The sequence below is a fragment of the Christiangramia sediminis genome (assembly GCF_020552705.1).
Taxonomy (GTDB): Bacteria; Bacteroidota; Bacteroidia; order Flavobacteriales; family Flavobacteriaceae; genus Christiangramia; species Christiangramia sediminis.
Genome location: NZ_JAJBZG010000002.1, coordinates 634,386 through 691,191 on the forward strand (window position 1 = coordinate 634,386; position 56,806 = coordinate 691,191).

Consider the following 56,806-nt stretch of genomic DNA (forward strand, 5'->3'; position numbering starts at 1 on the left):
AGATATTGAATTCTATGAATTGAGATATGGAGGAAAACCTGCTAAATTCTTAAGGGCTTTTAGAGCAATCTATCTTGGGGTGATATTCAATGTTCTGGCGATGGCAGCTGTAACACTGGCAGCAATTAAGATAGGCCAGGTAATGCTGGGATTATCAGCTCTTGAAACCATAGGGCTGGCTGGTATTGTTACGGTAATATTCAGCACAATGGGAGGATTCAAAGGAGTTGTTTATACTGATTTTATTCTATTTTTTACCGCCATTATTGGAGGTGTTGGTGCAGCGTATTACTGCGTTAATCTTCCGGAAGTGGGCGGGCTACAAAATCTTTTAGTTCATGAGAATGTTGTAGGAAAATTAAGTATTCTCCCTGATTTTAGTAATACTGAAGCAATAATAACTCTTCTCATCATTCCCCTGGCTGTTCAATGGTGGAGTGCCTGGTATCCCGGAGCAGAACCTGGAGGTGGCGGTTATGTTGCCCAGCGAATGTTAGCCGCAAAGAATGAGAATCATGCTATAGGTGCTACTTTCTTTTTTAATGTTTTACATTATGCCTTACGGCCCTGGCCATGGATTTTGGTGGCTTTAACCTCCCTGGTGGTTTATCCTGATATTGCAAGTATTCAGGAAGCATTTCCTAATGTGAGTCAGGACAAATTGGGTCATGATCTGGCCTATTCTGCCATGCTTACAAAATTACCGTCGGGACTACTAGGCCTTGTAATTGCATCCTTGGTCGCGGCTTATATGTCTACAATTTCAACGCATTTAAATTGGGGCTCATCCTATATTGTGAATGATTTCTATTCCAGATATATTAAAAAATCTGCTTCTGAAAAAGAGCTCGTAAATGTCGGGAGAATAAGTACTGTTCTTCTTATGATCGTGAGTGCAACCCTGGCCTTAATCCTACAAAATGCGCTTCAGTTATTCAATATCATTCTAATGTTTGGAGCAGGAACCGGACTTATTTTTCTGCTTAGATGGTTCTGGTGGCGCATTAATGCCTGGAGTGAAATCACTGCTATGCTGGTATCGGGTATAATCTCCATCCTGTTCAATTTTACAGGTCTTGGGGTTTGGGCGTTTGGAGGAATTGATACGGAAACAAATCTGGAAGTTCTAGGCATCCTTCCTGGTTGGGCAACCTACCCGGTAATTGTACTTATAACCACTATTTCATGGCTTACAGTTACATATTTCACAAGACCAGAAAAACTCTCCACACTAACTACTTTCTATCATAAGACACAGCCGGGAGGGCCGGGATGGAAAAAGGTTCTTGAGCAGTCTAATGAAAAATTTGAGAAGAAGGAATGGAATGTTCCCTCTGGAATTCTTGCTACAATTCTGGGATGTTTTACTATTTACGGAGCATTATTTGGTACGGGGTATTGGATCTATGGAAAATATTTGAAAGCAACTATAATAACGATAATAGTAATAATTTTATCATTTATCCTCCGGAAACTATGGTTTAGAATTAAATCGGATATATTTTAAATAAAAAATGCTCCTGAATCGGAGCATTTTTTTATTTAATCTAATAGAATATTACTAGAAGTAACATCCACCTTTTCTTCTTCCTGGGTTAGCTGCACTATCAAATATCTTAAAGCTGATACTTAGAAGTATTTGGTTTAGTCGGGAATCATCAAAATTCGCTGTATTGATTCCATATCCTTCTGCTCCCCCATTCACAATATTGATTATATAAGGCTCTTTTGAAGCTAAAGTACGATCATATCTTAAATCTAATTCAAATCTCCCAAAAGCAGCTTTGATTCCAGCCTGGGCCGCTAAAGGGCTATTTTGAACAATTACAGGTTGATCAGGCTCATTTCCTTCTAAGCTGGCATCCAAAATCTTTTGGTAGGCAGGACCAGCATAAACATCAACAGGTCCCCATACATTATATCCTAATAGCAAGGGTACACTTATTTTATCTACTGCATAGGTAGAAGGTTGGGTTGGAAATTGAAACTCAGTTTCCATGGCACTATAAATTACTTCCGGACGTATCAGGAATTTATTGAATCTAACTTCAAAAAATCCTCCGCCATGGTATTTGAATTGAGAGTCTGCTTCAACAGTCCCCCCGAAATCGGTACCACCTCCTGTTCTACCAGTAATCTGGCCTCCCATAATGTAGCTGGGACCACCTTTAATTCCAAAGCTAAACTCCTGAGCATTAGTAGCTGAAAAGCATAGCAAACCGATAATAAATAGATAAAGTGCTTTATTCATAATCATAGTATAATTCGCGGACAATCGGGGTTAAATATATCAATTTAATAGACTAATCAAATAATTGAACCTATGTTTTTAACGTAAATAAATTCATTTCAGTATTCTTAAATAAAAAAAGCACCATGAATCATGGTGCTTTTATAAAATTTAGTTCTGAGATTTATTAGTGAACGATAATAGAATCTGGATTCCCATCAGGATCATTATTCACTGTGCCTTCGGTGGTGAAGTTTCCTAATAGAATTACTCCAGCGGCATGAGGTGCCGCCATTGAAGTACCGCTAATAGTATTATAACCACCATCTTTCCATGTAGATTTTATTGCCACACCAGGTGCTGCAAAATCCACAGGTGGATTGCCAAAATTGGAAAATGACGCCCAATTATCGCTAGAATCCATAGCAGATATTGTATAAATATTTGATCCATTAACTCTCGCAGGAGAATGATTATTAGCATCATCGCTTTCATTACCTGCAGCAAGAACGAATTTAATACCATTAGCAGAAGCAGCCTTAACAGCATCGTCTACCGCCTGAGAAACAGGACCTCCTAAAGACATGTTAGCCACATCTCCAGAACTTCCATTTGCACCAACGAAATCTATTCCTGCTATTACGCCAGAATAAGACCCACTACCTCTGCTGTCCAGAACCTTTACCGGAATTACACTAGCTCCAGCGGCTACACCAACAACGCCAACTTCATTATCCAGAGCTGCAATTGTACCAGCTACGTGAGAACCATGGCCATTTCCATCATCCAGTGATTTTCCATCTTTTCCAGAAGTAAAAGCATTAAATCCACGCGATGCATCTACATTAAGATCTTCATGATCTAAATCTATTCCAGTATCTACTACCCAGGCTACATTAGAACCTGTATAAGATACACCCCCGTTAACACGAGTAATACCATAAGGTACTTCTTCACCTGTGCTAGTATCATCACCGCCACCGGCCCATGATGGGGGAGCATACGTTATAAATTTATCCTCCTCGACGTATGCTATCTCTTCTCTGTTTCTTAGAGCTTCTGCTCCTTCAGGGCTTAATTTTAATGCTGCACCACTTAAGGTTTTACTATACACATTTAAAATTTCACCTTTTAAACCTGTATCAGCCATAAGTTTTAAAGTTTGTGACTTCAGGTTCTCTTGAGATTTCTCATAACTTAATTTCGCATTTTCTGCGCTACGGGAAAAGTCTTTTTTATAAACCACGATGTACTGTCCAGGGATTACCTTTGCACTTGAGGGTGCAATCATTTCAGCTTCCTGGGTTTGAACCTCTGAATCTTGATTACAAGACATTAAAAAAGTAGCAGTTAAAGCTGCCACTCCTAAAATTTTTAGTTTTTTTACTTTCATAAAAATGTAAGTTTAGGGTTAAAATTTGGTTAATTTGAGGTTTAAATGTACATTTTAGCAGACGAAATGCAAATTTTTTTAAGATTATATAGAAAAAAGCCAAAAAAAATAGCTATTATAACAATAGCTATTCATTTCCTTACCGGTAAATTAAATAATTTACTCAGCCGTATCCCCTTCCCATTCTGAAAAACCTCCCAGAAGGTTATAAGTTTCTCTAAAACCCATCTGATCAAGAAGTGTACATGCCTGTGAGCTTCTTTTTCCAGAACGACAATAAATATAATAGTGCTTGGATTTGTCTAATTTCTCCACTTCATTTATAAATCCCTGTCCTTTGTAAATATCAATATTTTTGGAATTCGGAATATATCCTTCTTCTACTTCTTCTTCTGTACGGACATCAAGAATTACAGAATCCTTATCGTTTTTTAATTGCTTCTGCCATTCTTCCTGACTTAATTCTTTCATAGTAGTTAAGTTTATAATTGGTTTTGTAAAGATAATCTATTTTTTTGCCTGAGAAATTCGAAAAAGCCTCTCAGGAAAATTTAACAGAACATTAAAATTTTCAAATATAAATAATACTATATTTGTACATACAAATGTTGTTGATACAAATGAAAATTGAAGACTTACTAAAAACAAAAGATACCATGCAGCCATCTAAAAAGCTGGCGCTTAATTTAATTGTTACCGCTAACTATATAAGTGATAAAGTTCAGGAAGCAATTAAACCTTTTGGAATTAGTTCTCAGCAATTTAATGTTCTTAGAATCTTACGAGGACAGAAAGGCAAACCGGCTAACCTTTCCACCATCCAGGAAAGGATGGTTACTAAAATGAGTAATACCACAAGATTGGTAGATAAATTAGTAGAAAAAGGTTTAAGTGAAAGGATTATTTGTCCTTCTAATCGCAGGAAAATAGAAATTAGAATTACAGAGAAAGGTCTTCTATTGCTAAAGGAATTAGATCCTATTATTGAAAATGTTGAAAACAGCTTTGCAGAAAAATTAAATGAAAAAGAAATAGAAATACTAAACACGAAATTAAATGAGCTTAGAAATTAATACTAAAAGCACTTATAACGAAGATCTTAACTGGCGTTATGCTACTAAGAAATTCGATTCAGAAAAAGAAATAAGTCAGCAGGATCTCAATACACTATTAGAAAGTATTCAATTAACTGCTTCTTCTTACGGTCTTCAGCCTTATGAAGTAATTGTAGTAAAAGATCAGGAGAAGAGAGAAAAGTTAAAAGCTGCTGCCTGGAATCAAACGCAAATAACAGATGCCTCTTACCTATTGGTTTTCGCAAATTTAAAATCTGTGAGTGAGAAATACGTAGATACTTATCTAAATAATATTGCTGAAACTCGTAACCTAAAAAGAGAAGATTTGAAAGGGATGGAAGATATGATCAAGAACACGACCCTTCAACTTTCTGAACAGGATCAAAATGACTGGGCGGCTAAGCAAGCTTATATTGCCTTAGGAAATTTATTATCTGCCGCAGCTAATTTAAAAATTGATACCTGCCCAATGGAAGGCTTTGATGCCGGAAAATTTGATGAAATCTTAGGCCTGAAAAATAAGAACTTAACTACCGCGGTGATTGCACCTATAGGCTATAGAAGTGAAGAAGATCAATATCAGCATCTAGCAAAAGTGAGAAAATCAAAATCAGACTTAATAGAAATAATTTAAAATTGAAAATCATGAAAAATAGAATTCTAAAAGGCGGAATTGCCGCAGTAATTGTTTTAACAACTTTAGCATTTACAGATAATAAGAAAGAAGTAGATGTAGAGGCTAGTTCAGTTGAATGGACTGGTGAAAAAGTAACCGGGTCCCATAATGGAACTATAAATCTTGAGAGCGGACATCTAATGATGGAAGATGACAAGATCGTAGGTGGTGAATTTGTTATGGATATGAGTACAATCACGGTGACAGATCTTACCGGTGAGAATAAAGGAAAATTAGAAGGTCACTTGAAATCTGAAGATTTCTTTGGTGTTGAGAAACATCCAACAGCTAAACTTGTTATTACCAGCGCAGCAGCAAAAGGAAACGGTAAGTATGGTATCGTGGGAGATCTTACGATCAAGAATGAAACTCACCCCATTACTTTTGATCTGGAAATGAATAGAGATTCTGCTTCTACACAATTAACGATAGACAGATCTAAATATAATGTAAGATACGGTTCTGGAAGTTTCTTCGACAATCTGGGAGATAAGACTATATATGATAATTTTGAACTTGATGTAAACCTTAAGTTCTAAAATTGAAAATCCTGGAACCCTACGTCCGGGATTTTTATTTGGAAAAATGTTTGTTTTGAAAAATTTCATCTCTATCTTTGAGGTCATGTTTAAAATAAATAAAAATAACTGGTGGTGGAATAACTTACGTCAAACTTCGTGAGCTAAACTGCTATTTCCATTATAGAAATTACAAAGGCTTGTCTCACGACAAGCCTTTTTTTATTACAAAAAATCAACATTCAATGTTTGAATTAAATACAAAATATAAGAAGATCCTCGCCGATACTATTACCCCGGTCAGCATCTACCTGAAATTAAGGGATAAGTACCCCAACAGTTTATTGCTGGAAAGTAGTGACTATCATGCAAGTGACAATAGTTTCTCCTATATCTGTTTTAACCCGATCGCTTCCTTTAAATTAGAAAATGAGGTTATTACCACTACATTTCCAGATGGAGGTATGGATTCAACAAATATTGATTCATCAGTTTCTGTACCTAAGGAAATTCAGAGATTCTCTCAGATGTTCAAGGCAGATTCATCTGATTTCAAGTTCATCAATAATGGTCTTTTTGGATATATTGCCTATGATTCGGTTCGATATTTTGAAAATGTCGAGGTAACCAGAAAAGAGAAAGATCTTAAGATCCCTGATATTTATTACGCAGTATATCAAAATATTATTGCCATAAATCATTTCAAGAACGAAGCCTATATTTTTGATCATTCTTATAATTCTGAAGGTAAGATTGAAGAAATTGAGCAACTATTAAAAGTAAAGAACTTCGCTTCTTATAATTTCACCCGAAATGACGATCCAGAATCGAATTTGACCGATGGTGAATATAAGGCCATGGTAGATTCAGCGAAAGATCATTGCCACAGAGGAGATGTTTTTCAGCTAGTACTTTCCCGAAGATTCTCTCAAAAATTTAAGGGAGACGAATTCAATGTGTATCGCGCTCTAAGGAATGTGAATCCATCTCCATACCTCTTCTATTTTGACTACGGAAACTTTAAAATATTTGGAAGTTCTCCCGAAGCACAATTGGTGGTAAATAAAGGTAGAGCTGAAATTCATCCAATTGCCGGTACATTTAAAAGAACCGGGGATGATGAAAAAGATGCTGAAATCGCCAAGGAATTAGCGGTGGATGAAAAAGAGAATTCTGAGCATGTGATGCTGGTAGATCTTGCTCGGAACGACCTTAGCCGAAACGGAAGTGATGTGAAAGTTGAGAATTATAGACAAATTCAGTTCTTCTCTCATGTGATTCATCTGGTAAGCAAAGTCACCGGAAAAAAAGATCCAAATGTTTCTACTCCTCAAATTGTAGCCGACACTTTCCCGGCAGGAACCTTAAGTGGAGCACCTAAACCCATGGCTTTAAAACTGATCGAGAAATTCGAGAATGTAAATAGAAGTGCTTACGGTGGAGCCATTGGATTTATGGATTTTGAAGGAAATTTTAATCATGCCATCATCATCAGGTCTTTCGTAAGTAAAAATCATGAACTACATTATCAGGCCGGAGCTGGAATTGTCTCCGAATCCAAGCCAGAAAATGAACTACAGGAAGTGTATAATAAATTGGGAGCTTTGACTAAAGCCCTTGAAATTGCTGAAGAAATATAAAATGAAAGAGATAAAGAAAATACTGGTAATTGATAATTACGATTCTTTCGTATACAATTTGGTTCATTATCTGGAAGAACTTGACTGCAAAGTAGTGGTTAGACGTAATGACCAATTACATATTGATGATCCCGAGGAATACGACAAGATCCTATTATCACCAGGACCGGGTATTCCTGACGAAGCAGGACTTCTAAAACCAATTATTGAAAAATACGCGGCTACAAAAAGTATCTTTGGAGTTTGTTTGGGAATGCAGGCGATTGGGGAGGTTTTCGGAGGAAAATTATTGAATCTTGACGAGGTATATCACGGTGTAGCCACAAAGATCAATCTATTTGTGGAAGATGAATATATCTTTAATGGTCTCGACAATGAATTAATGGTAGGAAGATATCACTCCTGGGTAGTTGAGAAGGCCTTACCTCCTGCTCTTCAAGCCACCAGTTATGATGAAAAGGGGGAGATCATGTCCCTGAGACATAAAGAATTTGATGTTCGCGGGGTTCAGTTTCATCCTGAATCTGTACTAACTCCTGAAGGAAAGAGAATGATCAGGAATTGGGTGGATGGTCCTGATTTACATAATTCGAAAAAAGAGGAAGTTTCAAAATCGGAAAAACCAATTCATTAAAATTGCTAAAATCGTCAAGCTGAACTTGTTTCAGCATCTCTAAAGATCCTGAAATCAAAGATTCAACGAAGTTAAACAAGTTCAGGATGACGAATCAGAAGATATTATAAAAATGAAAGAATTATTAAACCGGCTTATAAGTCACGAGACCATAAGCACTGAAGAGGCTAAACAGGTTATTTTCAATATTTCGGAAGGAAAATATAATGAAACTCAGATCGCCGCTTTTCTCACCGTTTATATGATGAGAAGTATTACTATTGAAGAATTAGAAGGTTTCAGGGATGCTTTACTGGAATTATGTATAAAAGTTGATCTTTCTGCCTACGAAGCTGTGGATCTCTGCGGAACCGGTGGCGATGGGAAAGACACTTTCAATATTTCCACGACCTCATCATTTGTAACTGCTGGCTCCGGAGTAAAGGTTGCCAAACATGGTAATTACGGAGTCTCATCTGTAAGCGGTAGCTCCAATGTTATGGAATACCTCGGCATCAAATTCAGCAGTGATGCCGGCTTTTTGGAAAAATGTATAGATAAAGCCAATATTTGTATTCTGCATGCTCCTTTATTTCACCCGGCGATGAAAAATGTGGCTCCGGTAAGAAAAAGTCTTGCGGTAAAGACTTTCTTTAATATGCTCGGACCTATGGTGAATCCGGCGTTTCCAAAGAATCAACTGGTTGGAGTCTTCAGTCTGGAACTGGCTCGTATGTATGCCTATTTATACCAGAACACCGATAAGAATTATACTATTTTGCATGCCCTGGATGGTTATGATGAAATCTCGCTTACCGGAGAAACCAAGAGTATAAGTAATAATTCAGAAAGAGTATTAAAAGCTTCAGATTTTGGAGTTTCAGAATTAAAACAATCAGAAATTGCAGGTGGTGGTTCTATTGAAAGTTCTGCAGAGATCTTAACCAATATTCTAAAAGGAAAAGGGTCTCAAGCTCAGAATAATGTGGTTTGTGCGAATGCGGGAATGGCCATTGCGACATCAAGAAATTTAAGTCCTCAGGATGGTTTTCAGATGGCAAAGGAATCTTTAGAGTCTGGAAAAGCCTTTGAGAGTTTCAAAAAATTACAGGAATTAAGTCAAAATGGAATTAAATGAATATCCTCGATAAGATTATAGCAGATAAATTCAAAGAAGTTGAGTTAAAAAAATCACTGATTCCGGTTTCACAACTGGAGAATTCGGTTCTATTCAACAGGAAATGTATTTCTCTTGCTGAAAATTTAAAAAAGGGTTCCGGTATTATTGCAGAACATAAAAGGAGATCACCTTCAAAAGATGTGATAAATCAGAGTCTGAATGTCCAGGATGTAGTGAAGGGATATGAAAAGGCTGAAGTTTCAGGAATCTCAGTACTCACCGACGGGAAATATTTCGGTGGTTCTTTAGAAGACCTTCTGCACGCGAGGGCTTCAGTTACAACTCCAATCCTTAGGAAGGAATTTATGATAGATGAATATCAGGTAACCGAAGCAAAAGCCTACGGTGCAGATGCCATTCTTTTGATCGCCGCGGTTTTAACTGAGAAACAATTGATTTATCTTGCAGATTCAGCAAAAAATCTGGGGATGGATGTACTGCTGGAAATTCATAACGAAGAGGAATTGCAGAAATCTTTAAAGGTGAACGCAGATATGATCGGGGTGAATAACCGCAATCTGAAGACTTTCGAGGTAAGTATTGATAATTCAAAAAATCTGGCCAGACTTATTCCGAATGAATTTGTAAAAGTTTCAGAAAGTGGAATTAGCAATACCGGGGCGATTGCAGATCTGAAAAATTACGGATATCAGGGATTTTTGATTGGGGAAAATTTTATGAAGACGAATAACCCGGGTGTTGCAGCAAAAGCATTTATTAAAGAATTAAAATCTATCGTATAAATGGATCTAGAAAAGATGAAAGAAAAATCTATGGTTACTTCGGCTTCAGGACAAAGTTCAGGATTGAGTTTAAAAGTCTGCGGAATGCAAAATTCGGGAAATATGATGCAGGTGGCAGAATTACAACCAGATTATCTGGGCCTCATCTTTTATGATAAATCTCCCCGATATTTTGACGGAGAACTTCCTGAAATTGCTCCGGAAATTAAAAAAGCTGGTGTATTTGTAAATGCCAAAATTCAGCACATTACAGAGAAAGTTCAAAAATATAATTTGAATGCAGTTCAGCTACACGGCGAAGAATCAGCAGCTTATGCAAAAGATCTAAAAACTGAACTTCAGAGAGCTGGCTTTACTCCTGAAATAATTAAAGTATTTTCTGTTGGAGATGCTTATGATTTCCAGGAAATAAAACCTTTTGAAGGTATAGTGGATTACTTTCTTTTCGACACTAAAGGAAAACTTCGTGGAGGAAATGGAACCGAATTCGACTGGAAACTATTAGAAGATTATCCTTCTAATACACCATTCTTTTTAAGTGGCGGTATTGGCCCTGAACATGGAAGAGCTATCGCAGAATTAAAAAGTCATTTTTACAGAAAAGGTAAACCGGGATTGCTTTATGCTGTGGATGTGAACAGCAAATTTGAATTAAAACCCGGCTTAAAAAAATTAAAGGAATTGAAAGATTTCAAATCTCAGATAAACTTATAAGATGAGCTATCAGGTTGATGAAAAAGGATATTACGGTGAATTTGGCGGCGCCTATATTCCCGAAATGCTTTATCCAAACGTGGAGGAATTGCGTTCGCGCTACTTGGATATTATGAAAGAAGAATCTTTTCAAAAGGAATTCAAGGAACTACTGAGAGAATATGTAGGTCGCCCTACTCCACTCTATTACGCGAAGAGATTTAGTGAAAAGTACGGCACTAAGGTTTATTTGAAACGTGAAGACCTTTGTCATACCGGAGCCCACAAAGTGAACAATACCGTCGGGCAGATCCTGATGGCGCAAAAACTGGGTAAAAATCGCATCATTGCGGAAACCGGAGCAGGCCAGCACGGTGTAGCTACGGCCACTGTTTGCGCACTTATGGGTATGGAATGCATCGTTTACATGGGAGAGATCGATATAGACAGACAGGCACCTAATGTGGCCCGGATGAAAATGCTTGGGGCAAAAGTAGTCCCTGCAAAATCGGGAAGCCGTACGCTAAAAGATGCCACCAATGAAGCTATTCGGGACTGGATCAATAATCCCGTAGACACTCATTATATAATTGGATCTGTAGTTGGACCTCACCCTTATCCGGATATGGTAGCCAGATTCCAGGCGGTTATTTCGGAAGAGATCAAAGTTCAGCTTAGAGAAAAAGAAGGTAAGGAAGATCCTGATTTTGTTGTGGCCTGTGTGGGTGGAGGAAGTAATGCCGCCGGTGCTTACTACCATTATCTTGATAATCCTGCTGTTGGAATAATTGCGGTGGAAGCTGCCGGAAAAGGAATCGATTCAGGTGAAAGTGCGGCTACTTCTGCTCTTGGAAAAGCCGGAATTATCCACGGAAGTAAAACCTTGTTAATGCAAACCGGGGATGGACAAATTACCGAGCCTTATTCCATTTCTGCAGGATTGGATTATCCCGGAGTTGGCCCTATGCACGCGAACCTTTTTACCAGCGGAAGAGGTGAATTTATAAGTATCACTGATGAAGCCGCGATGAAAGCCGGGCTTGAACTGGCCAAACTGGAAGGGATTATCCCTGCTATAGAAACTTCTCACGCCCTGGCAATTTTTGAAACCAGGAAATTTAAAGAAGATGACGTGGTGGTGATTAATCTTTCAGGTCGCGGAGATAAAGACCTGAATACTTATATCGAATATTTTAATTTATAATTTGCAGTCATTGCAATAACGATAAATATCGGGAGAAGAAATCTCATGCTTTATTATATGAGATTGCTTCGGGCATCGCCCTCGCAATGACAGAAAATGAAAAAAATGAACAGAATTAATCAAAAACTGCAGGAAGATCATAAACTGCTATCTATATATTTTACTGCCGGATATCCCGATTTTGAGGATACTGAAAAGATCATTGTAGATCTGGAAAGGAGCGGAGTCGATTTTATTGAAATCGGCCTCCCCTTTAGTGATCCTTTGGCTGACGGACCGACTATCCAGGAGAGTTCTACCAAAGCCTTAAAAAAGGGAATGACTACCTCCAAATTATTCAAGCAACTGGAAGGCATCAGAGAAAAGGTTGACATCCCTTTGATCATAATGGGTTATTTTAATCCTATCCTTCAATTTGGAGTAGAGGAATTCTGTAAAAAATGCCAGGAAACAGGTATCGATGGACTTATCATTCCTGATCTTCCGGTAGATGTTTACCATGAGAAATATCAGAAATTATTTGAAGCATATGGATTAAGAAACATCTTTTTAATTACTCCGCAGACTTCAGATGAACGAATAAGATTTATCGATTCGGTTTCTAAAGGGTTTATCTATATGGTAAGCAGTGCCAGTGTGACTGGTTCTACCAGCGGATTTGGAGAAGAGACTAAAGCCTATTTTAAAAGGATTAATGATCTTCGGCTTAAAAATCCACAAATCGTCGGCTTCGGAATTAAGGATAAAGAAACTTTTGACCAGGCCACTCAATATGCAAAAGGAGCGATTATAGGAAGTGCATTTATAAAACATCTGAATGAAAATGGAACCTCAAATATTAGTTCATTCATCCAAAATGTTAAAGCTTTAACCTAATTGTAACAGCTTATTAGCAGCTTTTAAGACCAGTTCTGCTTATCTTAGATTAAATCTTAAAACTTAAAGTTATGGGTGGACCAATTGAAGATAAACACAAAGGAAGAACTAAAGAGCAAAAGAATCCTACGAATCCTACCGGTAATAGGAATGAAAAAACCAACAAGGTAGATATCGACGAAAAAACCATTAAAGATCAACAGAACAAAAAATAGTTCATGGGTAGAGGCGATAAAAAAACAAAAAGAGGAAAAATTGCTATAGGTACTAGTGGTAAGCTTAGACCTAAACGTAAAAAATTTAAAATAAAGCCAACCACGCTAGCCAATCAAGATAAGAAAGAATTGCAATAAAATGAATTAGAAAAATTCTTTATACTGAAGAACCCTGAAATCAAGAGTATTGAATTCAGGGTTTTTCTTTTTTATGTCTTTATATAACTGTGAACTTCCTACGGCAATATTAGCTGCTCCTGAAGGAGCTATCAAAGAAACAGTTTTAATAAGTCTGCCATCAAGCAAAAACTGATGAATTCTTGGAGATTTATTTGAGATAATTTTTAGCCTAATATCATGTTCTGATTCCTTCAGGTATTTTCTAAAGAAATATTCAGGTCCATTTTTCGAATTTCCCCCGGTAAAAAGCAAGGTATCTACTTTAGGATTTTCCCTTAGAATAGCGATCATGTCACGTAATTTTACTTTTTGCATTCCCAGATCTGAGGCATCTATCTTTTCCCTTCTGCTACTCTCCACCACATCACAAATCCCAATTCCTCTTTCTATAAGGAATTCTTTTCGCTGCTGAATGGCTTGCTGAGTATTTTCAAATTTTAGATCAAGATCGAAAATTCTATTCAGGATTATCCATAACTGTCCATCACGACTGCCATAACAAAAATCCACATCATCTTCTTTAAACTCTCTTTTGGTAAATCGCGGAGGTGGCAGCGTACCTACAATAAGCTTGGTAGCTGTGTCAGGAATAAATGGCGGGTATGGATGTTTGTGGTGAAAAAGTTCCAAATCAAATAGCTTTTAGCTCAAAGCATTACGCTTAAAGCTTTATTTATCTTATAAAAGTTGGTTCATTTTCTTTTTCGGTATGTTCCTCGCTAAATCGATAACCATCATAATCAAAACCTTTTACATCATCCAAAGTTTTACAATCCTTGTCGATAATATAACGCACCATAGAACCACGCGCCTTTTTAGCAAAGAAACTGATGATCTTCAGTTTTCCGTTTTTGAAATCCTTGAAAACCGCAGAAATCACGGGAACTTTTAATTTCTTTGTATCTACGGCCTTGAAATATTCATTACTGGCTAGGTTTAGAAAAAGCTCGTCATCTTTCAGCTCCTCATTAAGATATCCGGTAACTTTCTTCTGCCAAACTTCATAAAGATCCTTGTTCCTTTCTATCCCGATAGAGGTTCCCATTTCCAGTCGGTAAGGCTGAATTAGATCCAGAGGCCTCAGGATCCCATACATCCCGGAAAGGATTCTCAATGTATCCTGAATTTTATCAATTTTGTCTGTAGGAATAGTATATGCATCCAGACCCGTATAAACATCTCCGTTGAAAGCATACATGGCGGGACGGGAATTCTTCTTATCATGTTCTTCCTCAAATTCCTGATATCGGGTGTAGTTGAGATCAGCAAGTTTATCACTGATGCTCATTAAGTCTGAGATCTGCTTTTTACTTTGTCTGGAAAGTTTTCGGTTCAACTTGGAAGCTGTTTCCAGAAATTCTGGTTGAGTTCCCCTGGTTGTGGGTAATTTTGATTCATAATCCAGCGTTTTCGCCGGAGAAACAACAATTTTCATTTCTTTTCGGTTAATTTTCTACCAAAGATAACCTATCAGTTGAAAATCTGAAAAATCCCTGAAATTTGTTTCCTATGAATCTATAGAAGTGCCTTATGCTAAAGATCTTCCAGTTGATTTTTAGCATAGCCACGCCACTTTTCAATACAATCTACCATATCCTGTGGAATATCAGAATTAAAGCTCATCCATTCCTTCGTAACAGGATGTGTAAAGCCTAAGGTTTTTGCATGTAAAGCCTGTCTTGGAAGTATTTTAAAACAATTATCTACAAACTGCTTATATTTTGTAAAAGTGGTTCCTTTCAGGATCCTGTCTCCTCCGTATCGTTCGTCATTAAAAAGCGTATGCCCAATATACTTCATATGAACACGGATCTGGTGCGTTCTTCCTGTTTCCAGTTTACAGGCCACCAGCGTTACATAACCCAGACGTTCGATCACTTTATAATGCGTCACTGCAGGCTTACCATTTTCGGCATCATCTCCTTCAAAAACTATATTTTGAAGTCTGTTCCTAGGATTTCTCCCAATATTTCCTTCAATAGTCCCCTCTTCTTCTGCTACATTACCCCAAACAATCGCCACATATTCCCGTTCGCTGGTTTTATCGAAGAATTGTTTGGAAAGGTGTGCCATAGCTTCTTCCGTTTTTGCAATCACAAGAAGTCCGCTGGTATCTTTATCTATTCGATGTACTAAACCGGGACGGTCACTGCTGTTATTTGGAAGGTTATCAAAATGATGTACCAGGGCATTAATAAGCGTTCCGCTATAGTTACCGTGACCGGGATGTACCACCATTCCGGCAGGTTTATTCACCACCAGTAAGGTATCGTCCTCATAAACTATATCCAGGGGCATATCTTCAGGCACCAGCAAATATTCATAAGGTGGATGTTCAAACATCACCTGCACGGTGTCGCCGCCTTTCACCTTATAATTCTGTTTAACGGTTTCGCCGTTGACATAAATATTTCCACTTTTGGCTGCTTTCTGAATTTTATTTCGAGTAGCATTTTCAATGAAATTCATCAGATATTTATCTACTCTTAGTGGGTTCTGCCCTACTTCGGCTACAAATTTATGATGCTCATAGAGACTTTCGTCCTGCCCTTCATCTTCAATCTCTTCCCGTTGATCTTTATTAGAATTCATCTATTTCGCTTTCGGTTTCGCTCTCAACATCAAGAGTATCTTCTTCGGTTTCTCTGTATCTTCCACTGCCATCACCAAGCACAAGGTCTATTACAGAAGTTTTCATCAATTTATCTCCAGGCTCAATTAATCTACCTTTATTTCTTAGTTCAAGTACAGCATCTTCAGCGATATCTGGCTTATAACTAACCTCTCCAATTTCAAATCCGAGAGATCTTAAGGTAGGTTCCACCTGTCTTCTGGTCTTTCTAATAAGATTGTTGGGAACTTCAATTTTTCTATATCCTGAAGGATTCAATGTCAGGTAGATCTTGCGGTCTTCCTTTACAAATTTTCCCGGTGCAGGAACCTGATCTATTACAGAGTACCTGGGAAAATCGGGATTAAAATTAGCCGAATCTAATACCTCATATTTAAGATCCATTTCGGCCAGCTGGTCTTCCACATTATCCAAATTCATCTTTGCAAGATCGGGAACTTCAATTCTTTGATCCTGGTTCGTAGAATAATCAAGCCATTGCATCGTTAAGAACGATATAATAATTAACACAATAACTGCAAGCACTAGTTGAATTAAAAAGGTCTTGCTGAATATAAATCGAAATAATCCCATAGTTTTTAGATAATGGGCAAAGATATAAAACCCATTGGTTTTGGTGACTGCCCTTTTAAGTGATATTTTTGTTTAACGACATCTAACCGGATATATTGAATATGAAGAAAAAAATTGCCATTGCCATGGGCGGGTATTCAAGTGAATATCGCATCTCCATTAACAGCGGAAATATTGTCTACAAACACCTGGACCGCGATCTTTACGAACCTTACCGGGTTCATATTTTAAAAGGAGAATGGTTTGTGGTGGCAAAAGATGACACCCCTTATCCTATCAATAAGAGCAATTTTACGGTTAAGATGAACGACAAAGTCATAAAATTTGATTGTGTTTTCAATACCATCCATGGAACTCCCGGCGAAAATGGGCTTCTACAGGCCTATCTGGAGTTGATCGGCATCCCTCAAACCAGCTGTGATTATTACCAGTCGGCACTTACCTTTAATAAAAGAGACCTTATAAGTGTGCTACGACCTTATGGAGTAAAAGCTGCCACGAATTATTTTCTGAATAAAGACGAGGAGATCAATACTACTGAAATAGTGAATAAAGTTGGTCTACCCTGTTTTGTAAAAGCGAACCGTGCCGGAAGTAGTTTTGGGGTTACTAAGGTAAAAACCGAAGAGGAGATCATCGATGCCGCTAAAACTGCATTTACGGAAGATGATGAGGCTATAATTGAGTCTTTTCTGGACGGAACTGAAGTTTCTGTTGGGGTGATCACTTACAAAGGAGAGATAATCGCTTTACCCGTGACTGAAATTATACCTGAAGGAGAATTCTTTGATTATGCCGCTAAATATCTTGGTAAATCGCAGGAGATAACTCCCGCGAGAATTTCTGAAGAAGACACAAAGAAAGTGCAGGATATTGCAGTTATGATCTATAAAAAACTAAAAATGAAAGGTTTTTCGAGATCAGAATTTATTTTCCATGATGGCGAACCTCACTTTATCGAGATGAACACGAACCCGGGGATTAGCCAGGCCAGTATTTTACCTCAACAGGCTGAAAAGGCAGGTATAAGTCTAAAAGACCTCTTTGGAAGCGCTATTGAAGCCGCTCTGAACCAGAAGTGATAATTTCTGATTATCTTTTGCATTTATAACCAATCAAAAACCGATTGATGAAAAAAGCAGTTTTTCCTGGATCTTTCGATCCGCTTACTCTGGGACATACAGATATTATTGACCGTGCTTTACCATTATTTGATGAGATAATTCTAGCCATAGGAACCAATTCCAGCAAGAAATACATGTTCAGCCTTGAAGACCGACTTCACTTTCTAAAAGAAACCTACAAGGATGAACCCAAAGTAAAAGTGGAAACTTATAAAGGACTTACCGTTGATTTCTGTAAATCTCAAAATGCCGGATTTATTCTTCGTGGACTAAGAAACGGCCAGGATCTTGAATTTGAAAAAGCTATTGGTCAGACCAACTATAAAATGGCCGGTATTGAAAGTGTTTTTCTTATCTCTAGTTCTGGAAAAGCCCATATTTCTTCTACCGTGGTTCGGGATGTGATGCATCACAACGGCAATTATGAGTTTATGGTGCCTGATGTGGTTAGGAAAAAGTAAATATTTAAACGTCATCCTGAACTTGATTCAGGATCTCTAGAGATTCCTCACTATGTTCGGAATGACACTAAAAATCAAAATCGAAAGAAAGCCCGCCAAAATAATTCCTGGGATTTCCGGGATAATAATATCGAGGCGCTGAACCACCAAAACCAACTGCATTGGTAACTATACTCGCCGCATATTGTTCATTTAAAATATTGTTGATCCCAAAATTGAACTCAAGATCAAGACTTTGAGAAATATCCCAGTTGTAATTCAGCTTTAGATTTAGAAGTTCGTAAGGATCTGTATATCCTGAATTGTCATCATTCAGGGCCATTTTTCCAAAGGCCTGAAAATTGACATTTGCAGTAAATTCTTTTAATCCGATCTCTACTCCAGGTGAAACCATATGTTCGGGCACTCCAGGAATTGTATTTCCGGAATAATTCTCTCCCTGATCTACGAACTTATCAAATTCAAAAAAGTTAAAATTCGAATTTAGAAATAATTTTAATTGAAGACTTTCTGAAACCCTGGTTTGATATGCTGAAGTAAATTCAATGCCATTATGATCTGCTTTCCCTGCATTAACTCCTACGTACTGATCCTGACCTACTCTCCTGGCCACTAGAAGATTTCGAATTTGTATAGAATAAAGGTTAAGTTCTGTATAAAGTTTATTATTTAACCAATTTCCCTTAAACCCAATCTCATAATTCCAACCGGTTTCGGTTTTTAGATCGGTATTTATTAGACCTTCCGGGGTTAAAGTTTCCGCAACTGTGGGAGTGGAAAATCCGTGACTGGCAGAAGCATAAAAATTCTTTCCTTGAAAAGCTTCATAACTTAAACCGAGCCTGGGTGATAAAACGGGATCGAAGCTATAATCCCCCGATTGATCATTAGTACCTGAATTAAATCTATCTTCCAGGTCATACGCCGTACTATTAAAATTAAGTCCTGCTTCTAATAATAATCTCGAAGTAAGCTCCATATTCATTTGGGCAAAAACATTTATATAATTCCTGTTCTGCTCATTTAAACTTAGACGATCTCCTTGGATACTTTTTCTTTCCTCAACCTTTTCATAAAGATTTTCAAAGGTTCCGGTTTCGTAAAATTCGAACATGGTTTCCGCGCCAAAACTCAGTTCAGAAGATTTTTCGAAAATTGAGGTTTTATAATTGAATTTTGTTCGGGTTCCAACCGAGCTTCGGTTTTCATCTAAAATATCAAAAGGTCTTGGTTCATAGCCATCCCTGGCATTATAGAAAACGGAAGTTTGATTTTTAAGATCTGAAGAGAAATTATGTTCGTAAGAAATACCGAAAATATTCTTGTCATAAGATTCATATCCCGCTGCCTGATTCCAGGTAAATGCCGCTTTTTCAGGATCATTTCTGAAGTCTTCCTCACTCAATGAACTTGGAATGTAAGCTTTCAAATTTGTATAAGAGAAGAAGAACGACCAGTAATTACCCGATTTATTGAGCAAACCGGCAGAACCCAGCACAGAAACCCTGTCATACTCTCCGTTTTGACGATATCCGTCACTTTGAACCTGATTGTAATTAATAGAAATATCTAGACTGTCTTTTACATATTTAAGATTGGCCCTGGTTTTTCTGGTATTAAAACTACCGTAATTAAATTCAGCAATAACAGACCTTTGATCCCTCAAATTTCTCTCTGTAAAAAGATTAATAGAGCCTCCCAATCCGGCACCAAAAACCGAAGAAACCGGTCCTTTGAATATTTCAATCCTATCCAGATATTCAGGATCAAAATCATCCAGCGTCAATTCGCCCTCTGCGGTGGTAAGTGGAATACCATTTATATAAGCCTTGATTCGATTCGTGCTGTATTGGGACCTGGCTCCAATTCCGCGAATATTGATCTTATTGGTATTAAGCGCACCCTGGCTTACAAAAACCCCCGGGACATAATTGAAATTCTGTACAAGATTGAAATTATCGTTTCGTTTCAGGTCATTTTCAGAAATAAGACTTACCGAAGCGGGGATTTTTCTAATTTCCTGCGGGATATTTGAACTTCTGATCAATACTTCAGAAAGCTGATCGATCTCCTGCTGCAGATAAATTTTAAGCTCCTTTTGATCTTCTTCAAATTTCAGGCTAGCTTGAAGATAGCCGGAAAGACGAAATTCCAGTTCCAAAGGGAATTGAACTGAATCAAAGCCAAATTCACCATTTTCATTAGTGTATTCAATTTCGCCTGTGAGCAGGTTCTTAACCGTGACCTTTTCAATCGCAACGCCTGTTTTGTTATTAAGTACAGTTCCCGTAAATTTCTGAGCAAACAACTTATTACAGGTCAAGATCAGAAAGAGTAAGATTAGTTTTTTCAAATTGAATTTATTCAGCTGAAACCCTCCAGATCACATTCCCGTCGTCATCGTTCACTAATAGCGAACCGTCAGGCAGAGTTGTCACCCCTACAGGTCTTCCATACACCTGGCTGGCATCGTCATCTGCGATAAAGCCGGTAAGAAAATCTTCGGGTTGTTGGGGATTTCCATTCTCGTCGAAAGGTATAAATAAAACCTTATAACCCGAGAAATTTGCCCGATTCCATGATCCGTGCTGACCTACAAATGCTCCATTATGATATTTTTCAGGAAAAGAATCTTTCGTATAAAAAGTAAGTCCGAGTGAGGCGGTATGCGGCCCAACAGAAACATCGGGAACTATAGTTTTCTCAACCATTTCCAGATGAGGATCTTCAGCCCATCTTGGGTCTTTAATATCTCCATAATATGAATAAGGCCAGCCGTACCATCCACCTTCTTCCACACTGGTCACATAGTCTGGAACAAGGTTGTTTCCTATTTTATCTCTTTCATTTACGGCAGCCCATAATTCCCCGGTAATAGGATTCCAGTCTATTCCTACTGGGTTTCTAAGTCCGGCAGCATAAATTTTCTCTCCGGTACCATCAGGATTAATTTCAATGATATTAGCTCTTCGCTCCTCTTTTTCCATTCCATGTTCCCCAACATTGCTGGAACTACCTACGGTTATATAAATTTTATCATTATTTGATCCCGCGATAATATTTCTGGTCCAGTGGTGGTTATAACCACCTGCGGGAAGTTCCAGCACTTTCTCCGGATCCTGATCTATTGTATTCTGACCTTCTTTATAGGGAAAGCGAATTAACGCATCTACATTGGCCACATAGAAATAATCCCCCAGCACCAACATACCGAAGGGCTGGTTTAAATTTTTCAGAAAAGAATAACGCTCATCTGGAACACCATCCCGGTCTTTATCCCTGAACATCGTAATTCGGTTGGCACTTTTCTTAGCATCATTAGATTCAACGACGAAGATGTCATTATTAGGTGCTACATAAGTCCAACGTGGATGTTCCAAATCTTCAGCGAATTTGGTAACCTTAAATCCTTCTGGAGCCTGAGGCATTTTTCCTTCGGGCCACGCCACGATCTTGCTTTCTTTTGTTACCGATTCTGATGAAAATGGTGCCGGTAATTTTATTTTTCCTATGGCAGTTTCAGCATAATCGGGTCCAGCCTGGGCAAGTTTCTCTTTTGTCTGTTCACTTAAATTTTCGTTCGCCTGCCCCATAACATTCAGGGAAATGAATATTGCTCCCGAAAATGCAAGTCCGGTTATTAATTTTTTCATAATCAATTTTTTATAAAAATAGCCTGAAAATTAGATACAGGAAAGGATGTATTAGAGATTAGATTTACTTTAACACTCCAGTTAATCTTATAGAAATAGCAGGTTTTTTAGCTACTCTGGCAGTTTTTAATTAAGTTTACGGCTATATTTTTAGAAAATTTTATGAAATGGGCCCTGAGCAAATTTTGATGTTAACCAATATTATTTTGGGCACATTGCATCTCTACGATAAAAAACAACTAAATATAAATAGATGAAAAAACTGTGGTTGGTATTGGGGATTATGATCAGCCTTTCATCTTGTGATTTTTCTAAGTACAGGCTTATCAAAGATTACGATCTGGAAACCCGATTTGAAAAATCCGGAGGCACAGAAACCGGGACATATAGCGAAGTTATAGAATTTTACCAGGAGCTGGCCAATGCTTACCCAAGTATAATCCTACAGGAATTTGGAGAGACCGATAGCGGTTTACCCCTGCACCTTGCAATATATAATCCTGAAGGGGAATTTGATCTTGAAAAATTAAAAAAATCGCATAGTGTAATGCTAATCAACAATGGCATCCATCCCGGCGAAAGTGATGGAATAGATGCCACGATGATGCTTTTCAGGGATATGGCAGGCGATTCTATAGCCTCCCCAAAAAATACCATTGTTGCAACTATCCCTATTTATAATGTTGGGGGAGCCTTAAACAGGAATTCTGGAACCAGGACCAATCAAAATGGACCAAAAGAATATGGATTTAGAGGAAATGCCAGGAATTATGATCTTAACAGGGATTTCATCAAAGCAGATACCAAGAATGCTCAGACTTTTTATGAGATCTTCCATTATTTGAACCCCGATGTTTTTATAGATAATCATGTTAGCAATGGCGCAGATTATCAATATACCCTTACCCATTTATTTACGCAACATGATAAAATGGGCGGAAATCTTGGAGAGTATTTGCAGAAAAAAATGATGCCTGCCCTTGAAGATTCTCTCAAAGCTAAAGATTGGGATATTACGCCTTATGTAAATGTTTTTAATGAAGTTCCTGAAAATGGATTTTCCCAGTTCATGGACTCCCCTAGATATTCAACTGGATACACCACACTTTGGAATACCCTGGGAATGATGGTGGAAACTCATATGTTAAAACCTTATGACAAAAGAGTTAGAGGAACTTATGAGTTAATGCGTTCTATGATCAAAATTACAGATGCTGAAACTTCAGTTATCAAAGATCTAAGAAACCAGGCCCGTAGAAAATACCTCACAGATCGCAGTTACAATCTCACTTTTGAGGTGGATAAAGAGAATCCCTCCACGAGAGAATTTAAAGGATTTGAAGGAGAAAATTTAACCAGTAAAGTAACGGGACAGGAAAGACTTAAATACAACGAGGATAAACCCTTTACCAAAGAAATTGAGTATTACGACAACTTTAAGGTTACTGAAGAAATTGAAATTCCCCGGGCATATATTATTCCACAGGGATGGTGGCAGGTAATAGATCGTTTAAAAATGAATAATATCGCTATGGAGACTCTGGAAAGAGATACCTTAATAGATGTGGAGGTCTATAAGATTGAAGATTACGAAACATCTGAGACTGCCTTTGAAGGTCATTATTTGCATAAGAACACTAAAGTTTCCAAGTCCACCCAGCAAGTTGAATTCAGAAAAGGGGATTACCTAATCACCACTTTTCAGGATGGAGCGAGATATTTATTGGAAACATTAGAACCAGCGGCGGTAGATTCATTTTTCAACTGGAATTTTTTCGACACGGTACTTCAGCAAAAAGAAGGTTTTTCACCTTATGTATTTGAAGACATTGCGAAGGACCTCCTGGAGAAGGATGCGGAATTAAATAAAGAATTCGAAGATAAAAAGCGCAGGGATTCTGAATTCAGAAATAACTGGTATGCACAGTTAGACTGGATACATAAGCGATCTAATAATTATGAAGAGTCACATCTACGCTACCCGGTCTTCCGACTTCCCCGCTAAGAATTTTTCAGGGAATAGCATTTTTATATTTGCGTAAGACTTTCTCAAGGCTTTCTGGCTTTTCTGAAAATTCTTCCACTTGGCCTTTTTGATACCTTCCTTTACTTCAGGAACCAGCTCACCGTCATATTCGGTATACATTTCGTACCAGTATGTTTCCTTTAACCGAAGTTTTCCTTTTCGTTTAAAAACATGATAAGTACAGGTAATAAAGCGTTTAATTTCCAGGTCCTGCACACCGGTTTCTTCTTCAACTTCACGAATAGCTGAATTCTCTATACTTTCATTTTTTTCGGTTCTCCCTTTTGGAAGATCCCAGCGATTATTACGGTAGATAAAAAGGATTTCTTTTTGAGCATTCATAACCATTCCACCTGCAGCGGTTACTACTTTCATTTTCTTCAGAAGCAACTTCAAAAGTTTTGATTCATCAGGATGATAAAGGTTCACATAATGCAATTTCCCTTTAACGATTTTCCTGATCACTTTTTTAAGCCGAACCGACTTTAAAGGAAAAGATGTGTATTTTTCTCCAATTTCTTTCTGCGTAGAAACAATTATGGGAATATCATTCACAAAAACTTTATACATTTGCAGGTATGATTTTGAATAAAGAAACAGCAAAAAAGACTGCTGAGCTTTTATTGCAAATTAAAGCAATAAAATTAGAACCACAAGAACCTTTTACGTGGGCCAGCGGCTGGAAGTCACCAATATATTGTGATAACAGGATCATTTTGTCCTATCCAATAATCAGAAATTATGTTCGGGAAAACTTCGCCAAGCAAATAGAAGAAAAGTACGGAAAGCCAGACGTCATCGCAGCAGTAGCAACAGGTGCGATAGGAATAGGCATGCTGGTTGCAGAATATTTAAGTCTGCCTTTTGCCTATGTTAGACCGGTACCAAAAGGTCACGGGAGACAAAACCAGATTGAAGGTAACCTGGAAGAAGGCCAGACAGTTGTTGTGATTGAAGATCTTATAAGCACAGGAAATAGCAGTTTGAATGCTGTAAAAGCTTTAAAAGAAGCGGGAGCAAATGTAAAAGGGATGTTCGCTATTTTCACCTACGGTTTTGACACTTCGGTGAAAAATTTTGAAAAGCTGGAAGTAGAACTCCATACGCTTAGCGACTATGAAAATCTTATAGAAACAGCTCAAAATACAAATTATATAAATACTGAAGAAGCAGGCATTCTACGTAAATGGAGAGAAGACCCTGCAAACTGGAAACCATAATATGAAATTAGAAAGTCAAAAAGTAACCGCAGATAGAAGTCAGCAGGAAATGTTCAATTTTCTTACTAACGTGGAGAATTATGAGCAGATAATGCCAGACAGTAAAGAGAAATTTCAAGTAATTTCAGAAGATAGCTTTCTCTTTCAGTTGAAAGGAATGCCTGAAATTAGACTGAAGATCATTGAAACTGATGAACCAAAACTGGTAGTTCTAGGATCAAATTCAGATAAATTTCCTTTTAGATTGAAAACGCACATTGAAGAAAGCGGAGCCGATAAAAGTGAAGTAAATATGGAGTTTGAAGGAGAATTCAATGCCATGATGAGCATGATGATCAAAAGTCCGCTGAAAAAATTTATTACAGCACTTACCGAAAATGTAGGAAAACTGTAAGAAACTAGAATATATTATTAAAAAGCCGAAACGATGTTTCGGCTTTTTTTATTTCAATAAAGTAATTGAATCTCTTTAAGATCGAATGTTTTAAAAACTCCATCCTCGATCTCAAGATTTAATTTTCCTTCGGTAGTTACCCCTCTAATAATCCCGTTGAAATTTCCTTCCTCTTTTGAGGAAAATGAAGACACCACATTCAATCTGAACATATTTTGAGCATACTCTTCCAGAATATCTGTGCTTTTCCTATTAGGTAGTTCATTCAAGTCCATTTCAATTTTATGAACAAGCCGATTTAAAAGTTCATCGAGATCAAAATTTTTACCGGTAATACTTTTAAGTGACCCGGCATTGGGCAAATCATCAAAATTCTCCTGATTCACATTCATGCCAATTCCAATTACACTTGCCACGATCCCCTCAGTCTTTACAATATTTTCAATAAGAATGCCACCAATTTTCTTTTTTGCTGACAGAATGTCGTTAGGCCATTTTATCTTGATATTTGGAATTTCCAAGCCTTGTAAAACTTTTAAAACAGCCAGGGAGATGGTAGCACTTAATAGAAAATACCGGGAAATTTTCAATTTTTTCTGGGGGTACAGAATACTGAATGTGAGGTTTTCTCCTGCTTTGGACAGCCAATTAGAACCGCGCTGCCCCCTTCCCGCTGTTTGGGTAATTGCCCGAACACATACAGGCTCAAAATTGATATTTCCTTCGTAAAATTCCCGAACAAAGGAATTGGTGGAGTCGATGGCATTAACTTTGATTGTACGCATATATAAGTATAAGAGATAAGGCGTTAAAATCTTCTTTAACAATCTCTTTAAAAGAGCAAAAAATGATAAATTTGCGTAAATAAATAAATTTAATGTCGAAAAAGGAAAAAAACAGCGATCAACTTATTGCACATATTATAAAAGGGATAGAGGAAGTTAAAGGTAATGATATTGATATCCTGGACCTTAGAGAAATTGAAAACACAGTTTGTGATTATTTTATTATCTGCAATGGTACTTCAAACACGCAGGTTAACGCCATAGTCAATTCCATACAAAAAACAGTTAGTAAAAACCTGAAAGACAAACCCTGGCATATTGAAGGTAGCGAAAATGCCGAATGGGTGCTTATGGACTACGTAAATGTGGTTGTTCATGTATTCCAGAAGCATATCCGGGAATTTTACGATATTGAGAGCCTATGGGGGGATGCTAAAATTACTTCCATAGAAAGCAGTTATTAAATCTAAATTATTAGAAGAAGCATAGAATGGCGAATCAAAAACCAAAGAAAAAATTAGATCCCAAAAAACCTAAATTTAGTGCCTACTGGATTTACGCGGCGATCATTATTATATTTTTAGGCCTTAATATTTTTGGCGATGGAGGCTTCTCTGAACCAGCCAAAACCAATCCAGCAGAATTTAAAGAGTACCTGAGAACTGGTGATGTCGAGAAAGTTGAAATCATCAACCGGAATCAGGCCAGGGTATATTTAACTGCCGAGGCTAAAGAAAAAGAGATTCATAAGAAAAATATAGATCCAGATCTTTTTTCTACTGGTGAATCTCCCGTTTATACTTTTCAGTTTGGAGATCTTCAGAATTTTGAGAACGACATCAATGAGATTAAAAATGAAAATAATCTCAATACGGTGGTTACCTATGATACATCCAGCGATGTAATTGGTGATCTTTTCTGGGCTTTACTTCCATTTATCCTGATTATTGGAGTATGGATCTTTATCATGAGAAAAATGAGTTCTGGAGCCGGTGGAGGCGCAGGAGGTCAGATTTTTAATATTGGTAAATCCAAAGCAAAACTATTTGATCAGAATACAGATGTAAAAACATCTTTTAAAGATGTTGCCGGACTAGAAGGTGCAAAAGAAGAAGTTCAGGAAATTGTAGATTTCTTAAAACAACCGGAAAAATACACTGCTTTAGGGGGTAAAATTCCAAAAGGAGCCTTACTGGTAGGACCTCCGGGAACAGGTAAAACATTATTAGCAAAAGCCGTGGCCGGAGAGGCGAAAGTTCCTTTCTTCTCTTTATCAGGTTCAGACTTTGTAGAAATGTTCGTAGGGGTAGGTGCCTCAAGAGTAAGAGACTTGTTTAAACAAGCAAAAGAAAAATCACCATCCATCATTTTTATTGATGAGATCGATGCTATTGGTAGAGCCAGAGGAAAAAGTAATTTTTCAGGTTCTAACGATGAAAGAGAAAATACACTGAATCAGTTACTGACTGAAATGGATGGTTTTGGAACAAACACTAACGTAATTGTGGTGGCTGCAACAAACCGTGCAGATGTACTTGATAAGGCCCTGATGCGTGCAGGACGTTTTGACAGACAGATCTATGTTGATCTTCCTGACCTTAACGAAAGAAAAGAAATATTTGAAGTTCACTTAGCGCCTCTTAAAAGAGTTGCCGATGAATTAGATACTGAATTCTTAGCAAAACAAACCCCTGGTTTCTCTGGAGCAGATATTGCCAATGTTTGTAACGAAGCAGCACTTATTGCTGCGAGAAAAGGAAATAAAGCCGTAGGGAAACAGGATTTCCTTGATGCGGTAGATCGTATAGTTGGTGGTCTTGAGAAAAAGAATAAGATCATTACTCCAAGTGAGAAAAAAGCTATTGCTTTTCACGAAGCCGGTCATGCCACGGTGAGCTGGATGTTAGAACATGCTGCCCCACTGGTGAAAGTTACTATCGTGCCTCGTGGACAATCCCTGGGTGCTGCTTGGTATTTACCAGAAGAACGACTTATTGTTAGACCGGAACAAATGCTGGATGAAATGTGTGCTGCCCTTGGAGGTCGTGCTGCTGAAAAAGTAATCTTCAATAAGATATCAACCGGGGCCCTAAGTGACCTGGAGAAGGTTACCAAACAGGCCAGAGCCATGGTAACTATTTACGGTCTTAATGAAGCAGTAGGTAATCTTACCTATTATGATTCATCAGGGCAAAGTGAATACAACTTCACTAAGCCATACAGTGAAAAAACTTCGGAATTGATCGACAAGGAAATCTCAAACCTTATCGAAGATCAGTACAAACGAGCTCTGGATCTTCTGGAGCACAATAAAGATAAACTTACTCAGCTAGCTGAAATACTTCTTGATAAAGAAGTTATTTTCAAGGATGACCTTGAGAAAATCTTTGGAAAACGTCCTTTTGAAAAAGAAAAGGTAGAAGGCAAACCCATCAAAGAAAAAAATACCCTGGATAAAACCACGGAAAATGGGTCTGCAGCAGAAGAATCTGAAGGAAAAGACACCGATGAAGAAGGAAAATTAACCGAAAACGATTCGGTTAATAAGTAGTGTAGAAGTTGAAGTAAAAAATCTGAAATTAAACAATGGTTAATTTCAGATTTTTTAACTTTGATAAATGACAGTAAGAATCACACCCAAACTCTATGAATCTATTCAAGAGGTTTCTTAATCCCAAGTCCAAAGCAGACCAGGAGCAGGATATCCCTGAGAATGCGGACAGAGGAAAATATATGCCGGAGGTAAAATTACCTACCGATGAGCGATTTATGCTCAACTTCAAAAATAATGGAGGGAAATTCTTATACTGTGTAGATGAAGCAGAAATCCAGGAAGCTTTTGACAATATTCTCATGGAGAATGACTGGTATGAAAAGCAGTGTTGCTGTTTCGACGAGAAATTAAAAAGCAAATTTCAGGATTTCAACCTTGAATTTAATAAATCTGCCAATGCTGAATTTTATCTTTCAACATGTGAATTTCTGGTAGCAAATGATGGCTCAATCCTCATCTCTTCTAATCAGATAAAAGAAAGAAAGCTTCACGATCTACCTGCAAACTTTATTATACTATCCTCAACTAGTCAGCTAATTGACACCATTGGCGAAGGCTTAAGAGGCATTAAATTTAAGAACAGACAGCAAATTCCTTCCAACATCACCACGATCAAAAATTTTGAAACTCAAAAAGAAGGTGATTTTATGAGTTATGGAAGTAGTACGAAAAACCTATATTTGCTGCTGCTGGAAGATCTGTAATTTATGAGGGAAACCATTATTCGTGCTGTTTCGGGATTGTTGTATACATCCATTTTGGTTGCTTCCATCCTATCCTCAGAGGTAATCTTCATTATTCTTTTTTATCTATTAAGCCTTGTATGTTTAATAGAGATGCAAAAACTCCTGCGTCTAAAAAGTTACGCTCTATACTTTTTACAAGCCATACTGTTTTATCTATTCAGCTTTTTGAAATTTAATCAGGATGCTACAGTTTTACTGCTTTTAATAACAATTTTCGTGAACCTTTTCCTGGTGAAAGACCTGATGGTCGTAAAGAAGATCCCGGTATTTGAAAAGAAGAAATATATTATCATTATATTTTACCTTATATCTTCTACTATATTCTTAACCCTTATCCCCACCATTGAAGGTATTTTTATACCCAAACTGGTAATCGGGATATTTTTCCTGATCTGGACCAACGATACTTTCGCCTATCTAATAGGTAAGAATTTTGGAAAACGAAAACTTTATGAAAAAATCTCACCTAATAAAACCATTGAAGGTTTCCTGGGAGGTTTGGTCTTTAGCGTACTAATGAGTTATGCCATCTGGTATTACACCAGCTTCTTAACTATGTGGACCTGGCTGGGAATGGCCATTATTTTGAGCATTTTCGGTACTTTGGGAGATCTTATTCAATCAAAATTTAAAAGACAGGCAGGTGTAAAGGACAGTGGAAAATTAATGCCCGGACACGGTGGATTGTTTGATCGGCTGGATAGTATTATCTTTGCAAGCCCATTCATTTATGCTTATTTATATATATTGAACTATGTTTCATAAAGAAGGATATAAAATAATGACCCTAACTGCGATCATCCTGATTGCAATAAATATCATTACATACAGTTTAATTAATGTATACTGGGTAAAATTTGCAATTCTTGTAGTTTCGATTATTTTGTTTTTTCTGATACTTCAGTTTTTCAGAAATCCAAAAAGAACTACCAGTTTAAACAATAAACATATAATTGCACCTGTAGACGGAAAAGTGGTAGCGATAGAAGAGGTTTATGAAAAAGAATATTTCAAGGATAACAGGCTGCAAATTTCGATTTTCATGTCTCCTATAAATGTACATGTAACACGTCATCCTGTAGGTGGAAAAGTAACCTATAGTAAATATCATCCGGGAAAATTTCTGGTCGCCTGGCATCCAAAATCCAGTGAGGAAAATGAAAGGACTACTGTGGTGGTAAAAAATGAAATTGCTGGAGAGATCCTATATCGGCAGATTGCCGGAGCAATGGCAAAACGAATCGTTAATTATGCTGAAGTAGATTCAGAAGTAGTGCAGGGAAGCGACAGCGGATTCATCAAATTTGGCAGCCGGGTTGATGTATTTGTGCCTGTTGAAACGAAAGTGAATGTAGAGATCAATCAAAAAGTAAAAGGTGGCGTTAGCATAATCGCTGATGTACCTTCATAAACATTATGATGGCACAAGAAAACTCTAAGTTTCTAAAAGCCTACGAAATGGCAAGTAGCACGAATCAGCAATTCCCACCTGATGTGCTTTTACACTTTTACGCTCTTTATAAAAGAGCCACTGAAAAGAATGGATTCTATATCCCTCCAACTAATACTGGAGATTTAAGGAGCGCATTTAAGATCAATGCATTAGTCCAGGTAAAAGACCTCAGTAAAACCGAAGCTGAAAAGCAATATATCGACCTTGTGGAGACCCATATCGGGAAAGTCACCGTATAAGCTATACACAATAAAACATAAAAAAAGAGGACAAATTGTCCTCTTTTTTATTTTTGTAGTATCTATAGATCCTTAATTCAAACTACTTAAACTGGCTTTTAAAGCTTCTATCTTAGCTTCTGCATCAGCTTTTTTTGCTTTTTCTATAGCTACGACCTTTTCCGGAGCATTATTCACGAAACGCTCGTTAGAAAGTTTTTTATCTACAGACTTCAGGAATCCCTCGGTATAACTAAGTTCTTCCTGGATTTTTTGTTTCTCAGCTTCCACATCGATGGCCCCAACTATCGGAATAAAATATTCATTGGATCTAACTCTAAAAGAAAGTGCTCCATCTACAGATCCAGTCACGTATTCCAGATTGGAAATATTACCCATTTTTGAAATCACAGCATCAAAAGTTTTAGACGTATTCTCATTATTAAGAACACTGAGATCTATTTGATTCTTAAAGGAAATATTCTTGTCTTTTCTAATCTTTCTCACTCCCGCGATCACTTCAGCTGCGTGAGAGAATTCCTTAATGATTTTTTCATCAAAATTGATCTCTTCCGGCCATTTTGCAATGATCAACGCTTCTTCTGGAGTACGCTCAGTAATTTCCTGCCAGATCTCTTCGGTAACAAAAGGCATGAAAGGATGTAATATCTTAAGATTATCTTCCAGAATAGTAATGATCTCTTTATAAGTTCTGGCATCCATTGGCTCGCCGTAACCAGGTTTCACCATTTCCAGGAACCAGCTACAGTAATCATCCCAAATTAACTTATAGGTAGACATTAAAGCATCACTTATTCTATATTTTGAATAGTGGTCTTCTATTTCTCTGATCGTCTTCTGAAATTTAGCCTTATACCAGTCTATTGCCATTCTAGCAGTTTCCGGCTGCTCAATTTCTTCGGAAATTTCCCATCCCTGTACTAAACGGAAAGCATTCCAGATTTTATTTGAGAATGCACTGCCCTGCTTACAAAGATCTTCATCAAACATAAGATCATTTCCGGCAGGAGAGCTCAATAACATTCCAACACGAACCCCATCTGCCCCATACTGTTCGATCAAAGCAAGAGGATCTGGTGAATTACCAAGGGATTTCGACATTTTTCTTCTCTGCTTATCTCTAACAATTCCGGTTAGATAAACATTTTTAAAAGGTCTTTCTCCCCTATATTCATACCCGGCCATAATCATTCTGGCTACCCAGAAAAATAGTATTTCAGGTGCCGTAACAAGATCATTAGTTGGATAGTAATATTCTATCTCTTTATTTTCAGGCTCAAGAATTCCATTAAAAACACTCATAGGCCATAACCAGGAAGAAAACCAGGTATCCAGTGCATCTTTATCCTGTGTAAGATCTGAAGCCTGAAGATCAGTTTTTCCTGTTGCTTCACGAGCCTTCTCCACAGCTTTCTCCAGAGTTTCTGCAACTACAAAGTCATTTTTACCTGTTCCGTAGAAATAAGCAGGGATCTGATGTCCCCACCACAACTGACGTGAAATATTCCAGTCTCGAACATTCTCCATCCAATGGCGATAGGTATTCAGAAATTTTTCGGGGACAAGGTTAATATCATCCCCTAACACAGCCTCTATCGCCGGCTGAGCCATTTCTTTCATTTTCAAAAACCACTGATCACTAAGTTTTGGTTCTATCACCGCACCTGTACGCTCACTGGTTCCAACTTTATTTACATAGTCTTCAACTTTTTCCAGAAAACCAGATATTTCAAGTTCTTCTACAATTTCAGCACGCACCACAAAGCGGTCTTTTCCTTCGTAATGCAGCCCGTAATTATTTAAAGTAGCATCATCATTGAAAATATCAATTACCTCCAGATTATGCTTTTCGCCAAGATTTTTATCATTTTCATCATGAGCAGGAGTAACTTTTAAACAACCTGTTCCAAATTCCATATCCACATATTCATCTTCAATGATAGGAATCGTACGATTACAGATAGGTACTATTGCTTTTTTACCCTTTAAATGAGCAAATCTTTCATCATTAGGATTAATACAAATTGCAGTATCCCCAAGAATGGTTTCAGGTCTGGTAGTGGCAATGGTTAGATAATCATTGGTCCCATCTACTTTATATTTTAAATAAAAAAGCTTCCCATTTCTTTCTTCATAATTTACTTCTTCATCAGAAAGTGTCGTTTTTGCCTGCGGATCCCAATTCACCATACGATAACCGCGATAAATCAGTCCTTTCTCATAAAGATCAACAAAGACCTTGATGACAGATGCAGACATATCATCATCCATCGTAAATTTGGTACGTTCCCAGTCACAGGAAGCACCCAGCTTTTTTAATTGCTGAAGAATAATACCTCCATGTTTATTTGTCCACTCCCACGCATGTTGTAGAAATTCCTCCCGACTAAGATCATTCTTTTCGATGCCCTCAGCTTTAAGCTTGGCAACAACTTTCGCTTCGGTAGCAATAGACGCGTGATCTGTACCGGGAACCCAACAAGCATTGAAACCTTTCAATCTGGCCCTTCTCACCAAAACATCCTGTATGGTATTATTCAGCATATGGCCCATGTGTAAAACCCCGGTAACGTTAGGCGGGGGTATTACAATAGTATATGGCTCTCTCTCGTCAACTTCTGAATGAAAATAATTATTCTTCATCCAGTAGTCATACCACTTATCCTCTACTTTTTTTGCATTATAATGTGAAGCAATTGCCATTTCTTGGTCTGATTTTTGAAATAATGGCAAAAGTAATTATTAATGGAGGATTATGAAAGCTACTGAAATGATTAAAATTTTTGAGAATTGAACTATTTCAGCTTATCTTTACTAATCCGCTTAAAATTTTAAATTATGAAAAAACTAATTGCAATAGCCATATTCGTATTCGCAGGTCTGGCAACAGCTCAGGCTCAAAAAACGGCGAAATTTGAATTTAAGTCAGAAACGATTGACTATGGCGAAATAATGAAAGGCAGCGATGGCGTGCGAGTATTTGAATTTACAAATGTTGGAGATGCTCCTTTAGTGATCACAGACGTTAAATCCAGTTGTGGATGCACCGTACCAAAGAAGCCGGAAGAGCCAGTTATGCCGGGCGAAACCGGGAAAATTGAAGTGAAGTACAATACCACAATAGTTGGCCCAATTAGGAAGACCGTAACAGTTTATTCTAATGCTGATGAGCCCACAAAAGCTTTAAAGATCAAAGGTCTTGTAAAAGACGAGGATGCTGGCGACAGCAAATAAAATTATTTTAAAAACTCTAGAAAGCCTTCCCACCAGGAAGGCTTTTTTTTTGCCTAAATATTATTTTCAGAATTTATAGGATATAAAATATCCATTTAGCAGGGATAATTACCTGGAGATTATTATTGATTAATATTTTAATTTTGCAATTTTGCACGTACAAATAATAAGCTATGCCTAAGATCTCTAATAAAGGGCTGGAAATGCCTGAATCTCCAATAAGAAAACTTGTTCCTTTTGCCGAAGCTGCTACTAAAAAGGGTCGAAAAATATATCAACTTAATATTGGTCAACCGGATATTAAAACTCCTGAAGCTGCCTTGGATGCCGTAAGAAAACATGACATTGAGGTTCTTTCTTACAGTCATTCCGCAGGATTTGAAAGTTATAGAGAGAAGTTAGCAGGTTATTATCAAAAAACAGCATTGCCGGTAAATAAAGAAGATATCATTATTACCACCGGTGGTTCTGAAGCTTTGCTTTTCGCCATGGGAAGTATTACAGACCCCGGAGACGAAGTGATTATCCCGGAGCCTTTTTATGCTAACTATAATGGTTTTGCAACGGCATCTGGAGTTAAGATCAAGCCTATACAATCCAGCATAGAAAATAATTTCGCTTTGCCTCCAATTTCAGAATTTGAGAAATTAATTTCTGAAAAAACCAAGGCTATATTACTTTGTAACCCCGGAAACCCTACAGGTTACCTCTATACAAAAGAGGAGGTAAAGCAACTGGCAGATCTTGCTCTGAAACATGATCTTTTTATAGTTTCAGACGAGGTATACCGAGAATTCGCTTACGACGGTGCTGAACACCATTCTATTATGAGCCTTCCGGAACTTGCTGAAAATGCAATTATGGTAGATTCTGTTTCTAAACGTTATAGCATGTGCGGAGCCAGGATAGGTTGTCTCGTTTCTAAAAATAAAGAAGTGATCGCTACCGCAATGAAATTTGCCCAGGCGCGGTTAAGCCCTCCTACTTTTGCGCAAATTGCCAGCGAAGCAGCATTAGATACTCCTCAGTCATATTTCGATGATGTAATTGAACAATACACTTTCCGAAGAAATCTGCTGGTAGAAGGTCTGGAAAAGATCGAAGGCGTTAAGGTTGCTAAGCCGAAAGGCGCATTTTACTGCATTGCTGAATTACCTGTTGAAGATGCAGATGATTTCGCGAGATGGCTATTAGAAGATTTCCAGGATGATAATGAAACCGTTATGGTTGCTCCTGCCGCAGGCTTCTACTCTACCCCTAATACTGGGAAAAATCAGGTGAGGATTGCTTATGTATTGAAGAAAGAAAACCTTGAAAGAGCCATCGACATACTTGAGAAAGCTTTAAAAGAATATAACCAACAGCATTAATGCGCGTTCTGCGAAATTTCTCCCTTAAAGATCATAATAGCTTTGGCATTGATGTTAGAGCTGAAAAGTTCATTTCAATTGAAAATATTAAGGATCTGAGAAGTTTACTCCGTAAAAGTTACGCAGCAGAATTATTCATTCTTGGTGGTGGCAGTAATATGCTTCTTACAGGCGATATTCATAAGACAGTTTTACATATAGCCTTAAAAGGAAAGAAAATTGTTTCTGAATTCGAAAATAAGGTTATCATCGAGGCCGCCGCAGGTGAAAACTGGCACGAGTTTGTTTTATGGACGCTGGAACATAATTATGGCGGACTGGAAAACCTTTCTCTTATCCCTGGAAATGTCGGCACAGCTCCCATTCAAAATATTGGTGCATATGGCGTGGAGCTTAAAGATACTTTTGTTAGTTGTAAAGCCATGAATGTGCAAACGCTGGAAGAAAAAGAATTCAGCCTTGAAGAATGTGAGTTTTCTTATCGGAATTCTATTTTCAAAAATCAGCTTAAGGGACAGTATATCATTACTTCAGTAAAATTTAGATTGACCAAAGAGCATCATCATTTACAAATAGATTACGGTTCCATACGATCTGAATTGAATGAAAAAGGAATTTCTTCACCTAAAATCCATGATATTTCTGAAGCGGTTATAGCTATAAGAAGGTCTAAACTTCCGAATCCTCAGGAATTGGGAAATAGCGGTAGTTTTTTTAAAAATCCTATTATAAAGAAATCTCAATTTGAAGATCTTAAAGCAGAATTTCCTGAAATTCCTTCCTATGAAGTATCAGATAATGAAATTAAGGTTCCTGCAGGATGGTTAATTGATAAAGCCGGGCTTAAGGGATATAGAGATGGAGATGCCGGCGTCCACAAAAATCAGGCTTTAGTATTGGTAAATTACGGGCAGGCAACAGGAGCAGAAATTTTAGCACTCTCCAGAAAAATCCAGAGGACGATAAAAGATAAGTTTAAAATTGATCTTGAAGCGGAAGTAAATATTATATAAAAAAAAGGGATCTAAAAATAGATCCCTTTTTTATTTGTGAAGATATTATTAAGCTTTTTTCATTACCACAGCATCAATAATGTGTACCACTCCATTTGAAGCATCCACATCTGCCTGTACTACAGTAGCCTTGTTTCCAGATTCGTCAGTAAGAATTACATTTTCACCTTCCAGAGTAGCTTTTATTTCTCCACCTCCAACAGTTGAAATGCTATATTCTCCATCATTATCCTGGATCATTTTAACAAGATCTGCAGACATAACTTTCTGATCAACTACGTGATATTTAAGAATTCCAGCTAATTTATCCTTATTTTCTTCCATCATTAACTGATCAAGAGTTGCCTTATCTAATTTACTGAATGCTGCATTATTTGGAGCAAATACAGTAAATGGCCCTTCTTCAGTTTTAAACATTTCTGCAAGCTCTGCAGCTTTTAGAGCACTTACAAGGGTACTAAGAGTATCAGTCTCCATTGCTTTAGCAGCAATACTATTAGATTCCATCTCTTGTTTTTCCTTTTCAGCTTCCATTTCAGCCTCTCTCTCGGCTTCCATTTGCTCCATACGTTCTTTCTCTTCCTGTTCTTTTTTCTTATTATCTTCACAAGAAGTGAAAACCATAGCTGAAAGAGCTAAAACAGTAAATAACATTTTAAATTTCATAATTGTAGTTTTTTTCGTGATTAACAATGCAAGATATTGCGTAAATGCCAGTTATGACTACACTTTCGATTAAAGTTTAGTTAAATTGTGTAAAGAATATATTAATGATCTCGAAGATTTTTACATACTTTAATTTATTGTTATTTTTGCAGCAGAATCATAGATTATGAAACTATTTATAATAAGTGTCATTTTATTAGGCCTTGCTTTTGCTGGAATTGCAATAAAGATCTGGGGTAAAAAGGAAGGTAAATTTGCCGGAACCTGTGCCAGCCAGAATCCTTATCTTAACAAAGACGGCGAACCCTGCAGTTTTTGTGGTAAGATGCCAGAAGAGATGGAAAATTGTTCAGATACAGCCACGACCAAATAGACTGAATGGGAACAATATTACTGGTGTTTTTTATTTTTGTAAGCTTAGTTAATCTTATCTATTTCTTTTCTTTTTTCTCCTTTTCAACCTCGGGACTAAAAAATAAATTGCATCCCGAACTTCCTGTTTCGGTAATAATATGTGCTAAAAATGAAGAGGAAAATCTAAAAAACTTTCTTCCATCTATCCTCGAACAGAATTATCCAGAATTTGAAGTTATTGTAATCAATGACGCTTCTTCTGATAACACCTTAGAGGTAATAGAAGAATTTCAGAAAATAGACCCGAGAATTAGAATAGTAGACGTTCAGAATAATGAAGCATTTTGGGCTAATAAAAAATATGCCCTGACCCTGGGGATCAAAAAAGCCAAAAATCAACACCTCTTATTTACAGATGCAGATTGTGCGCCGCAGTCAAAGAACTGGATCAAAGAAATGTCCAGGAATTTCCAGCCCGGAAATACCATAGTTTTAGGTTATGGAGGTTATTTTCAACATAGCGGATCTTTTCTTAATAAATTAATCAGGTTCGAAACTCTTCTTACTGCAATCCAATATTTTTCTTACGCCCGCCTGGGTTCTCCTTATATGGGTGTAGGAAGAAATCTTGCCTATACTTCGAGCCAGTTCTATGAATTGAAAGGATTTGCCAATCATCTTCATTTAAGATCTGGCGACGATGATCTTTTCGTGAATGAAGCGGCTACTGCAGAAAATACGGCCATATGTTTTCATCCTGATTCCATTACCAGAAGTGTTCCGAAGAATAATTTTTCAGAATGGTTTCATCAAAAGAAAAGACACGTATCTGTTGCAGGAAACTACAAGACAAAACATAAAATATTACTCAGTGCCTTTTATATTTTCCGGGTGCTTTTCTGGCTGTTATTTGCTGCACTTCTAATACTTCAGGTATACCCAAAAATAGCTTTAAGCATTTTAGGGATTAAATTGATCACAGAAGCCTTTGTATACTTTAAAGCGGCAGACAAACTCAATGAAAAGGATGTGGTGTGGCTATTTCCATTTTTGGATCTCTTTTTAATTTTCCTACAATTGGTTATCTTTATCTCCAACCTCATTTCAAAACCAAAACATTGGAAATAAATCCGGAAAAACTCCTTGAGAAGATCAGGGAGGCAAAAGACGGAAGTCAGTCAGCTTTCAATTATCTTCTGGACAGGTACTGGAATGATGTGTATGGTTTTCAATTAAAGAAAACCCGGAATGAGTATGAATCTGAAGATATTACCATTCAAACCTTTTCAAAAGCATTTAACAAAATAGATACTTTTGATGAGAATTACTCCTTTTCCACCTGGCTTATTGCTATTTCCAAGAACATCCATATAGATCAGGTTCGCAAAAAGAATTCTTCCATCACTTCCAGGACTTCTATGCAAGATGAGGAACGCGTTTATGAGATAGTAGATGAAACCCCCGGAATTGAAGACAAACTGATCAAAGAGCAAAATCTGGAACAATTACTGGCTGATATTAAACAGCTAAAACCTCACTATCAGGAAGTGATCAATCTCAGGTTTTTTCAGGAAAAGTCTTATAAAGAAATAGCCAGCAGCCTTGATGAACCCATGAATAATGTAAAGGTCAAACTATTAAGAGCCAAGAAGTTATTAGCTGAAATTATCGAATCCAGAAAAGTCTAAGTAAGGAATTAAATACTGGCGAGTCTAATTTATGCAGTTCGGCTTATTATTGTATCTTTGAAACACAGATTTTTGCTATGAATACAGACGTTGCGCCCGTAAAATCAAAAACAGAAAGAACGCCCAAACCAAAGTGGCTTCGTGTTAAACTTCCTACCGGAAAAAAATACACAGAATTAAGAAATCTTGTAGATAAGTATGACCTTCATACGATCTGCACCTCTGGTAGTTGCCCAAATATGGGTGAGTGCTGGAGTGAAGGTACTGCTACATTCATGATCCTTGGAAATGTTTGTACCAGATCCTGCGGATTTTGTGGTGTGAAAACCGGAAGACCGGAAACGGTAGATTGGGATGAACCCGAAAAAGTTGCCAGATCAATTAAACTGATGCAGATCAAACATGCGGTTGTCACAAGTGTAGACCGTGATGATCTAAAAGATATGGGTTCCATTATCTGGGCTGAAACGGTAAAGGCTATCAGACGTATGAATCCTGAGACTACTCTAGAGACTTTAATTCCCGATTTTCAGGGAAATGAAAGAAATATCGATAGAATTATAGAAGTAGCCCCAGAGGTGGTTTCTCATAATATGGAAACCGTAAAACGACTAACCCGTGAAGTGAGAATCCAGGCAAAATATGATCGAAGCCTGGCAGTTTTAAAATACCTGAAAGATAACGGTATAAGAAGAACAAAATCTGGAATTATGCTTGGTCTTGGAGAACAGGAAGAAGAAGTAATTCAAACCCTTAAAGATCTTCGTGGAGCCGGAGTAGATGTGGTTACGATTGGTCAATACCTGCAGCCAAGTAAAAAACATTTACCGGTAAAACAGTTTATCACTCCAGATCAGTTTAAAAAATATGAACAAATAGGACTTGAACTAGGATTCAGACATGTGGAAAGCAGCGCATTAGTCAGATCCTCCTACAAGGCTCAAAAACACATTAATTAGTCAGTAGATGGCTAAACCTATTCATATTGCCATCAACGGTTTTGGTAGAATTGGAAGAAATCTTTTCAGAATTTTATTAGATCATCCTTCTATTAAAGTTGTTGCGGTTAATGATATACATAATGCGGAAAGCCTGGCGCATCTTCTAAAATATGACAGTATTCATGGAAGATTGCAAGCGAATATTTCTTCAAATGAGACCGGTATTGTCATTAATGGTAAAACTATCCCCTTATTAAATTTTAATACTCCTGCAGATATTCCCTGGGATTCATATAATGTGGATTATGTGGTGGAATCTTCAGGACAATTCAGAACCGAAAATACTTTAAAAGCTCATCTTAAAAAGGGGGTTAAAAAAGTAATATTATCGGTACCTCCTCAGGATGAAAATATAAAAATGGTGGTATTGGGAGTTAATGAACATATCCTGGATGGTTCAGAAAAAATTATTTCCAACGCCTCCTGTACTACAAACAACGCAGCACCAATGCTGAAGCTTATACATGAGCATCTGGAGGTGACCCAAGCTTATATTACTACGGTTCACTCCTATACTTCAGACCAAAGTCTACATGATAAGCCTCATAAAGACTTAAGAAGAAGCAGGGCTGCAGCACAATCTATAATTCCTACAACTACCGGAGCGGCCAAAGCTTTAACCACTATTTTCCCAGAATTAAGTGATGTTATTGGAGGATGTGGAATAAGAGTTCCGGTTGCCAACGGGTCTTTAACCGATATGACCCTGAATGTAAAAACAGAAACATCTATCGAGGAAGTTAACGCCATATTTAAAGATGCGGCAGAAGGAACTTTTAAGGGAATCATTGAATATACTGAAGACCCCATCGTTTCTGTTGATATTTTAGACCGAAGTGCAAGTTGTATTTTTGATGCACAAATGACCTCCGTTATAGGAAAAAAGCTAGTAAAATTAATTGGCTGGTATGATAATGAGATAGGATACTCTAACCGTCTTATCGATTTAATTTCACTCATTAACGATAAATAGCTATATTTAACCACATTAACAGCTTCTAGCTATTTTTCCCGAATGAAGAACTTAAAGCTTTCTATCTTAATATGTTGTTGTTTTATCACTTTTGGTTTTCAGGAATCAAAGTCAGATAAAACTCCACCTAAAACTGAGCAGATTAAAGAATTGCTCTCTGAGGCAGAAAATTCTATCGATATGATGGAATTTGATAAAGCCCAGCAACAGCTAAACCAATCTCTTGAATACGCCAAGGAAATAAATCACAAGCGCTATATAGCTCTTACTAGTGGTATTCTGGCCAGGATGTACCAGGTTCGGCATGAATACAAACAAGCTATTACTCAATTAGAAAGAGCTATTTCTATACAGAGAGAGATTGATGATCAATCAGGTTTGGCCTATTCCTATATTTTATATTCTAAAATTCTCAATTCCAAGGGAGAGTTGGACAGGGCGTTAAAATACCTTGACCTGGCAAAGAAATATTACGAGGCTCAAGGCGAAAACGAACAATTAGGGCTGGTTTCACTTAATAAAGCAGTGATATTCCTCGCTAATAAAGATACCAAAAGCAGGGCGCTATCTGAACTTAATAATGCAGAAGTCTACCTGGAAGGAAGTAAAAATAAATACGAACTTTCAAGACTTCATTATTTCCTGGCCCGGGCCTATTCTAACGAAGGTGATTTTGAGAAAGCAGAAGAGGCTGCGTTGGGTTCATTAAAACTGGCTGAATCTGGAAACTATACTGGTATGACCATGTATAGCTATGGACTGTTAAGCGAAATAGCTGAAAAACGGAATAATCCTGCCGCAGCTTTAGCTTATCTTCAAAAAATGAACGAGATCCGGGAGTATGTTTTTGACATAAATAAGGAAGCCCTTCAAACTGATGCAAACGAGAAAATGGGCGTTGATGCTTTAAAATCTACAGTAAATGAGTTAACGCTTCAGCAAGCAGAAAATGAGAAAACTTTAAAGGTTAACAAGCTTACAACTATTTTGAGCGTTGCTTTAATTACAATTCTCTCTTTATTAACACTTTCACTTTACAAGAACAATAATCTTAGGGCACGAGCAAATGAATTGCTTCAGAAGAAAAATTCTGAATTAATTCTGGCCAAAGAAAATGCGGAAAAAGCTTCCCTTGCCAAAGCTCAATTCTTAACAACTATAACGCACGAACTAAGAACTCCTTTATATGCGGTAACCGGTCTTACCCACCTTCTTTTGGAAGAAAGCCCTACCGAAAGTCAGAAAGAACACCTCAATTCTTTGAAATTTTCAGGAGAATACTTACTCTCCCTGATCAATAATATTCTGGATCTAAACAAACTGGAAGCGAATAAAGTAGAGATCGTAAAATCTGATTTCAATCTTGAAAAAAGAATGTCTGATGTGCTTATTGCCTTAAAGAATTCCGCAGACGAAAAAAATACAAAGATTCATTTCGATTTTGACCAGAAAATTCCTAAAAAACTGGTGGGAGATCCTTTGAAGATATCTCAAATCCTTATCAATTTACTGGGGAATTCGATCAAATTCACCGAAGATGGAGATATATGGATTTCAGTAAAACAAACCAAAAGACAGGAAAAAGTTGTATCGCTACTCTTTGAAATAAAAGACAATGGAGAAGGTATTGGAAAAGAGAAGCAAAAGGCAATTTTTGAGAATTTCACTCAGGGATCTACCCAAATAAACAGAAAATTTGGCGGAACCGGTTTAGGACTTTCAATTGTGAAAAATCTTCTAAGCCTTCTTAATAGTGAAATAGATCTTGAAAGTGAATTAGGTGAAGGTTCAAAATTCACTTTTGAATTACAATTTGAAACTACAGAAACTGAAATTAAAAATGCTGAGGCAGCGACTCCTGTAGAAATAGAAGAGACAAAGCTCACTAATGAGATCATGGAAGATAAGCGTATTCTCGTTGTGGAGGATAACAAGATCAACCAGATGATCACACGTAAAATCCTTGAAAAAAATAAGGTTATCTGTGATGTTGCCGATAATGGAAGTATTGCCATCGAAAAAGTTAAGAATAATGCGTTTGACCTTATTCTAATGGATATACACATGCCGGGAATTAGTGGAATTGAGGCTACCATAGAAATTAGAAAATTTGATCCTGAAATTCCTATTATCGCCTTGACGGCAGTAACCCTCGATGACAACCTTGATGAATTCTATTTAAACGGATTTAATGATATTATACCAAAACCTTATAAAACTGAAGAGTTTTTCCATAAGATAAATAAATACTTAGCCGCCAGAGAAACAACAGTTTAGAATCTTTGGCACAGGCTTTGCAAATAAATGGCTAGTAGGATTATATAGAAAAAAATATTTATATAGTTTGAATTAGCCAAAGTAAAATGAGGTGTTTTCACACCTCATTTTTTTTTATAAAACTGAAGATTTTTGAATTAAAATCTTCTCGATTTCTTAAAAAGTTTACCTGAATTGGAAGGTAAAATAACTTGTCTGTGGATATCCTTCCTTTTAGTCTCATATAATCCTTTTCTGTAGTTAAGATTCTTGGAAGATCCTGAAGTTTTTTTAACTCTTTCTCAGTGAAATTATGATGATCTGGAAATTGCAAATGTTTTAAATCCAATCCTTTTTCCTGTATATATTTTAATAAAGGCTCTGGATTGGCAATTCCGGTAACCAGCATAAAATCTTCTGTTTTAATATTTCCAAACTCTAGACTTCTTTCTTCTGAAAAAACTTTCTCTGAATAACTTATTGCTGTGAAAAATACTTTTTGATGAGATAAAGGCTTTAATTGCTTTTCAATTTTCTCCATTTCAGTTTCTGAGAGATCTTCAGGGCATTTAGTTACCACAATTACATCCGCCCTACCTGCTCCGCTAGCCGACTCTCTTAAATTTCCGCCAGGCAATAAAAGATCATTCACATAAAGATCACCATAAGCTGTAAGTAAAATATTAAATCCTGCTTCTACTTTTCTATGCTGGAAAGCATCATCCAACAATACAACATCGGGGGAATATTTCAGAAGTTTTGCTATCCCCTCCCTCCTATTGGCATCAACAGCCACGATACTTTGCGGATATTTATTTTTGAATTGCAGGGGTTCATCTCCCGTTAAGATCGCTGAATCTTGAAGTTCCACTAATCGAAAACCTTTACTTTCCCGCTTGTAACCACGACTTAACGTGGCTGTTTTATAATCTTCAGTCAAAATACTCAGAAGATATTCAATCATAGGTGATTTACCGGTTCCGCCTGTATTCAAATTCCCCACACATATCACAGGGAGATCGTAAGACCTGGATTGTAAAATATTTTGATCATATAATATATTCCGAGTTCCCGTAATAGTATGATATAGTACTGAAAAAGGATAAAGTAATTTTCTGAGATTCGGCATGAAAGGCTTTCTATAATATTTATATTTGAAAGATATGAGAACTAAAAAATGAATCTGGAACCTTTTTCCACATTCTAATGGTTCATAATCCGCAAATTGAAGCTAAAATATTAAATTATGATCATACAGGAGGTAATTAGTCTTATCGAGGATTTTGCTCCTACCAAATATGCTGAAGATTTTGACAATGTAGGCCTTCTCGTGGGTGACTCTAACTCAGAAGTTAAAGGAGCCCTGATCACTTTAGATACCCTAGAAGCCACGGTTGACGAGGCAATTTCGAAAAACTGCAATCTTATCATCAGTTTCCATCCTATTATTTTTTCAGGTTTAAAAAAATTAACCGGCCGTAACTACGTAGAAAGAACGGTTCTCAAGGCTATAAAAAATGATATTGCTATTTATGCAATTCATACTGCCCTGGATAATCAGCATAAAGGTGTTAATGACATGATCGCCGAAAAAATAGGGCTTATTAATAGAAAAATCCTTATTCCGCGGAAAGATTCTATTAAGAAATTAACCACTTTCGTGCCTGCTAAAGAGGCTGATAAGGTAAGAAAATCATTATTTGAAGCCGGAGCAGGAAACATAGGTAATTATGATCATTGCAGCTTTAATATTACCGGAAAAGGGAGTTTTAAAGGTAATGAAAATTCTAATCCGGTGGTAGGAGAAAAAGGCCAGATACATTTTGAAGAAGAAATGCAAATTGGAGTTACCTATGCCGCCCATTTAGAATCGAAGATCTTAGAAGCTCTTTTTAATGCTCATCCTTATGAAGAAGTCGCTTATGAAGTACATACGCTGGAAAATACCAACCAACATTTAGGAATGGGAATGATTGGTGAGCTTGAATCTGAAACAGATGAAAAAAGCTTTTTAAGCCAATTAAAAGACACTTTTAGATCTGGTTGTGTAAGACATTCGAAATTATTAAATAAACCTATCAAAAAAGTTGCGGTACTTGGTGGCAGCGGTGCTTTCGCCATCGAAAATGCAAGGGCAGCAGGGGCAAATATTTTTGTAACTGCAGATCTCAAATACCACGACTTCTATAAAGCCGAGGAAAAGCTGGTGCTGGCAGATATTGGACACTATGAAAGTGAACAGTTTACAAAAAAATTACTATATTCTTTTCTTAGCAAAAAAATTAGTAGTTTTGCACTTATTTTAGCAGATACAAATACCAATCCAATACATTATTTATAATATGGCGAAAAAAAACGATGTTACTGTAGAAGAGAAGTTAAGATCACTGTACGATCTTCAGTTGGTGGATTCGCGAATTGATGAAATTAGAAACGTACGCGGTGAACTCCCTCTTGAAGTTGAAGATCTGGAGGATGAAGTAGCAGGTTTAAACAGACGCCTGGAGAAACTGGATGCGGACATAGAAGTCATTGAAAATGACATCAAGAACAAGAAGAACCAGATTGAGGAGTCTAAGACTACTATTAAAAAATACTCTGAGCAACAAAAGAATGTTCGTAACAACAGAGAATTTAATGCGCTAAGTAAAGAAGTTGAATTCCAGGAACTGGAAATAGAACTTTCTGAGAAGCACATCAAGGAGTACAAGGTTAAGATCGAACAGAAGAAAGAAATTATCACTCAAACCAAAGAGAAGCTTTCTGAACGTCAGGAACACCTTAAGCACAAGAAAAGTGAACTTGATGAGATCCTAAAAGAGACTGAAAAAGAAGAACAGGCATTAATCGACAAATCTCAGGAATACGAGAAGAATATTGAAGACAGACTTGTTACTGCTTACAAAAGAATTAGAAGTAATGTTAAGAATGGTCTTGCCGTAGTTGCTGTAGAACGTGGAGCTTCAGGTGGATCTTTCTTTACAATTCCGCCGCAGGTAATCATGGAAATCGCTGGTCGTAAAAAGATCATCACAGATGAGCACAGTGGAAGGATCCTTGTAGATGAAGAGCTGGCTAAAGAAGAACAGGAAAAAATGGAGAAGATGTTCAAAAAGTTCTAAACTTTTTCTTTATAAATTTTATAGACTGCCTGAAAAATAACAGTAGGATCTTAAGATCTGAAGCAAAAGTTTTTCAGGCAGTTTTTTTATGTTCAAAATTCAGAATCCTGCATTAACACGTATTTCACAATAAAGAATATTTTAAAAGCTATCTTTAGCTAACCCAATTCGTTTATTATGAGAATTCCAGTGATTATTTTATGTCTATTCTTTTTTGTTACTGCATGTAACGATTCAAAAAAGAAGAACCAGCCTGAAAATCCAGCCAGCCAGAATGAATCTTTAGAAAAAAAAGATCAATTAAATACTTTAGACAAGGATCAGGATACTACAAATTCCCCAGTTGAAGAAAGTTCTGAGGGAGAAGATCCAGAAGAAGATAACCAGAATACTTCCGTAGCCTTATCTGGCTTGTATATTAAAAGTGACCATCAGGAAGACAGCAATTGCAAGTGTTATTGTATAGACGTGAAACTTAATAGCACCTCAGAATTATGCCTTACAGAAGACAATCTTTATATAAAAAGCCGTTTTGAGAAAAGTGGAAATAATATAAACCTCTATTATGCTGGTAAATCCTCCAGTAATAGCGATACTAAAATTCCATGGGATAAATTTGAGACTGGTACACCTATTGCTGTTTTAAGTCCTGCAGGGAATGGTTTTAAGCTCGACTGGAAAGGTTTTTCCATAGATGGCGAAATAGCTATTGACTATGCACTATATGGGAAGAAAACCCTTGAAGGAACTTATAAAAAGAAATAACTATGAAAATTTTACTACTCAACTTTATCAGCCTTGCTCTTTTGGCCTGCGGAAATCAGCCGGAGAATAGCAATGCTACAAAACCTGAAATTGCAAACGCCGATCCAGTGACCGTACAGTCAGAGAATGGTATGGAAAAGGCATATTTTGCCAGTGGTTGTTTTTGGTGCGTAGAAGCTGTTTATGAAAGTATTGAAGGTGTTGAGGAAGCAATCTCAGGATACGCCGGCGGCCATACTAAGAATCCAACTTACGAATCAAGTAACACCGGTAAAACAGGCCATGCGGAAGCGGTTGAAGTGATCTATGATCCGGAAGTGGTAAGCTTTAAGACTTTGGTTAAAGTATATTTTGGCTCCCAGGATCCCACCCAGGTGAACGGCCAGGGACCAGATAGAGGTTCACAATATCGTTCCATTATTTTTTATCAGAATGCAGAACAGAAGAAAATTATAGAGGAAGTAAAAACTGAAGTGGCGAAAGATTATGACGAACCAATTGCTGCTGAAATTTTACCTTTTCAAAAATTCTGGGTAGCTGAAGATTATCATCAGGATTACGAAGAGAACAATCCTCAAAATCCTTATATCCAAAATGTTTCCATCCCAAGATTGAACAGGTTTAAAGAAAAATTTCCTGATTTACTTAAGGAAGATGCACATTAAAAAAAAGCTGTCAAATGGCAGCTTTTTTTTTATTTTTTAATTAGATCTATAATTTTATCTTCAATTTCTTTACTATCCCACTTCTCCTCTATTTGAGGAATTTTCATCACCTGATCCATAATTCCTCTTTGGTAATCTCCTATTTTTAAAGCTTCAGAATAAGCCTTGTCTGAAAATGTAACCCGGGAATACAAGGGAGCCCAAAGCTCGGGATGTTCCTGAGCGAATTTCTTTTCGATCTTTTTTCTTAAAAGAAACATGGGATCTGCAGTTTTACTGCTCATCTCCATAAAATTACGGTAGCTCAACTCGGCGATAGCATCTGCATTTGGTTTTCTTTCGGTTTGGTATTCTTCAAAAATCTGCTGCCAGTCGTTACCGTATTTATTAATTTTTTCGTTCAGAACCGATATATCCTCAAAGCCCGCATTCATGCCCTGTCCGTAGAAAGGCACGATAGCATGAGCAGAATCCCCCACAAGAGTAATTTTATCGAAATAGGACCATGGAAAGCATTTAATGGTTACCATAGCACTAGTTGGATTTTTAAAAAAATCCTTTTTTAAATTTGAAATTTCCTCTTTGATATCGGGAAAATAATTTTCAAAAAACGCGTCTGCCTGTTGTTCGGTTTTTATACTTTCAAAAGAAGTCTCCCCTTCAAAAGGCATAAATAACGTACAGGTAAAGGTCCCATCAAGATTTGGCATCGCAATAAGCATAAAATTACCTCTAGGCCAGATGTGGAAAGAAGAATTATCTAGTTTATGAGAACCATCTTCATTAGCTAAAATGGTAAGTTCTTTATAGCCAACATCTATAAAATGTTGTGAATAATTGAACCTACTTTGGCGTTGCATTTTATGTCGCACCCTTGAAAAAGCACCGTCTGCTCCAAAAATAAGATCAAACTGATATTCTTTCCAGACGCTTTTTTCAGACTCTCCCGTATAAAGCCTGGCTTTTTCCATATCTACATCCCAGATCTTTTCTTCAAAACGAAATTCAGCCCCGGCAGATTCTGCAAGATCAATCATTTTCCGGTTGAGAACACCTCTGGAAATAGAATAAATGGCTTCGCCTTCTTCTCCATATTTCTGGAAATAGACCTCTTGGCCTTCTACATGCATCGCCCTTTTATCCAATGGCAGGGCAAGATCCCTTATTTCATCTTCGATTCCGGCTTCACGCAAAGCTTTCCAGCCCCGGTTAGACATCGCAAGATTGATGGATCTGCCTGAAAACTGCACTTTCCGCACATCCGGTCTACGATCAAACACCGTTACTTTATGTCCTTGTTTTCTGAGGAAAATAGCTAGCAATGATCCTACGAGTCCTGATCCTACTATAGCTACATCTTTTTCTTTTTGCATAAATACGTTTGAAAATAAATCTGGGCAGCGGTTTAAATTGCCTAAAGATCGTAGTTGTTTCTAATTGCGAAATTACTTAATTAATATGAAACAGGCCGCTATCTGCCAATATTAGGCAGGGCCCTAAGCATTAATCTTCATTTATAATTTAATTAACAGCGAAGAATAATCATAACCGGTAATTTTAATAAAAAATAAATTATGGATACAGAAAAACAAGCCCTACTACAACCTTATAAGCTGGGAAACCTCAGCCTGAAGAACAGGATAATCATGGCTCCCATGACCAGAAGTCGTGCAGATAATCCAAAGAAAGTACCTACAGATATGCATGTGGAATATTATAGGCAACGTGCCGGTGCCGGATTAATTATTACTGAAGGCTCCCAGGTTTCTGAGAGAGCTGTGGGTTATGTAAATACGCCAGGGATCCACACCGCTGAACAGGTTGAAGGATGGAAAAAAGTAACTGAAGCAGTGCATGAAGAAGACGGTAAGATTTTTATGCAGTTATGGCATGTGGGAAGAATTTCACACCCAAAATTCCACCATGGAGAAAAGCCATTAGCTCCAAGCGCCATAAACCCCAATGAACAGGTTTATACTCCTGAAGGTTTTGAAAAAACTACAGAACCAAAGGAAATGAGCATGCAAGAGATCCAGGAAACCATCCAGGAATTCAAACATGCCGCACAGATGGCCAAAGATGCTGGATTTGATGGTATAGAAATACATTCTTCTAATGGATATTTATTTCATCAATTTTTCAATAAAAATGCAAACCAGCGAACCGATGACTACGGTGGGAATATTCCCAACAGAGCTCGTTTTTTCTTTGATGTTCTGGAAGCAGTAAGTGAAGTATGGCCGGAAAATCAAATTGGATGCAGGTTTAACCCCTCACTTCATAAATCCTTCGGAATTGTTGCAAGTGAAGAAAGTATACCAACCTTTGATTATATAATCGAAAAACTGAATGCATACGATCTTGCCTACGTGCACCTTTCAGAACCATTTACAGATGTAAGCTATGTTCCATACCTGGAAACTGAAATCGCCAGGCATTACAGAAAGATCTATAAAGGAACATTAATGATCAATAATGGATTTGATCGTGAATCTGGGAACAAGGTAATTGAGGCGGGAGATGCAGATTTAGTTGCGTATGCCAAGTGGTTCATTTCCAATCCCGATCTTCCTAAAAGATTTGAGAATAAATGGCCTTTAGCCGAATTTGATCAAGATACATTCTATACCCCTGGAAAAGAAGGATACACAGATTATCCGGTTTACGAAGAAGAAAAAGTATCATAATTTTATTATAAAGCTGCTTTAAAAGCTGTTAAGAATTTTTGGACCAGCTAAATGTTACGGTAACTTAGACTAACTAAAAAATATAAATTATGGATCAGGCGAAACTTGACCACATGAGGTCTACTTTAAATAAGCTGGAGGATATTAAAAATACTCAGAGTAGTATTATCGATAAAATAAATCATGTAATCACAGATCTATTTGAACATCCGGATAAAAACCTGGAGAAAGTGATGGAAGATGCACACCAGAAAGCTTCAGACAATATTGATGCAGTAAGAGAGGCGATGGAAGAATATGAGATGGAGATCAATAAAATGGAGAATCAGGATTAATTTAAAGGTACATTAACAGGCTTTTAAAAGAGCAATCAATAAATTGAGGTCAGTCTAATAAACTGACCTTTTTTTATGAAGCATATCAGCGCCAGGGAGATCAAAACAATGGAAAAGATCTTCCGATTGAATTTAATAAACAGTTGCACAGGTTATAAATCTGCTAATCTTATTGCTACAAAATCTAAAAACGGAAATTCCAATGTTGCGGTTTTTAGTTCGGTTACACATATGGGCAGTAATCCTGCTATGTTAGGATTTGTGACCAGGCCTTTAAGTGTAGCCAGGAATACTTACGATAATATAAAAGCCACCTCTTTTTTCACGGTGAACCATATCCATGAAAAAATGATCGAAAAAGCTCATCAGACTGCTGCAAAATATGATGAGGATATTTCAGAATTTCTTAAAACCGGATTAAGCGAAGAATATCTAGACGATTTTCACGCTCCATATGTTAAGCAATCTGAGATCAAATTAGGTTGTAAATATCTAAATGAATATGAAATTAAAGAAAATGACACCCTTTTAGTTGTAGCATCTATAGAGCATATCTACTTTGATGAAGGAATTCAAATGCCCGACGGATGGCTTCGCCTTGACGATGCCGGAACCGTTACTGTTAATGGATTAGATGGATATTCTCTACCCAGCCTGCTGGACAGGTTCCATTACGCGAGACCAGGACAGGAGGTGAAATCATTCTTTAGCGATGAAAATAAATAATGAGGCATGTGAAAAAGGAAAATCTTCCTGAAAAAATATGCCTGGTTTGCAAAAGGCCTTTTAGTTGGCGAAAGAAGTGGGAAAAAAATTGGGAAGAAGTCAAATATTGCAGTGATCAATGCCGAAAAAACAAAAAATGAGCACAGGTCTTGTCTGGTTTAGAAATGATCTAAGAATTACAGATCATGAAGCTTTGAAGGAAGCATGTATAAACCATGAAAAAGTTATTGGAGTGTATTTCTTTGATCCCAGGCATTTTCAGAAAACAAGATTTGGTTTTCCTAAAACCGGCAAATTCCGGGCAAAATTTTTAATTGAAAGTATCCAGGATTTAAACAATAAGCTTGAATCCCTCAATATATCTCTGTTGGTTTATCAGAAAAAACCGGAAGATTTAATTGCAGACCTGGTTTCAAAATATGAGATTCAATCCATATATTTTCAGGAAGAATGGACTTCTGAAGAAAAAGATGTGGAAAAAGCAGTAAGAGCTGTGGTTCCAAAATTAGAATTTCATTCTTATCATCAGCAATTTTTATATCATCCTGAAGATATTCCTTTTGCTTCATTTCAAAAGATCCCCCGTGTTTTTACTGAATTTAGAAAAGCCTGCGAAAAGCAAATCAGTATAAGGCCATTAACGAGTGCTCCTACTCCACTGCATCCTTCAAATTTGCTTGATGAAAATTCAATCATTCCCGGACTGGAAGAGCTTGGGCTTTCTGAATTTGAAACAGACTCCAGAACGGCATTTCCATTTAAAGGTGGAGAAAAACAGGCCCTGAAAAGAGTAGAGACGTACTTCTGGAAAACAAAAAATCTTTCAGCATATAAAGAAACCAGAAACGGACTGATTGGTGAAGCTTATAGTTCAAAACTCTCTGCCTGGCTGGCAAATGGTTCAATTTCACCAAAACAGATCTATTACGAAGTGAAAAAATATGAAAAGGAGATCACCAGTAACCAAAGTACTTACTGGCTGATATTGGAACTCATATGGAGAGACTTTTTTAAATATGTTTCCCTAAAACATGGAAATAAGATTTTTCATTTGAAAGGAATTTTAGAGAAAGATCTAAAATGGAATTATGATGATCTACAATTAAAGGATTGGATTGATGGTAATACTTCAGAAGTATTTATAAATGCGAATATGAAAGAAATTGCAGCTACTGGATTTATGAGCAACCGTGGCAGGCAAAATGTAAATAGTTTCTGGGCAAAAGAACTACAACAGGACTGGCGAGTAGGCGCTTCCTATTTTGAGAGTCAGCTAATAGATTATGACGTGCATAGCAATTGGGGCAACTGGATGTATAATAGCGGAGTTGGGAATGATCCCAGAGACCGCAAGTTTAATATTAAGAGCCAGGCAGACAGATACGACCCCAACCAGGAATACCAGAACTTATGGCTGAACGACTAAAAACACTACGCCTCATCCTGGGCGACCAACTTAATTATCAGCACAGCTGGTTTAAAGAAGAACAGGAGAACATCACCTATGTGATGATGGAAATGCACCAGGAGACAGATTATGTTGTGCATCATATTCAGAAAGTAATTGGTTTCTTCAGTGCTATGAGAAATTTTTCTAAACATTTAGAAGAAAGAGATCATCAGGTGATTTACTTCAAAATAAATGATGATCATAATACTCAGGATCTTGAGAAGAACCTCAAACATCTTATAACTAAAGATAATTTTGAAAAATTCGAATTTCAACTCCCTGATGAGTATCGATTAGATGAGCAACTAAATAAGATCTGCAAAGGTCTTGATATAGAATCTGAATCTTTTGATACAGAGCATTTCTTTACCAGGAGAGATGAACTTGAAAACTATTTCAAAGGTAAAAAGCAAATGGTCATGGAGTATTTCTATCGGGATATGCGGAAGAAACATGATATCCTAATGGTTAATACGAAGGATCCGCAAGGTGGGAAATGGAATTTTGATAAATCGAATAGAAAGAAGTGGAAAGGAACCCCTGAAATTCCTCACGAACGTGGTTTTCGAAAGAATGTAATTGATATTCTAGAAGAAATACAAAAAGCTGAAATTAAGACCATGGGAACTGTAAATGCAGAAAATTACAATTGGCCTACTTCCCGCGAGGATGCACTTTCAGTATTAAATTATTTCTGTAAAAATTTATTGCTACATTTTGGCGATTTTCAGGATGCCCTCCACACCGATGAGACCTATCTTTTTCATTCCAGATTATCCTTCAGTTTAAACACCAAATTGATAAGCCCCAGAGAAGTTATTGACAGTGTAATTGACTATTACCATGATCACAAAGAAGAAATAGACATCTCGCAAGTTGAAGGTTTTGTAAGGCAAATTCTGGGATGGAGGGAGTATATGAGAGGAATTTACTGGAAAGAAATGCCTGGGTATAAAAGATCGAATAAACTGGATAACCAAAATACTCTTCCAGCTTTCTATTGGAATGCGGATACCAAAATGAACTGCCTGCACCATGCTATTAAAAATAGTCTTGAGAATGCTTATGCACACCACATTCAACGCCTAATGATCACTGGCAACTACGCACTACTTACGGAAACCAATCCCGATGAAGTAGATAAATGGTATTTAGGCATTTATATAGACGCGATAGAATGGGTTGAAATTACGAATACAAGAGGAATGAGCCAGTTCGCAGATGGAGGAATTGTGGCCACAAAACCATACGTTTCAAGCGGTAGTTACATCAATAAAATGAGTAATTATTGCAAAGACTGTCATTATAATGTGAACCAAAAGACCGGTGAAAACTCCTGTCCTTTTAACAGTCTTTACTGGAATTTTCTGGATTCAAAAAGAGAAATATTCAGAGATAACCAACGGATGAAAATGATGTACAGCCTACTGGATAAAAAGGCTGCGGAAGAACTGGAAGAAATCAGGGAGAGAGCCAGAACCATAATTCAGCAGCCTGCTGATTTTTAGCACCTAAAGTTAAATCAAGGTTAAATGAGCTCATACCGCTGCATCTATTATCTAAATTAGTACTAGAATTAATCAATAAACTAATCAAATATTAACCAACGGCAAGCATTGTGCCTGCCTTAAAATCAACCTGACATGAGAGATTTAATTTGGCTTATTATCGTTTTACTGGTAATTGGATGGCTTGTAGGATATTTTGCATTCCCAGACCTTGGAAGCATTATTCACATTTTAATAGTACTGGCCGTTATCCTTATACTTTATAAGTTACTAACGGGAAGACGACTGTAAATAGTTGAAAATTTTATACAACCCTTTGAGCAATCAAAGGGTTTTTTTGTTTAAATCCATTCATGGATAAAATTTAAAATATGTGGAAACTGGAAAATAAAAAAGCGCTTGTTACTGGTGGCTCCAAAGGAATAGGAAAGGCCACCGTTATTGAATTTTTAGAACTGGGAGCTGAAGTTCTATTTACGGCCAGAAATGAGAAAGAAGTTTATTCCTTGGAAACTGAACTCAGAAAGAATGGCTACAAAGTGACAGGTTTGGTAGCCGATTCCGCAAAATCTAAGGATATAGAAAAAATTAAAGACTGGATAGAAGAAAACTGGAAGAGCTTAGATATCCTGGTCAATAATGCTGGTATCAACATCCGGAAAAAAGCAAATGATTACTCAGAAGAAGAGTTTCGAAAAGTTTTAGAGATCAACCTTATCGCTCCCTTCGAGATTAGCAGGAAACTTTATCCATTCTTAAAGAATTCAGAAAAAGCATCCATTATAAATGTAGCATCTTCAGCAGCTACACAAGACGTTGGCACTGGAACCCCTTATGCCATGTCTAAAGCCGGTCTTTTACAACAGTCCAGAAGCCTGGCGGTTGAATGGGCTGCAGATAATATAAGAGTAAATTCAGTTTCTCCCTGGTTTACCAAAACTCCCCTAACAGAAGGCTATCTTCATAATGAAGAAAAAATGCGTTCCATATTAGAACGGACTCCTTTGAATCGTGTTGCTGAAGCCAAAGAAATATCATCTATTATAAGCTTTCTGGCCATGGACAAATCATCTTTTATTATGGGTCAAAATATCATTGCCGATGGCGGAATGAGCATAACTGCTTTGTAAATAGCAATATTTACTATCTTTAATGAAAACTAATCCTATGAAAAAATTATTATTTACCATGATAGCGGGAGCTTTAATGATCTCTTGTAATCAAAACAAAAAAGAACAAGAGGAAATCGCAAAAGATCCTAACCTTGAAATTCATGAAAAAATTGCCATGGCGAATGGGTTTGAGGAATTTGACAGTATTAATAAATTAAAATTCACATTCAACGTAAAAGTAAATGATACCCTGCGCTCTGAAAGACGGTGGACATGGAATATCAAAAGTGACAAAATAAGCCTTACAGAAAAAGACTCTACCATGAGTTATACTAAAAAGGATAGTTTGGCCAAAGATAAGGAATATATAGACCAGAGATTTGTGAACGATTCTTACTGGCTACTATTCCCTTACCAGCTTAAATGGTCCAATGCCGATTTTAGTGAAGCTAAAACAGCAAAAGCTCCTATTAGCGGAGATGAAATGCAGATGCTAACCGTGAGTTTCCCTTCTGAAGGCGGTTACACACCTGGAGATAGTTACGATATCTATTTTGATGATGAATTCATGATCCAGGAATGGGTTTACAAAGCATCCGGAGGCGGTAGAGAAATGGCTACTACCTGGGAAGATTATGAAGATTTTGACGGAGTTAAAATCTCAAAGATGCATAAATCTGAAGATGGAAATTTTGAACTTTACTTTACAGACATTTATGTGGAATAAGAAGCTGAGAATAGCTAAAATTAAAAAAGAGGCGAAAGCCTCTTTTTTTTATACTTT

At 37.1% G+C, this 56,806-nt stretch carries 62 protein-coding genes (2 of these 62 only partly in view); 46 read left to right on the forward strand and 16 right to left on the reverse strand.

What is annotated here, in order from left to right:
• Positions 1-1,507 carry the 3' portion of a sodium:solute symporter family protein gene (locus LGQ90_RS07270; protein ID WP_229339648.1) on the forward strand. It extends 317 nt beyond the left edge of the window, so the window shows 1,507 of its 1,824 coding nt (coding positions 318-1,824); the start codon falls outside the window, past its left edge; its stop codon occupies positions 1,505-1,507.
• Positions 1,508-1,561: 54 nt separating this feature from the next.
• Here LGQ90_RS07270 and LGQ90_RS07275 read toward each other — a convergent pair whose 3' ends face one another.
• From LGQ90_RS07275 to LGQ90_RS07285, 3 genes are all read right to left on the reverse strand, one after another.
• On the reverse strand, positions 1,562-2,251 hold the full coding sequence (locus LGQ90_RS07275) for a porin family protein (protein ID WP_229339650.1): 690 nt from the start codon (positions 2,249-2,251) through the stop codon (positions 1,562-1,564).
• Positions 2,252-2,417: 166 nt separating this feature from the next.
• Entirely contained in the window at positions 2,418-3,623 is a 1,206-nt protein-coding gene (locus tag LGQ90_RS07280; protein ID WP_229339653.1) for a S8 family peptidase, read from the reverse strand.
• Positions 3,624-3,782: 159 nt separating this feature from the next.
• The gene (locus tag LGQ90_RS07285; RefSeq protein WP_229339655.1) at positions 3,783-4,094 is read right to left on the reverse strand and encodes a rhodanese-like domain-containing protein; all 312 of its coding nucleotides are present in this window, start codon (positions 4,092-4,094) and stop codon (positions 3,783-3,785) included.
• A 149-nt stretch (positions 4,095-4,243) separates the two neighbouring features.
• Between LGQ90_RS07285 and LGQ90_RS07290 the strand changes: the two genes are divergently transcribed.
• From LGQ90_RS07290 to LGQ90_RS07345, 12 genes are all read left to right on the forward strand, one after another.
• Entirely contained in the window at positions 4,244-4,696 is a 453-nt protein-coding gene (locus LGQ90_RS07290) for a MarR family winged helix-turn-helix transcriptional regulator (RefSeq protein ID WP_229339656.1), read from the forward strand.
• The gene (locus tag LGQ90_RS07295) at positions 4,680-5,333 is read left to right on the forward strand and encodes an NAD(P)H-dependent oxidoreductase (RefSeq protein ID WP_229339659.1); all 654 of its coding nucleotides are present in this window, start codon (positions 4,680-4,682) and stop codon (positions 5,331-5,333) included. The genes LGQ90_RS07290 and LGQ90_RS07295 overlap by 17 nt, the downstream gene beginning before the upstream one ends.
• Before the next feature lie 11 nt (positions 5,334-5,344).
• Positions 5,345-5,914, forward strand: coding sequence for a YceI family protein (locus LGQ90_RS07300; RefSeq protein ID WP_229339661.1), 570 nt, complete (start codon positions 5,345-5,347; stop codon positions 5,912-5,914).
• 224 nt (positions 5,915-6,138) lie between these two features.
• On the forward strand, positions 6,139-7,533 hold the full coding sequence (locus tag LGQ90_RS07305) for an anthranilate synthase component I family protein (protein ID WP_229339663.1): 1,395 nt from the start codon (positions 6,139-6,141) through the stop codon (positions 7,531-7,533).
• A gap of 10 nt (positions 7,534-7,543) precedes the next feature.
• Positions 7,544-8,167 (forward strand): anthranilate synthase component II, encoded by a 624-nt coding sequence (locus tag LGQ90_RS07310; protein WP_229340065.1) that lies wholly within the window; start codon positions 7,544-7,546, stop codon positions 8,165-8,167.
• 112 nt (positions 8,168-8,279) lie between these two features.
• A complete protein-coding gene (gene trpD / locus LGQ90_RS07315) occupies positions 8,280-9,284 on the forward strand; it encodes an anthranilate phosphoribosyltransferase (RefSeq protein ID WP_229339665.1) in 1,005 nt (334 codons plus the stop codon).
• A complete protein-coding gene (trpC, locus tag LGQ90_RS07320; RefSeq protein WP_229339667.1) occupies positions 9,281-10,069 on the forward strand; it encodes an indole-3-glycerol phosphate synthase TrpC in 789 nt (262 codons plus the stop codon). Before trpD ends, trpC begins: the two co-directional genes overlap by 4 nt.
• Positions 10,070-10,783, forward strand: coding sequence for a phosphoribosylanthranilate isomerase (locus LGQ90_RS07325; protein WP_229339669.1), 714 nt, complete (start codon positions 10,070-10,072; stop codon positions 10,781-10,783).
• Position 10,784: 1 nt separating this feature from the next.
• Entirely contained in the window at positions 10,785-11,966 is a 1,182-nt protein-coding gene (gene trpB, locus LGQ90_RS07330) for a tryptophan synthase subunit beta (protein ID WP_229339671.1), read from the forward strand.
• Positions 11,967-12,071: 105 nt separating this feature from the next.
• On the forward strand, positions 12,072-12,842 hold the full coding sequence (trpA, locus tag LGQ90_RS07335; protein ID WP_229339673.1) for a tryptophan synthase subunit alpha: 771 nt from the start codon (positions 12,072-12,074) through the stop codon (positions 12,840-12,842).
• Between the two features lie 71 nt (positions 12,843-12,913).
• A complete protein-coding gene (locus LGQ90_RS07340; RefSeq protein ID WP_229339675.1) occupies positions 12,914-13,057 on the forward strand; it encodes a hypothetical protein in 144 nt (47 codons plus the stop codon).
• A gap of 3 nt (positions 13,058-13,060) precedes the next feature.
• Positions 13,061-13,195, forward strand: coding sequence for a 30S ribosomal protein THX (locus LGQ90_RS07345; RefSeq protein WP_011710535.1), 135 nt, complete (start codon positions 13,061-13,063; stop codon positions 13,193-13,195).
• 6 nt (positions 13,196-13,201) lie between these two features.
• Here LGQ90_RS07345 and LGQ90_RS07350 read toward each other — a convergent pair whose 3' ends face one another.
• From LGQ90_RS07350 to LGQ90_RS07365, 4 genes are all read right to left on the reverse strand, one after another.
• Complete coding sequence (locus LGQ90_RS07350) at positions 13,202-13,867, reverse strand: uracil-DNA glycosylase family protein (protein WP_229339677.1); 666 nt, start codon at positions 13,865-13,867, stop codon at positions 13,202-13,204.
• A 43-nt stretch (positions 13,868-13,910) separates the two neighbouring features.
• Complete coding sequence (gene yaaA, locus LGQ90_RS07355; protein ID WP_229339679.1) at positions 13,911-14,672, reverse strand: peroxide stress protein YaaA; 762 nt, start codon at positions 14,670-14,672, stop codon at positions 13,911-13,913.
• A 98-nt stretch (positions 14,673-14,770) separates the two neighbouring features.
• Entirely contained in the window at positions 14,771-15,829 is a 1,059-nt protein-coding gene (locus tag LGQ90_RS07360) for an RluA family pseudouridine synthase (protein WP_229339681.1), read from the reverse strand.
• On the reverse strand, positions 15,819-16,442 hold the full coding sequence (locus tag LGQ90_RS07365) for a PASTA domain-containing protein (protein WP_229339682.1): 624 nt from the start codon (positions 16,440-16,442) through the stop codon (positions 15,819-15,821). The genes LGQ90_RS07360 and LGQ90_RS07365 overlap by 11 nt, the downstream gene beginning before the upstream one ends.
• Before the next feature lie 101 nt (positions 16,443-16,543).
• On the opposite strand from LGQ90_RS07365, the gene LGQ90_RS07370 reads away from it, so the two are divergent.
• Together LGQ90_RS07370 and coaD are read left to right on the forward strand one after the other, a co-directional pair.
• Positions 16,544-17,524, forward strand: a complete 981-nt coding sequence (locus LGQ90_RS07370) for a D-alanine--D-alanine ligase (protein ID WP_229339684.1) — start codon at positions 16,544-16,546, stop codon at positions 17,522-17,524.
• A 47-nt stretch (positions 17,525-17,571) separates the two neighbouring features.
• A complete protein-coding gene (gene coaD / locus LGQ90_RS07375) occupies positions 17,572-18,027 on the forward strand; it encodes a pantetheine-phosphate adenylyltransferase (RefSeq protein ID WP_229339686.1) in 456 nt (151 codons plus the stop codon).
• Between the two features lie 67 nt (positions 18,028-18,094).
• Here the strand turns inward: coaD and LGQ90_RS07380 are convergent, their stop codons facing one another.
• Positions 18,095-20,380: a TonB-dependent receptor family protein gene (locus LGQ90_RS07380; protein ID WP_229339688.1), complete on the reverse strand. Its 2,286-nt coding sequence runs from the start codon at positions 20,378-20,380 to the stop codon at positions 18,095-18,097.
• Positions 20,381-20,387: 7 nt separating this feature from the next.
• Entirely contained in the window at positions 20,388-21,680 is a 1,293-nt protein-coding gene (locus tag LGQ90_RS07385) for a PQQ-dependent sugar dehydrogenase (RefSeq protein WP_229339690.1), read from the reverse strand.
• Positions 21,681-21,933: 253 nt separating this feature from the next.
• On the opposite strand from LGQ90_RS07385, the gene LGQ90_RS07390 reads away from it, so the two are divergent.
• Positions 21,934-23,685 carry a M14 family metallopeptidase gene (locus LGQ90_RS07390; RefSeq protein ID WP_229339692.1) on the forward strand — a complete coding sequence of 584 codons (1,752 nt, stop codon included), beginning with the start codon at positions 21,934-21,936 and terminating at the stop codon, positions 23,683-23,685.
• On the opposite strand, the gene LGQ90_RS07395 is transcribed toward LGQ90_RS07390, so the two are convergent.
• Positions 23,653-24,276, reverse strand: a complete 624-nt coding sequence (locus tag LGQ90_RS07395) for an NUDIX hydrolase (protein WP_229339694.1) — start codon at positions 24,274-24,276, stop codon at positions 23,653-23,655. The genes LGQ90_RS07390 and LGQ90_RS07395 overlap by 33 nt on opposite strands.
• Before the next feature lie 8 nt (positions 24,277-24,284).
• Between LGQ90_RS07395 and pyrE the strand changes: the two genes are divergently transcribed.
• Both pyrE and LGQ90_RS07405 read left to right on the forward strand, forming a co-directional pair.
• Positions 24,285-24,926 (forward strand): orotate phosphoribosyltransferase, encoded by a 642-nt coding sequence (gene pyrE, locus LGQ90_RS07400; RefSeq protein WP_229339696.1) that lies wholly within the window; start codon positions 24,285-24,287, stop codon positions 24,924-24,926.
• Between the two features lies 1 nt (position 24,927).
• Entirely contained in the window at positions 24,928-25,320 is a 393-nt protein-coding gene (locus LGQ90_RS07405; protein ID WP_229339698.1) for an SRPBCC family protein, read from the forward strand.
• A gap of 53 nt (positions 25,321-25,373) precedes the next feature.
• On the opposite strand, the gene LGQ90_RS07410 is transcribed toward LGQ90_RS07405, so the two are convergent.
• Positions 25,374-26,105, reverse strand: coding sequence for a biotin--[acetyl-CoA-carboxylase] ligase (locus tag LGQ90_RS07410; protein ID WP_229339700.1), 732 nt, complete (start codon positions 26,103-26,105; stop codon positions 25,374-25,376).
• Positions 26,106-26,197: 92 nt separating this feature from the next.
• Between LGQ90_RS07410 and rsfS the strand changes: the two genes are divergently transcribed.
• From rsfS to LGQ90_RS07440, 6 genes are all read left to right on the forward strand, one after another.
• Positions 26,198-26,569 (forward strand): ribosome silencing factor, encoded by a 372-nt coding sequence (gene rsfS / locus LGQ90_RS07415; RefSeq protein ID WP_089666629.1) that lies wholly within the window; start codon positions 26,198-26,200, stop codon positions 26,567-26,569.
• Between the two features lie 26 nt (positions 26,570-26,595).
• A complete protein-coding gene (ftsH, locus tag LGQ90_RS07420; protein WP_229339702.1) occupies positions 26,596-28,656 on the forward strand; it encodes an ATP-dependent zinc metalloprotease FtsH in 2,061 nt (686 codons plus the stop codon).
• Between the two features lie 95 nt (positions 28,657-28,751).
• A complete protein-coding gene (locus tag LGQ90_RS07425) occupies positions 28,752-29,363 on the forward strand; it encodes an LUD domain-containing protein (protein ID WP_229339704.1) in 612 nt (203 codons plus the stop codon).
• Positions 29,364-29,366: 3 nt separating this feature from the next.
• On the forward strand, positions 29,367-30,170 hold the full coding sequence (locus LGQ90_RS07430; protein WP_229339706.1) for a phosphatidate cytidylyltransferase: 804 nt from the start codon (positions 29,367-29,369) through the stop codon (positions 30,168-30,170).
• Positions 30,160-30,816 (forward strand): phosphatidylserine decarboxylase family protein, encoded by a 657-nt coding sequence (locus tag LGQ90_RS07435; RefSeq protein WP_229339709.1) that lies wholly within the window; start codon positions 30,160-30,162, stop codon positions 30,814-30,816. Before LGQ90_RS07430 ends, LGQ90_RS07435 begins: the two co-directional genes overlap by 11 nt.
• A 5-nt stretch (positions 30,817-30,821) precedes the next feature.
• Positions 30,822-31,097: an acyl-CoA-binding protein gene (locus LGQ90_RS07440; RefSeq protein ID WP_229339710.1), complete on the forward strand. Its 276-nt coding sequence runs from the start codon at positions 30,822-30,824 to the stop codon at positions 31,095-31,097.
• Between the two features lie 72 nt (positions 31,098-31,169).
• On the opposite strand, the gene LGQ90_RS07445 is transcribed toward LGQ90_RS07440, so the two are convergent.
• Complete coding sequence (locus tag LGQ90_RS07445; protein WP_229339712.1) at positions 31,170-33,800, reverse strand: valine--tRNA ligase; 2,631 nt, start codon at positions 33,798-33,800, stop codon at positions 31,170-31,172.
• Positions 33,801-33,935: 135 nt separating this feature from the next.
• Here LGQ90_RS07445 and LGQ90_RS07450 point away from each other — a divergent pair, with 135 nt between their 5' ends.
• The 3 genes from LGQ90_RS07450 (at position 33,936) to murB (ending at position 36,714) form a co-directional block, all read left to right on the forward strand.
• Positions 33,936-34,331 carry a DUF1573 domain-containing protein gene (locus tag LGQ90_RS07450; protein ID WP_229339714.1) on the forward strand — a complete coding sequence of 132 codons (396 nt, stop codon included), beginning with the start codon at positions 33,936-33,938 and terminating at the stop codon, positions 34,329-34,331.
• Between the two features lie 173 nt (positions 34,332-34,504).
• Positions 34,505-35,701, forward strand: a complete 1,197-nt coding sequence (locus LGQ90_RS07455) for a pyridoxal phosphate-dependent aminotransferase (RefSeq protein ID WP_229339716.1) — start codon at positions 34,505-34,507, stop codon at positions 35,699-35,701.
• Positions 35,701-36,714, forward strand: a complete 1,014-nt coding sequence (murB, locus tag LGQ90_RS07460) for a UDP-N-acetylmuramate dehydrogenase (protein ID WP_229339718.1) — start codon at positions 35,701-35,703, stop codon at positions 36,712-36,714. The genes LGQ90_RS07455 and murB overlap by 1 nt, the downstream gene beginning before the upstream one ends.
• Positions 36,715-36,762: 48 nt before the next feature.
• Here the strand turns inward: murB and LGQ90_RS07465 are convergent, their stop codons facing one another.
• Positions 36,763-37,380 carry a fasciclin domain-containing protein gene (locus tag LGQ90_RS07465; RefSeq protein ID WP_229339720.1) on the reverse strand — a complete coding sequence of 206 codons (618 nt, stop codon included), beginning with the start codon at positions 37,378-37,380 and terminating at the stop codon, positions 36,763-36,765.
• Positions 37,381-37,546: 166 nt separating this feature from the next.
• On the opposite strand from LGQ90_RS07465, the gene LGQ90_RS07470 reads away from it, so the two are divergent.
• The 6 genes from LGQ90_RS07470 (at position 37,547) to LGQ90_RS07495 (ending at position 43,673) form a co-directional block, all read left to right on the forward strand.
• Positions 37,547-37,753 (forward strand): membrane or secreted protein, encoded by a 207-nt coding sequence (locus tag LGQ90_RS07470; RefSeq protein ID WP_229339723.1) that lies wholly within the window; start codon positions 37,547-37,549, stop codon positions 37,751-37,753.
• Positions 37,754-37,758: 5 nt separating this feature from the next.
• Positions 37,759-38,862 carry a glycosyltransferase gene (locus LGQ90_RS07475; protein WP_229339725.1) on the forward strand — a complete coding sequence of 368 codons (1,104 nt, stop codon included), beginning with the start codon at positions 37,759-37,761 and terminating at the stop codon, positions 38,860-38,862.
• Positions 38,853-39,422, forward strand: coding sequence for an RNA polymerase sigma factor (locus LGQ90_RS07480; RefSeq protein ID WP_229339727.1), 570 nt, complete (start codon positions 38,853-38,855; stop codon positions 39,420-39,422). The genes LGQ90_RS07475 and LGQ90_RS07480 overlap by 10 nt, the downstream gene beginning before the upstream one ends.
• A 77-nt stretch (positions 39,423-39,499) precedes the next feature.
• Positions 39,500-40,381, forward strand: a complete 882-nt coding sequence (gene lipA / locus LGQ90_RS07485; protein ID WP_229339729.1) for a lipoyl synthase — start codon at positions 39,500-39,502, stop codon at positions 40,379-40,381.
• A gap of 7 nt (positions 40,382-40,388) precedes the next feature.
• The gene (gene gap, locus LGQ90_RS07490) at positions 40,389-41,396 is read left to right on the forward strand and encodes a type I glyceraldehyde-3-phosphate dehydrogenase (protein ID WP_229339732.1); all 1,008 of its coding nucleotides are present in this window, start codon (positions 40,389-40,391) and stop codon (positions 41,394-41,396) included.
• 42 nt (positions 41,397-41,438) lie between these two features.
• Positions 41,439-43,673 (forward strand): tetratricopeptide repeat-containing hybrid sensor histidine kinase/response regulator, encoded by a 2,235-nt coding sequence (locus tag LGQ90_RS07495; protein WP_229339734.1) that lies wholly within the window; start codon positions 41,439-41,441, stop codon positions 43,671-43,673.
• 97 nt (positions 43,674-43,770) lie between these two features.
• Here LGQ90_RS07495 and lpxK read toward each other — a convergent pair whose 3' ends face one another.
• Positions 43,771-44,781, reverse strand: a complete 1,011-nt coding sequence (lpxK, locus tag LGQ90_RS07500) for a tetraacyldisaccharide 4'-kinase (RefSeq protein ID WP_229339736.1) — start codon at positions 44,779-44,781, stop codon at positions 43,771-43,773.
• A 117-nt stretch (positions 44,782-44,898) separates the two neighbouring features.
• Here lpxK and LGQ90_RS07505 point away from each other — a divergent pair, with 117 nt between their 5' ends.
• The 4 genes from LGQ90_RS07505 (at position 44,899) to msrA (ending at position 48,204) form a co-directional block, all read left to right on the forward strand.
• Entirely contained in the window at positions 44,899-45,993 is a 1,095-nt protein-coding gene (locus tag LGQ90_RS07505) for a Nif3-like dinuclear metal center hexameric protein (RefSeq protein ID WP_229339738.1), read from the forward strand.
• A gap of 1 nt (position 45,994) precedes the next feature.
• Positions 45,995-46,774, forward strand: a complete 780-nt coding sequence (locus LGQ90_RS07510; RefSeq protein ID WP_229339740.1) for a zinc ribbon domain-containing protein — start codon at positions 45,995-45,997, stop codon at positions 46,772-46,774.
• Between the two features lie 177 nt (positions 46,775-46,951).
• Complete coding sequence (locus LGQ90_RS07515; protein WP_229339742.1) at positions 46,952-47,539, forward strand: hypothetical protein; 588 nt, start codon at positions 46,952-46,954, stop codon at positions 47,537-47,539.
• A gap of 2 nt (positions 47,540-47,541) precedes the next feature.
• The gene (gene msrA / locus LGQ90_RS07520) at positions 47,542-48,204 is read left to right on the forward strand and encodes a peptide-methionine (S)-S-oxide reductase MsrA (RefSeq protein ID WP_229339744.1); all 663 of its coding nucleotides are present in this window, start codon (positions 47,542-47,544) and stop codon (positions 48,202-48,204) included.
• Between the two features lie 29 nt (positions 48,205-48,233).
• Here msrA and LGQ90_RS07525 read toward each other — a convergent pair whose 3' ends face one another.
• A complete protein-coding gene (locus LGQ90_RS07525; RefSeq protein ID WP_229339746.1) occupies positions 48,234-49,577 on the reverse strand; it encodes an FAD-dependent oxidoreductase in 1,344 nt (447 codons plus the stop codon).
• Positions 49,578-49,778: 201 nt separating this feature from the next.
• Here LGQ90_RS07525 and LGQ90_RS07530 point away from each other — a divergent pair, with 201 nt between their 5' ends.
• The 9 genes from LGQ90_RS07530 to LGQ90_RS07570 all read left to right on the forward strand — a co-directional run bounded on the left by LGQ90_RS07530 (position 49,779) and on the right by LGQ90_RS07570 (position 56,749).
• Positions 49,779-50,891, forward strand: coding sequence for an alkene reductase (locus LGQ90_RS07530; protein ID WP_229339748.1), 1,113 nt, complete (start codon positions 49,779-49,781; stop codon positions 50,889-50,891).
• Between the two features lie 89 nt (positions 50,892-50,980).
• On the forward strand, positions 50,981-51,226 hold the full coding sequence (locus LGQ90_RS07535; RefSeq protein ID WP_229339750.1) for a hypothetical protein: 246 nt from the start codon (positions 50,981-50,983) through the stop codon (positions 51,224-51,226).
• 75 nt (positions 51,227-51,301) lie between these two features.
• A complete protein-coding gene (locus LGQ90_RS07540) occupies positions 51,302-51,952 on the forward strand; it encodes a flavin reductase family protein (RefSeq protein ID WP_229339752.1) in 651 nt (216 codons plus the stop codon).
• On the forward strand, positions 51,952-52,092 hold the full coding sequence (locus LGQ90_RS07545) for a DUF2256 domain-containing protein (protein ID WP_229339754.1): 141 nt from the start codon (positions 51,952-51,954) through the stop codon (positions 52,090-52,092). The genes LGQ90_RS07540 and LGQ90_RS07545 overlap by 1 nt, the downstream gene beginning before the upstream one ends.
• Positions 52,071-53,378 (forward strand): DASH family cryptochrome, encoded by a 1,308-nt coding sequence (locus tag LGQ90_RS07550; protein WP_229339756.1) that lies wholly within the window; start codon positions 52,071-52,073, stop codon positions 53,376-53,378. The genes LGQ90_RS07545 and LGQ90_RS07550 overlap by 22 nt, the downstream gene beginning before the upstream one ends.
• Positions 53,363-54,910 (forward strand): cryptochrome/photolyase family protein, encoded by a 1,548-nt coding sequence (locus LGQ90_RS07555; RefSeq protein ID WP_229339758.1) that lies wholly within the window; start codon positions 53,363-53,365, stop codon positions 54,908-54,910. The genes LGQ90_RS07550 and LGQ90_RS07555 overlap by 16 nt, the downstream gene beginning before the upstream one ends.
• 135 nt (positions 54,911-55,045) lie before the next feature.
• Entirely contained in the window at positions 55,046-55,201 is a 156-nt protein-coding gene (locus LGQ90_RS07560) for a lmo0937 family membrane protein (protein WP_011710576.1), read from the forward strand.
• Between the two features lie 80 nt (positions 55,202-55,281).
• Positions 55,282-56,040 carry an SDR family oxidoreductase gene (locus LGQ90_RS07565; RefSeq protein WP_229339760.1) on the forward strand — a complete coding sequence of 253 codons (759 nt, stop codon included), beginning with the start codon at positions 55,282-55,284 and terminating at the stop codon, positions 56,038-56,040.
• 37 nt (positions 56,041-56,077) lie between these two features.
• Positions 56,078-56,749, forward strand: coding sequence for a hypothetical protein (locus LGQ90_RS07570; RefSeq protein WP_229339762.1), 672 nt, complete (start codon positions 56,078-56,080; stop codon positions 56,747-56,749).
• Between the two features lie 48 nt (positions 56,750-56,797).
• Here the strand turns inward: LGQ90_RS07570 and kynU are convergent, their stop codons facing one another.
• Positions 56,798-56,806 carry the 3' portion of a kynureninase gene (gene kynU, locus LGQ90_RS07575; protein WP_229339764.1) on the reverse strand. Its footprint extends 1,278 nt past the window's final position, so only the last 9 of its 1,287 coding nucleotides appear in the window; its start codon lies off the right edge, out of view; its stop codon occupies positions 56,798-56,800.

What these genes read in the sequence shown, in the direction of transcription:
- LGQ90_RS07370 (WP_229339684.1), top strand. Translation starts at nt 16,544, where the DNA reads ATGAAGAAAAAAATTGCCATTGCCATGGGCGGGTATTCAAGTGAATAT.
- LGQ90_RS07570 (WP_229339762.1), top strand. Translation starts at nt 56,078, where the DNA reads ATGAAAAAATTATTATTTACCATGATAGCGGGAGCTTTAATGATCTCT.
- LGQ90_RS07360 (WP_229339681.1), bottom strand. Translation starts at nt 15,829, where the DNA reads ATGAATTCTAATAAAGATCAACGGGAAGAGATTGAAGATGAAGGGCAG.
- LGQ90_RS07340 (WP_229339675.1), top strand. Translation starts at nt 12,914, where the DNA reads ATGGGTGGACCAATTGAAGATAAACACAAAGGAAGAACTAAAGAGCAA.
- LGQ90_RS07560 (WP_011710576.1), top strand. Translation starts at nt 55,046, where the DNA reads ATGAGAGATTTAATTTGGCTTATTATCGTTTTACTGGTAATTGGATGG.
- LGQ90_RS07385 (WP_229339690.1), bottom strand. Translation starts at nt 21,680, where the DNA reads ATGAAAAAATTAATAACCGGACTTGCATTTTCGGGAGCAATATTCATT.
- trpA (WP_229339673.1), top strand. Translation starts at nt 12,072, where the DNA reads ATGAACAGAATTAATCAAAAACTGCAGGAAGATCATAAACTGCTATCT.
- LGQ90_RS07555 (WP_229339758.1), top strand. Translation starts at nt 53,363, where the DNA reads ATGGCTGAACGACTAAAAACACTACGCCTCATCCTGGGCGACCAACTT.
- msrA (WP_229339744.1), top strand. Translation starts at nt 47,542, where the DNA reads ATGAAAATTTTACTACTCAACTTTATCAGCCTTGCTCTTTTGGCCTGC.
- LGQ90_RS07430 (WP_229339706.1), top strand. Translation starts at nt 29,367, where the DNA reads ATGAGGGAAACCATTATTCGTGCTGTTTCGGGATTGTTGTATACATCC.
- LGQ90_RS07540 (WP_229339752.1), top strand. Translation starts at nt 51,302, where the DNA reads ATGAAGCATATCAGCGCCAGGGAGATCAAAACAATGGAAAAGATCTTC.
- LGQ90_RS07550 (WP_229339756.1), top strand. Translation starts at nt 52,071, where the DNA reads ATGCCGAAAAAACAAAAAATGAGCACAGGTCTTGTCTGGTTTAGAAAT.
- LGQ90_RS07285 (WP_229339655.1), bottom strand. Translation starts at nt 4,094, where the DNA reads ATGAAAGAATTAAGTCAGGAAGAATGGCAGAAGCAATTAAAAAACGAT.
- LGQ90_RS07300 (WP_229339661.1), top strand. Translation starts at nt 5,345, where the DNA reads ATGAAAAATAGAATTCTAAAAGGCGGAATTGCCGCAGTAATTGTTTTA.
- LGQ90_RS07515 (WP_229339742.1), top strand. Translation starts at nt 46,952, where the DNA reads ATGAGAATTCCAGTGATTATTTTATGTCTATTCTTTTTTGTTACTGCA.
- LGQ90_RS07290 (WP_229339656.1), top strand. Translation starts at nt 4,244, where the DNA reads ATGAAAATTGAAGACTTACTAAAAACAAAAGATACCATGCAGCCATCT.
- LGQ90_RS07525 (WP_229339746.1), bottom strand. Translation starts at nt 49,577, where the DNA reads ATGCAAAAAGAAAAAGATGTAGCTATAGTAGGATCAGGACTCGTAGGA.
- LGQ90_RS07410 (WP_229339700.1), bottom strand. Translation starts at nt 26,105, where the DNA reads ATGCGTACAATCAAAGTTAATGCCATCGACTCCACCAATTCCTTTGTT.
- LGQ90_RS07295 (WP_229339659.1), top strand. Translation starts at nt 4,680, where the DNA reads ATGAGCTTAGAAATTAATACTAAAAGCACTTATAACGAAGATCTTAAC.
- trpB (WP_229339671.1), top strand. Translation starts at nt 10,785, where the DNA reads ATGAGCTATCAGGTTGATGAAAAAGGATATTACGGTGAATTTGGCGGC.
- LGQ90_RS07425 (WP_229339704.1), top strand. Translation starts at nt 28,752, where the DNA reads ATGAATCTATTCAAGAGGTTTCTTAATCCCAAGTCCAAAGCAGACCAG.
- LGQ90_RS07435 (WP_229339709.1), top strand. Translation starts at nt 30,160, where the DNA reads ATGTTTCATAAAGAAGGATATAAAATAATGACCCTAACTGCGATCATC.
- trpD (WP_229339665.1), top strand. Translation starts at nt 8,280, where the DNA reads ATGAAAGAATTATTAAACCGGCTTATAAGTCACGAGACCATAAGCACT.
- LGQ90_RS07390 (WP_229339692.1), top strand. Translation starts at nt 21,934, where the DNA reads ATGAAAAAACTGTGGTTGGTATTGGGGATTATGATCAGCCTTTCATCT.
- LGQ90_RS07545 (WP_229339754.1), top strand. Translation starts at nt 51,952, where the DNA reads ATGAGGCATGTGAAAAAGGAAAATCTTCCTGAAAAAATATGCCTGGTT.
- coaD (WP_229339686.1), top strand. Translation starts at nt 17,572, where the DNA reads ATGAAAAAAGCAGTTTTTCCTGGATCTTTCGATCCGCTTACTCTGGGA.
- trpC (WP_229339667.1), top strand. Translation starts at nt 9,281, where the DNA reads ATGAATATCCTCGATAAGATTATAGCAGATAAATTCAAAGAAGTTGAG.
- gap (WP_229339732.1), top strand. Translation starts at nt 40,389, where the DNA reads ATGGCTAAACCTATTCATATTGCCATCAACGGTTTTGGTAGAATTGGA.
- LGQ90_RS07495 (WP_229339734.1), top strand. Translation starts at nt 41,439, where the DNA reads ATGAAGAACTTAAAGCTTTCTATCTTAATATGTTGTTGTTTTATCACT.
- LGQ90_RS07565 (WP_229339760.1), top strand. Translation starts at nt 55,282, where the DNA reads ATGTGGAAACTGGAAAATAAAAAAGCGCTTGTTACTGGTGGCTCCAAA.
- LGQ90_RS07455 (WP_229339716.1), top strand. Translation starts at nt 34,505, where the DNA reads ATGCCTAAGATCTCTAATAAAGGGCTGGAAATGCCTGAATCTCCAATA.
- LGQ90_RS07510 (WP_229339740.1), top strand. Translation starts at nt 45,995, where the DNA reads ATGGCGAAAAAAAACGATGTTACTGTAGAAGAGAAGTTAAGATCACTG.
- LGQ90_RS07280 (WP_229339653.1), bottom strand. Translation starts at nt 3,623, where the DNA reads ATGAAAGTAAAAAAACTAAAAATTTTAGGAGTGGCAGCTTTAACTGCT.
- LGQ90_RS07505 (WP_229339738.1), top strand. Translation starts at nt 44,899, where the DNA reads ATGATCATACAGGAGGTAATTAGTCTTATCGAGGATTTTGCTCCTACC.
- murB (WP_229339718.1), top strand. Translation starts at nt 35,701, where the DNA reads ATGCGCGTTCTGCGAAATTTCTCCCTTAAAGATCATAATAGCTTTGGC.
- rsfS (WP_089666629.1), top strand. Translation starts at nt 26,198, where the DNA reads ATGTCGAAAAAGGAAAAAAACAGCGATCAACTTATTGCACATATTATA.
- LGQ90_RS07450 (WP_229339714.1), top strand. Translation starts at nt 33,936, where the DNA reads ATGAAAAAACTAATTGCAATAGCCATATTCGTATTCGCAGGTCTGGCA.
- lipA (WP_229339729.1), top strand. Translation starts at nt 39,500, where the DNA reads ATGAATACAGACGTTGCGCCCGTAAAATCAAAAACAGAAAGAACGCCC.
- LGQ90_RS07275 (WP_229339650.1), bottom strand. Translation starts at nt 2,251, where the DNA reads ATGAATAAAGCACTTTATCTATTTATTATCGGTTTGCTATGCTTTTCA.
- LGQ90_RS07405 (WP_229339698.1), top strand. Translation starts at nt 24,928, where the DNA reads ATGAAATTAGAAAGTCAAAAAGTAACCGCAGATAGAAGTCAGCAGGAA.
- LGQ90_RS07325 (WP_229339669.1), top strand. Translation starts at nt 10,070, where the DNA reads ATGGATCTAGAAAAGATGAAAGAAAAATCTATGGTTACTTCGGCTTCA.
- LGQ90_RS07305 (WP_229339663.1), top strand. Translation starts at nt 6,139, where the DNA reads ATGTTTGAATTAAATACAAAATATAAGAAGATCCTCGCCGATACTATT.
- LGQ90_RS07535 (WP_229339750.1), top strand. Translation starts at nt 50,981, where the DNA reads ATGGATCAGGCGAAACTTGACCACATGAGGTCTACTTTAAATAAGCTG.
- yaaA (WP_229339679.1), bottom strand. Translation starts at nt 14,672, where the DNA reads ATGAAAATTGTTGTTTCTCCGGCGAAAACGCTGGATTATGAATCAAAA.
- ftsH (WP_229339702.1), top strand. Translation starts at nt 26,596, where the DNA reads ATGGCGAATCAAAAACCAAAGAAAAAATTAGATCCCAAAAAACCTAAA.
- LGQ90_RS07345 (WP_011710535.1), top strand. Translation starts at nt 13,061, where the DNA reads ATGGGTAGAGGCGATAAAAAAACAAAAAGAGGAAAAATTGCTATAGGT.
- pyrE (WP_229339696.1), top strand. Translation starts at nt 24,285, where the DNA reads ATGATTTTGAATAAAGAAACAGCAAAAAAGACTGCTGAGCTTTTATTG.
- lpxK (WP_229339736.1), bottom strand. Translation starts at nt 44,781, where the DNA reads ATGCCGAATCTCAGAAAATTACTTTATCCTTTTTCAGTACTATATCAT.
- LGQ90_RS07465 (WP_229339720.1), bottom strand. Translation starts at nt 37,380, where the DNA reads ATGAAATTTAAAATGTTATTTACTGTTTTAGCTCTTTCAGCTATGGTT.
- LGQ90_RS07395 (WP_229339694.1), bottom strand. Translation starts at nt 24,276, where the DNA reads ATGTATAAAGTTTTTGTGAATGATATTCCCATAATTGTTTCTACGCAG.
- LGQ90_RS07445 (WP_229339712.1), bottom strand. Translation starts at nt 33,800, where the DNA reads ATGGCAATTGCTTCACATTATAATGCAAAAAAAGTAGAGGATAAGTGG.
- LGQ90_RS07365 (WP_229339682.1), bottom strand. Translation starts at nt 16,442, where the DNA reads ATGGGATTATTTCGATTTATATTCAGCAAGACCTTTTTAATTCAACTA.
- LGQ90_RS07470 (WP_229339723.1), top strand. Translation starts at nt 37,547, where the DNA reads ATGAAACTATTTATAATAAGTGTCATTTTATTAGGCCTTGCTTTTGCT.
- LGQ90_RS07530 (WP_229339748.1), top strand. Translation starts at nt 49,779, where the DNA reads ATGGATACAGAAAAACAAGCCCTACTACAACCTTATAAGCTGGGAAAC.
- LGQ90_RS07440 (WP_229339710.1), top strand. Translation starts at nt 30,822, where the DNA reads ATGATGGCACAAGAAAACTCTAAGTTTCTAAAAGCCTACGAAATGGCA.
- LGQ90_RS07475 (WP_229339725.1), top strand. Translation starts at nt 37,759, where the DNA reads ATGGGAACAATATTACTGGTGTTTTTTATTTTTGTAAGCTTAGTTAAT.